Below are 57,671 nucleotides of genomic sequence, written 5' to 3' on the forward strand. Positions count from 1 at the left end.
ACTGCTCTGCGTCGCCGCACCCAGGCCGCCATCGTAGCTGGCCGCGAACGTGACCGGCACATCCGTGCCAAGGTCGAATGCCAGGCTGCCGCTGTCAGCGCCCAGGGTCGCATCCGCCGTTGTCGCCGTGCCGTCCTGGGCGGTTGGCTCAGAAGGCTCGGGCTCCGGCTCCGGCTCTGGCTCTGGCTCTGGCTCCGGCTCTGGCTCCGGCTCTGGCTCTGGCTCCGGCTCCGGCTCCGGCTCTGGCTCCGGCTCTGGCTCCGGCTCTGGCTCCGGCTCCGGCTCTGGCTCCGGCTCCGGCTCCGGCTCCGGCTCTGGCTCTGGCTCTGGCTCTGGCTCTGGCTCTGGCTCTGGCTCTGGCTCTGGCTCTGGCTCTGGCTCTGGCTCAGGCTCTGGCTCTGGCTCTGGCTCAGGCTCGGGCTCAGGCTGCGGCTCAGGTTCGGGTTCGGGCTGCGGTTCGGGCTGCGGTTCGGGCTGCGGTTCGGGCTGCGGTTCGGGCTGCGGTTCGGGCTGCGGTTCGGGCTGCGGTTCGGGTTCCGGCTCGGGTTCGGGCTGCGGTTCGGGCTGCGGCTCCGGTTCCGGCTGTGGTTCCGGCTGTGGTTCGGGCTGTGGCTCACCTGGACCGGTTACGACAACCGTGACAGTGGCGGTATCCTGATTGGTGCCGTCAGGTGTCGTCGCGGTATAGGTAAATGTCGTTTCCCCGACAAAACCTTCATCGGGAACAAAGGTAACCGTACCGTCGGGGTTGATGACCGCACTGCCATTTTCCGGCTGGGTCACTGCCGTGATAATGGCGCCCTCGGTAAATATGTCGTTGTCCTGAATACTGATCTGCACCGGCGTGTTCTGTTCCGTTGTCTCCTGGTCATCGATCGCGTCGACGGGCAGAATCTGCTCGGACTCCTCTACCTGCAGCATCGTCGCCGGATCAGTGAGCGCGGCCATGCCGGAAAATTCAGGGGTTTCCTCGACGATGCGCCCGAGACGGACAAAGCTGTGGCCGCTATTGTCCCCGCCTTCACCGCCAGCACCTGCCGCGGGAGCCTCCAGTTGCTCCAGAATGTCACCGTCGCCCTCAAGGGCGGCCAGGACTGCAGCAACCGTCTCGTCCTCCACCGCACTCTCGTCGGCAGCTGCCGCGCGCTCCGCGACAATATCCCGAGTCAGGGCCAGCTCCGGCACTTCGCTGACCACCAGCGGCGCGCCATCCACGAGTGCCAGCTCTACTACTCCACCATCGGGCGTTACCACGGTCTCGCCTTCAAGAAGCACATCGCCCGGTTTCAGTTCACGCAATTCGCCATCGGCTGAACGGGCAAAGGCCGTGCCGGTAATTGCCGTAACTGTTGCTATCGCTGTATCCGCCATCTCGGTCATTCCTGTATCGAATCCGCGGCAACGTCTGCCGCCTCACTGGGTATTGGAATTTTGATAGTAAACGACCGATAACTCGAGCACATTGTACTCAGGTACAGGATGAAGGCATGGTTCTGTGAGTCAGTTCACAGGGTGGGGCGATAGTATGCCTGCAGGCAGCAGGACCTGCACGGTGTCAAAGCCCGGTGGCGACGATGGGGAGAGGCAAGCGAGGGGCAGGCATTCCAGCTAGCGCAGCTCCTCGGTGTACGCCTTTTGTGCCTGGCCGCTCTTGAAGGTTTCTGCACGGGGATCTATGCACTCGATCAATACCCGGCCTGCCGGCACCGGCCACTTCGACTTTCCCTGTGCAATATCCTGCGCAGCTTCAAGGGTCGCTGCCTGAATGCCAATAAACCGGGTTACCGCGTCTGCGTCCTCGACCTGACAGACAAATTCACCCTGAGGCATCTTCGCCTGGGCAAAGACCCCGCCAGTGTATGAGATCAGCGCACATAGCGCCGCCGCCAAACCCTTTCGAGCAAACTTTGTCATGACTCTTCTCCCTGGTGAAATTCTGTCACCAACACTCCGTCGCTGTTGTTCCTGTTGCGGTTCGCGTACCGAACGAATCAAGCGTGAAGCTGGTACAGCGTGCATCATTTGCCTGCGGCGATCCTGCGCGCGGCGTTGCAGTCAGCTCAAAACAATTGCCGATTACCCCACCGCTACACGCCGCTGCGCCGATACTGTAGTGGCCTTCCTCTGTTATCCACGGATTGGCAGCATACCCAAGCTCTCTCATGTCGGTGGTATAGCGCCCCTGGTCCAGCATGAACTGCTGCTGCCTGTTCGAAGCATCCAGCAGTGAGGACATGGCATCACTGCGGCGCCCCTTCTGCAGGCTGCCCTGATAGGCGGGCAGCGCGACTGCCACCAGGATACTCACGATGACCACGACGATCATCACCTCGATCAGGGTGAAACCTGCATTGCGTCTGCCGGTCAAGAAACGCGCTGGCTGTCGAGGCGGATGGCGTGTGGCACCCATCAATACTCCTCCTGGAACCAGTGGTCACCGTAGGGGGCGCGGAGCGGTGTGCCAATGTCACATACCCCACCCTCGCAGTTATCCTCGCCATCGCCATCGGTATCACCCTTGGGTGTGCCCGGCGGTAACAGCAGGCGGATCTGGCCATCCTCGCCGAAATGCACCGACGGTGTATCGGGAATGATCGGGCCGAGAGGAATGACATTGCGATCCCCGGAAAAGAGATCCACCACATACAACCTGCCGGTGCCGGAAACCGGCTCGCAGACATTGATGTCGTCGAGGACATTGCTCGGCGTAAATGTTGTCAAGAACACCTTGCCGTTCAGTGTCAGTGACTTTGACAGGGACTTCTCACCCTCGTTGGACAGGTTCAGACGCCAGCCATTGGCCGACTTGAGCGACTCCAGGGCAGTCAGCCGCTCCTCCTCCGTGCCCGTCACCAGCCTGTTGTTGGTAATGTTGAACAGGCTGTTGTTGGTCAGCGGCAAACCGCACCTGAAATCCGATACGTCAGCATCGGCACAATCCGCCGAGCTGGGTCTCGTTGTATCGTAGATCCCCACGGCGAGATCGCGAATCATGTAGAAACGATTATTTACATCAATGGCGTTGGGATTGGTGCGGTCACCGGATCCGATGAGGACCGCATCAACAGGGCTGCCATTGAAGCGGATCCGCACGACATCGGGGGCGTTGAAGAAGCGCCGGTCTCCGGCCACACCTCCGCCGCCCAGCCGGGCCAGCTGGTTGATCTGCCACGTTGTCTGGCTGGACGTGGGCAGCGCGTCCCCGGGCAGATCAACACGCCAGATATTGCCTCCGGTATCCGCGAAATAAATACGGTCCGTCAGCTCGTCACCGTTGCTGTCCAGCACCGTGACCGGCGCTGCCACCGAGTGCCGCAGGCCGGATTCCGACAGGTTCTTCACGCTATTGGAAGCGGGAGTCACACTCCAGACCAGGGCACCCGTTTCCGCATCCACGATGAAGATACCGCGGCCACTGTCATCCGGGCTCGCTGGTCCCGAGGCATCCTTGTCAGTGTCATACCCGGCACCAAACACCAGCACGGGCTTTGGCACACCATCGTTGTCCTTGTAGCCGGGAATACGGGTGGCCACGGGCTCGGACCAGGTCTGGCCCAGTTCCGAGAACCCCGTGGTCGATGAACTGATCGACCACATGAAGGAGGGGCTCTCCGGATTCGATACGTCCAGCGCGTAGTAAGCCTGCCCGCCGCGGCGCATGCCGAAGTAGCCCCACACCTTGTCACCTGCTCCGGAGTCCAGCGTGCCGTCGCCATTCACATCGCGAGTGTAGGCCACGGGCGTCAGGTCCATGCCATAGATGTTTTGCGAGGATCGTGCGCTCTGGCTTCTGTCACGCAGGATCGGCGCCAGTTCTCTGGGGAAGAAAGCCCAGTCTTCCTGGCCATTGTCGTTGCCAAACATGTGGACAAAGCCGGCATTGGTGCCCACGAGCAAGCGGATATCAGGCTCTGCACTGGTAAATCCACCGCGTGCGCCGTAGTTCAGGACCAGCGGCTGGCTGTGCAAGATGTCGCCCATGACCCAGCTTCGCGTATCGCTGTTGTCACCGTCGCCATCGTTGTCATAGGCATCGAACCCACGCGCCCAATTGATCAGGCGCGTCAGGCCCACCGCTGACGGCACGCCAAACAGCGCGTGCAACTCCGTGTCGTTGGCCACACCCATGGCCGCTGCCGTGATGTTGTTGGGCAGGAACGGCTGCAGTGCGCCCCCGGTGCCGATATTGGTATAAATCGACCGCGATGCCGCATCGCGCGCAGCCAACAGGGCGCCGACACCACCCTTCTGGACATCACCGCCATCCTGGCTGGAGCCCCAGAATGTCACGGCGGTGTCCCTGATGAAGCCGGTGGTGGCATCAATGGCGGGGGAGCCATTGGCGTCAACAAGTACCGCTTCGCCATCATCAACCTGCAACTTCAACTTCTTGATATTGCCAGGCCAGTCGACACTTTCACCGGGCTTGAACATGGCGTAGAAGATTTCGTCACGGCTCTGGGTCCGGGTAAAGGTATCCACCGCAACCGCAGGAGACGTAAACGTCGTGTCTGTTGACAGAATACTGACAATCGCGCCCTGGAACGCCTCGGTCAGCTCCTTGGCATCATTTGCAGTGTAGTACTGCCCCTTGCCTTTTTCTGCCGCGTCGCGCAGCAGGTCCTGGTCCGTGGTAAACCCGATGGTGTAGGTAATGCCAAACTGGTTGCCATTGGTGGTGTCGTTGTCCAGATCGGTATTGGCCATGTACTCCGCCAGTTCCGGCAGACAATTCTTGGTGTTGTTGCCGTCGGCATCCTCATAGCGGTTGCAGGTCTTCCCGGTCAGGGTCTCGATACGCGAGGTGGCGTCGGTGTCCCGCTGCGGGAAACCATCCGTTACCAGAATCACATAGGTATAGGCGCAATCGGTCGCCGGCGAAATGTAGCTGCCATTGGACTCCGCCAGCGTATCCCGTTGATGCACATCGTAGACACCACGACTGTCGCTGCCAGTCCGGCGATTGTAGCCATAGAGCACGTCACCACCGGAAATGTACCGGTACGCCTCATACATCGACTCGCACAACGGCGTGCTGCCCGCGTGATCGATCTCGTTTACCAGGTCAACCAGGCTACTGCGCTGGGCCTCGGTCATGTTCTCGACAATGCGGCGAATGACGCGACCACCCTGATCGAAGTTGAACTCCATCAGTCCAAAATCAATGCCGGGATTGGTGTTGATGATGGTGGAGACAACCTCCTGGGCAATATCCAGCCGACTGCGCGGTTCCTCCAGGGTGTCATCGTAGTACCAGTCCAGGTAGTGTGCCGTGTAGAAGGTATAGGCTCCGTTGCCCCAGTTCATGGACGGATCGGGATTGGGGCCATACTCGCTGCCGGTCTGAACACCATCCTGGGGGTAGCCCGCACCAATGCCCGGACCGTTGTCGGCAATGCCATTCGCGACATCATTCAGGCACTCGACATGGGGAGGGTTGTTGACGTTGCCGCTCAGCGGCTGCCAATTCTCGGTGCTCAGGGACGTTGTCGGGGGAACCCATTCGGCATCGCCCACCCGGGTCCACTCCTGCCGAATAACGGTTTCAGTCGTGCAGTCGCCGGGGCGGACGATAAAGTACTCGTAATCGACCCAGCCAATGGCGCAGAAAAACCTAAAGCTTGGGCATGAGCGGAACTTTTCACCTGCCCAGTCATTATACTCGGCTTGAGATACTTGCTCCGTACCGGGATCCGTGCAGACTTCGATCTCCTCCTCCACGTCGACGAATTGGAAGCAGCCGCTCCCTTGCACCGTTTCACCATCGCCGCAGCGATAGAATCCCGCTGTCTCGACCAGCGTGGAATCGACCCAGCGCCTTGCCCGATCAGTTGTGAAGCGCCCGTCGAGTGCCAGGCTGTCATAGGAGGACGCACAGCGATTCTTGTCGGCCAAGAACCAGTTGGGATTGTTTTGTCCGCCGATACGCTTCGGTGGTACGTTGCCATCAGTGGACCAGTAGATCCGCTGCGACCAGTTGCCCGGACGTCCGCTTGAGACGAAGGAATGCTGGTAGTTCGTCGCCTCGGGGTCATAGGTCGGGCGCTGCTGGTCGACCATGAACGACATACTGCCCGAATCATCGAAAACCACCAGCACCTTGGGCCGTGAACCCGTATTGGCGCTGAATTCAGCCTTGTAGATTTCGGTGTCATCAGCTGCCGCAGGCAACGATCCGCCCGCCAGCAGCGTGATCGCCAGCGCAGCCTTCCATCCCAAGTTCCACACGCCCATTGCCGCTTTCATATATCCACCCCCTGTTCGCACAGGCTCAATCGATGCCTAACCGGCTTCACCAACCACTGTCTTGACCACACCCAACTCAATTCGAGAACGCGCCTTGCCCGCAACGTCGTGCTCTGACCTTACCCGATAGAAATCACAGTCAAAAATCCCGATACTGCTACCACCCTCTTCACCCGGCGGCCGCGGGCAGTCCCGCGAAAGGGCCACCACGGTGACGCGCACATCCACCGCACCAACACCATCGCGCAAGCTGCGCAGAGGATGCGTGGTGGTGGCGTTAAGACCGGCAAACGGGGTTGCATCGTCGACGCGCAAAAAAGGATCCTCTGCTGTACCGGCCAGCGCCAAAGCACCGTAAATACCCGCCTCAGCTGCCTGGAAGGACTCATAGTTGTCCTGCAGGTTCCCCGCCATTCGCAAACCAAGAGAACTGTTGGTGGCTGCCGTGATACTGACAATGGTCACCACCAGCAGGAACAGGAGGGAGACCACGAGCGCAACGCCACGCTGAAAACCGTGCCGGACCATCACAATCCTCCGCGAATCATCAGCTTGGGGTTACGCAGGGACACATTGGTTTGTACCAACTGTCGCCGCCAATTGCCGCCGGGCGCTACCGTGACTCCACCGACGTTGTAAGTCTTCTGATCTTGATAAGAAGGGTCCTCCGCGGGGGCACGGAGCAGCATCGAAACCTCGACTGCCTCTACGCTATCCCACATGGCAGGCGCCGAAGTCATTTGGGCGACATTCATGAAACGATCCACTTCCCCGTTGTTATTTGCATCCACACCAAAACGGAACCTGAGCGATTCAACGCCCGGCACCAGATCTTCAGTCGTCATGGCCATCGCCCCTGCCGTTGTATCCCAGGACAATACCCGCCGGCTCAGCGTCGGCGTGGCCAGATTGCGAATATAGTAAACCTGCAAGCGATAGGGCCAGGCGGCGGCGAGCGCAAACGTGTTGCCTGGCCTTACGTCAGGTGCTGTATCTGCCCCATCAAGCAGGAGCCCCCGCTCGCTGTTGGCAATAATGTAAGTCTCCTGCGCATCCAGCGCAGCCGGGAAGCTGATGACACCATCGACCGCGGCACTGGCATTGTCCGGATCGCGATCATAGAGCGGTCGAGGCAATACCTGTTTCACGACCAGCACCTCCCGCGGCATGCCACCGGCAGCCGGCAGTGCATCGGTGACACAGCCAAACGCCACCGCAGTAGTCGGCGCAACAGCGCGCAGGTAGCTGTCTACATTCAAGAAGGATGCGTCACCCGTGCAGTCACCCGTGACGGCACCGAGTGAGGCATCGGGCTCGATGTCCCGGGGATGGGCCCCACCAAAAAAACCCGCATGCCGCAGTGAATCACTCAGCACCTGCAACCCGAAACGGCTGTTCTCCGCCAGACTGGCTACCTGCTCCACCTCCGTGTAGGAGCGCTTGGTCGCCAGGTAGACCGTTACCGCCCCGGCAATCAGAATCAGCCCCAGGGTCATGGCGACCATGAACTCGATCAGCGAGAATCCGCGCTGGCGGCCGCCTTGTGTCGACCGCACGCTCACAGTTCTGCCTCGTCGATCACAAACGTACTCACTATCAGTTGCCGCCGAAATTCATCGTCACCCCCATCGGTGCCACCGCCGCAGATATCAACGTCCGCGGTCACCGCATCGTCGATTTCCCCGAGGCCGCGCCACTGGATGATCACGTCGACCACGCCCGTGCGGGTCATGCCAGTGTCCGCTGCAAACCGTACACAGGCGCGCGGCGCTATCAGGCCCGCGGTATTGCGCACGGTGGAGTCGGCATCAGTGACGGTGACCGTCGCCCCATCCAGGCTTTGTTCCCACAGCCAGAGGTCGTAGGCGGCGAGCTGCGCTGCCGTGCAGGATACCGCCGCGCAATCGGTCGCGGGAGCGCTCAGGGTTGCCCCGCCCAGAGAGGTGTCCATGCCACCGGCGCTGTAGGTCAGCACGCCACCCGGGTTGATCCGGATGCGCTCCACCAGATCGTTGGCCAGAATCACCGCCTTGGTGCGCTGGATACCCTGATGCTGGGCACTCTTGGCTATTCCCTGCAGGCTGACAATGCCGAGCAAGCCCACAGAGAGGATCACAAAGGTTACCAGCGCCTCGATCAGGGTGACCCCGGCCTCTCCGCGCCCGGAAAATCTAGCAAGAGACGTCATTGCCTGCCCCATCTTCCACTATGCCGTTGTCGTCCGAGTCCACGCTGGCGGACAACGAGCCCGCATTGCTGAGGATGAGCCCGCGCGCCTCGCTGGCACCGCGGTCATCGCAAAAAACGAAGGTGCCGGCGCTACCCAGCGCAGAACCCATGCTGTCATAGGCGACGAAGTTCCGGCTGAAGGTTACGGTGACCGAAGGATTGTTCTGCTGCTCCCAGTGCAGGCGACTTTGTCCGGGATTGCCTGCATCCACTGTTGCATCCTCGTCAACGCCGATCAGCGCCAGATAGCCGCTACTCCAATCAGTGCTCTTGCTGCACGCCGTACCATTGGCCGTGCCACACACCACCACCGCGGCGCGGCGCGCCAACGCTTCCGAGCGCGCCAGGTTCAGCGTGGCACGCACCCCGTAGGTGCTGGATACCAGGCGATTGTCGCGGATCAGGTCAGTAAACGCGGGGGCCGCGACCAGCAGAGATATGGCAAGCACCGCCAGCACCACCATCATCTCGATGAGGCTGAAACCCGCCGACTGGTCGAGAACCCGGGGCAAACCTGCGGACATCTCGCCAACGTTGCTACTTGTTCCCTCTACCCACACCCTCTGGCCCCTATCCGCACTTTTCACAGCATGTAGTATCGCCAGCAGCCTCAGCAATACCAGCCTGCAGCGACAAGCGGCACGAATCCGCGACCAATGGTTCAGGAAGTGGCGTTCGGGTCTGCGGCCCCGCGCATCGCCAGCGCCAACTGCACCCGGTCGCGCACCCCGAGCTTGGCAAAGATTGCCGTCAGGTGCGCCTTGACCGTGCGTCCGGTAATCCCCAGGGTATCGGCAATCTCGCTATTGCTGGCACCCAGGGCAACCTGCGCCGCCACTTCGCGCTCGCGCGCGGTCAGTTCCTCCAGCGCCGCTGCCGGCTGGATGGAGGGTGCAGGTGCCGTGCGCAGGGACAGGGCGAGCAGCCGCTGCAGCAGCCCCGGGGGCATCCACAGCCCGCCGTGGCCGACCACCAGCGCGATCTCGCGCAATTGCTCCGGTACCGCCTCGAGGTGGCAATAGCCGGCGGCACCGGCGTTCAGGGCCTCGAATGCCTGCGTCTCCGAGGGTGTCGCGGACATCACGACCACCCGGCTCCCGGCTGCCAGTGCCCTTGCCAGCGTATCTCGCACAGTATCGAGATTACCCGGGCAGGCCAGCCAAAGCAGGGTGTCCGCTGTGATCCGGGGCGCGAACTGCTCGCTCCAGGGCAGCGCCAGCGCCACTGCCTCGGGAAACGCCGCTTGCCAGCGCTGCCTCAGCATACCTTCCGGGTTTGCAAACACCTGTTTCATCAGCGCTCCGTCAGCGCGTACTGCTTGGCCCGCAGAACGGGCTTCATCAGGTACGCAAGAATCGTCTTTTTGCCGGTGAGAATGTCCACCTGCACCGTCATCCCGGGCATGATTGGCATGTCCTCGCCAAACCCGGCCTGTCTGGTGCGCACATGCACCTCATAGAACGGGTTGCCTTCATCATCCATGATGGTGTCTGCACCGATGTGCTCCACCACGCCCTCCAGGCCGCCGTAGACCACGAAGTCGTAGGCGGTGAGCTTGACCAGGGCTTCCTGGCCGGGGATCAGGAAGGCGATGTCCTTGGGCCGGATACGCACTTCCACCAGCAGGCTGTCGTCCAGGGGCACCACCTCGACAACCTCCTCGCCCGGAGTCACCACCCCGCCGATGGTATTGTGGTGGAGACGGTTGACGGTGCCCCTGACCGGGGACCTGACCTCAGTCTGCCGCACCCGGTCGCTGAGACCGAGACCGGCCTGCCGCAGACCGTTCATGCGGGCAATCGTGTCGGTCAGCTCTTCACGCACCTTGTTCTCGTACTCGACTTCCACCTCGCTAAGCCGGCGCTGGGCCTCCTGGATGGCAGAGGCGATACGCTTGATCTGGGCCTGGGACTGCTCGAATTCGCCGCTGAGCTGGTTGACCTCGCGTTCCAGGCGCAGGATCTCCACCTGGGATACCGCCCCGGAGGCCACCATCGGCCGGGTCACGCTCAGCTCCTGCCGGCTCAGGGCCAGGGAGCGGGACAGCTGACGGGAGCGAGCGTTCACTTCCGCCAGTTCCTGCTGCCGCTGCTCCAGCTGTTCCGCGGCGATCTGTCGCTGCAGGTCAAGCTGGGCCCGGCTGGATTCGTACAGGGCCCGCTCCTGTTCCACAATTTCGGGAACCTGCTGCAACCACTCGGGCACCACCACGAATTCGGTGCGCGCCAGGTTGGCACTGAGCCGCGCCGTGCGCACCGACAGGGCCTGGAACTCGGCCTGGTTCTCGCGCAGGTTGGACTCGGAGCGGGTCTGATCCAGCCGCACCAGCAGCTGCCCGGCCTCGACGATATCACCGGCGCGGACATGGATCTCGGTCACCACGCCGCCATCCTGGGACTGCATCACCTGGATCTGGCGCGAGGGAATAACCTTGCCTTCGCCACGGGTCACCTCGTCAATCTCGGCGAAGGCGGCCCACGCCACCAAGGCAACCACGATCAGGGCGACGATATAAAGCAGGGCCCGTGCGCGCAGGGGCTGCTGTTCGACGTAGGCGCGGTGGGCGTCCTGCTCCCAGTTGCGGGGGGCGTCGGCGGCATCCCTGAGCCAGGGAGCGAAAATGAAATCCGCCAGGTAGCGCTTCCGGGCCGCTTCCGGCAGCGGCTCGCCCGGCTGCAACGGCTGCTGTTCCCGGCTCATTTGGCAGCCCCTATCTTGCCCTGCTGCAGGGCCTGGATCACGCTGTCGCGGGGCCCGTCTGCGACCAGCCTGCCGTTGTCGATAACAATGATCCGGTCCACCATCTCCAGCAGCGAGTTGCGGTGGGTCACCACCACCCAGGTGCGGCCCTGAATGTACTCCATGAGCTGCTGCTTGACCGCGACTTCCGTGGAGTGGTCCATGGAGCCGGTGGGTTCATCCATCAACAGGATCGGCGGATCGTGGACCACGGCCCGGGCCAGGGCCACGCACTTGCGCTGGCCACCGGACAGGGAATCACCGCGCTCGCTGACCTGCATGTCGAAGCCCTTGGGATGGCGGTTGATGTAGTCTGACAGGTTGGCAATTGCCGCCGCCCGCACCAGCGCCGTGTCACTGACATTGGCGTGCGACAGGGTGATGTTGTCGCGCAGGCTGCCATAGAACAGGGTGACATCCTGGGGCACATAGCCTACCCGGGAGCGGAACTCGCCCGGATCCAGCTGGCGCAGATCAATGCCGTCAATCATGATGGACCCGGCGGTAGGCTGATAGAGCCCCATGGCCAGTTTCTGCAGGGTCGACTTGCCCGAGCCAACCCGTCCCAGGATGGCCACCCTCTCCCCGGGCTTGATCCGGAATGACACGTTGCTCAGGGACTCCATCTCCGCCCCGGGGTAGGCAAAGGACACCTGGCGGAACTCGATGTCGCCCTTGAACATCTCCCGGGACAGGAACTGGGCACCCTCAGCCCGCTCCATGGGCTTGGCCATGACTTCGTCCAGGGACTTGAGGGAAATCCGCGCATTGTGCCAGGAGGTGATCAACCCGGCCACCTGGCCAAAGGGCGCCATGGCCCGGCCACTGAGCATGCTGCAGGCAATCAGGCCGCCCATGCTGAGCTCGCCGGCAGTAATCAGGTAGACCCCGGTAATGATGACAAACATGATGACCATCTGGTTGGCCCACTGGGTCACATTGATGGTGGAATTGGAGACCAGCCGCAGCTGCACGCCGACATGGGCGAGGAAGGCCGTGGCTTCCTCCCACTTGCGCTGCATGCGGGACTCCGCGCCCATGGCCTTGATGGTATCCATACCGACCAGGCTCTCGATCAGGGTGGCGTTGCGCAGGGCACTGGCGCGGTAGGTAGTTTCGGAGAGCTCCCGCAACTTGCCCTGGGTCGCCAGGGCATAGCCCAGCACGATCAGCAGGCCGATGCCCAGTGGAATCAACATCGGCCAGGCAATCCAGGCGATTACCGCGAGAAAAATAAAGGCGAACGGCACGTCAATCAGAGTGGTAATGGAGGCCGAGGTAATGAAATCGCGCACGGTCTCGAAGGATCGCAGGTTGGCCGCGTAGGAGCCCACCGAGAGTGCGCGGTGCTCCAGCCGTGTACCCAGCACCCGCTCCATGATCTGCCCCGACAGGCGCATGTCGACCCGGCGACTGGCCAGATCCAGGAAATAACCGCGCATGCTGCGCAGGACGATATCCGCCAGGAGAATGATGATCACCCCCGCCGCCAACATCCACAGGGTTTCGACCGCGTAATTGGGCACCACCCGGTCGTACACATTCATGGTGAACAGGGGCAGCGCCAGGGCGAAGACATTGATAAAAAACGCCGCCAACAGCACATCCCGGTAGACCGGCATGTTGGCGCGGATCGCGTCCCAGAACCAGTGGCCGCGGCCCGAAGTACCGGTGCGGGGCGTGCGCTGGTCGAAACGGAACCGCGGACGACAGACGATGACCGAGCCGCTCTCCTGAGCGAGCAATTCCTCCGCGGGCACTTCCACCGCAGACTCGTTGAGGGACGGAAAGATGACCGTCGCCACGGCGCCATCATCGCTCCAGCCCATGAGCAGGCAGGCGCGGTCATTGTCGAGCAGGACCACTGCCGGCAGCAGCGCGGGCTCGACATCGCGGGCGCCGCGCGGCAGGACACGACTGACCAGGCCCACCCGGCTGGCGGCGCGTTCAAACAGGGCCGGAGTCAGGCGACCGTCTTCCAGCGGCAAGCCGCCAACCAGGGCTTCACCGGTGGAGGCATTGCCGTGGTAGCGGCACAGAGCCAGCAGGCTCTGCAGTAGCGTGTCGTCCGTACTGGCGGTCATGTCTGGCAGTTACCCCTGCTTGCCCGATCCTGGGCGAGTTGTCGAGAAACCTGGCTAAGATGCTGAAAATCGTGGAATTTCAGTACCAGCGGAGGATAAGCCCGAGAGCGGGTAATTGCCTAGTGACCCACTTCACAAAGCGGAAAAAATGTCGCCCCACCCGCATCTCGAGCTACGCAAAAAACCGGAAATGAGCCACACTCCAGTGGAGTGGCCCCATCAGCAGAGGAGGTACCCTCATGTCTGACAAAACAGCCCGATTTGAAGCCCGGGATCTGTCACCGCCTGTGAGCAAGGACCGCAAGGGCGAAAAGCACTATACCGGGCCGGAGCGGCGCCGGGGCAACCGCCGGGACGGCGAAGACCGCCGCGGGACTGTGCGCTTCGACATCAGTCAACCGGAGCGCCGCCAACAGGCCGGGCGCCGCGAGGGCGACAGGGCCCCGAAGTTCTGGTGAGACCAGGGGGCCGTCGGGCTCAGGACTGTTCTGCCGCGGCACGAGCGCGACCGAAGGCTTCCAGCGCGAAATCGACATCCGCGTCGCTCAGGGCCGCGGACATCTGGGTGCGGATACGCGCCTTGCCTTTGGGCACCACCGGGAAAGAGAAGGCCACCACGTAGACACCCTGCGCCAGCATCGCCTCCGCGAACCGCGCCGCCAGGGCCGCGTCGTGCAGCATTACCGGGACGATGGGGTGTTCGCCGGGCAGCAGCTCGAAACCCTGCGCTTCCAGCCCGGCCCGGAAACGCGCCGTGTTGTGCGTCAATCGTTGCCGCAGCCCCGGTTCGGCGCCGACCAGCTCCACCGCCTTGATTGCACCCGCCACCACCGGCGGCGCCACGGTGTTGGAGAACAGGTAGGGCCGTGAGCGCTGCCGCAACAGGTCCACAATCTCCTGCCGCGCCGCGGTGTAGCCGCCGCTGGCGCCGCCGAGCGCCTTGCCCAGGGTGCCGGTGATGATGTCAATCCGGTCCATGCAGCCCCGCAGTTCATGGGTGCCGCGGCCGCCAGCGCCAACGAAACCGGTCGCGTGGCAGTCATCGAAGTGGACCAGGGCATCGTAGCGCTGGGCCAGGTCGCAGATCTCGTCCAGGCGGGCGATGTAGCCATCCATGGAGAACACGCCATCGGTGGTGATCAGCTTGAAGCGGGCCCCGGCAGTATCGGCTGCCTGCAGCTGTGCTTCGAGATCGGCCATGTCGCTGTTGCGATAGCGGAAACGCTTCGCCTTGCTCAGGCGGATACCGTCGATGATGCTGGCATGGTTGAGTTCATCGGAAATGACCGCGTCCTCCTCCCCCAGCAGGGTTTCGAACAGACCGCCATTGGCGTCGAAGCAGGAGGGATAGAGAATCGTGTCCTCGGTACCGAGAAACGCCGACAGGCTTGATTCCAGCTCCTTGTGCAGGGTCTGGGTGCCGCAGATAAAGCGCACCGAGGCCATGCCGTAGCCCCAGTCGTGCAGGCCCGCCGCGGCGGCGGCGTTGACCTCCGGGTGCTGGGCCAGACCGAGGTAGTTGTTGGCACAGAGGTTCAGCACCTCCCGCTCCCGCACGCCGACATGGGCACCCTGGGGCGTGGTGATCAGACGCTCGTGCTTGTACAGCCCGGCGGCTTCAATCTCCGCCAGCTGGCCCGCCAGATGCTCCTGGAACCGTTCATACATGCGCTTTCCCCCGCTGCAGGACATGTGCTGCATAGAGCATGGCAGACAACAGCAATACCGCGCCACCCTGGTGCGCCGCCGCCAGGCCCACCGGCACATGCTGCAGCAGAGTGCTGATGCCGAGAATGACCTGGAGCCACAGTGCCAGCAGCAACAGCACGGTCGCCACCCGGGCGCGCTGTGCCAGGCCCGAGCCCCAGAGTTTCCAGGCGAAGACATGCACCAGGCCGAACAGGACGTAGGCGAAGATGCGATGATTGAACTGGATCGCGGTGATGTCCTCGAAGGCATCCAGCCACGCCGGGTCACCCGAGTATAGCCCGGGCGGAATGAAACTGGTCCCCATCAGCGGCCAGGTACTGTAGGCAAAGCCCGCCTTGGTACCGGCGACCAGGCCGCCGGAGAGAATCATCAGGAACACCAGCCCGACCAGTACCAGGCCCCAGGGCGCCAGCGGGTGTGGGGTGCGGCCCCACGGATGCCGACCTGTGAACAGGTCGAAAATCAGCCACAACATCCAGGCATAGATAATCACCGCCAGCCCGAGGTGTGCGGTCAGGCGATACTGACTGACGTGCGGCACGTCGACCAGCCCGCTTTTCACCATGTACCAGCCGAGCAGGCCCTGGCAGCCACCGAGGATGAACAGGCCCCAGAGCTTGGGCATCATCCCCGCCCGCACCCGCCCGCGCAGCGCGAAATAGACCATGGGGACAAAGAACAGCACCCCGATCAGGCGCCCCAGCACCCGGTGCAGGTACTCGTACATGAAGATCACCTTGAAGGCGTCCATGGACATGCCGCGATTGATCTGCAGGTACTCGGGGGACTGACGATACTTGTCCAGCGCTTCTTGCCAGGCGGCGTCGGACAGGGGCGGAATCACCCCCATGATGGGCTTCCATTCAGTGATGGAGAGCCCGGAATTGGTCAGGCGGGTGACGCCGCCCAGCAGGATCATGCCAAAGATCACCACCGCGCAGAGAATCAGCCAGGTGGCTATCTGGCGGTCATAATCGGTTTGTCGGGAAAATACCATCGCGTCGCCTCGGTCCTCAGTATCCGGAGGGCGGCAATGATAACCGAAATGGCGGCTAGAACGTCATTTCCGGCACCGTCTCGGGCACCACGAGTTCGCCCGCGGTCAGGCGCACGATGTCGTCCACGCTCACGCCCGGTGCACGTTCCCGCAACCAGAACTTGCCGTCGGCAATCTCCAGGTAAGCGAGGTCGGTCACCACCCGCTTGATACAACCCGCGCCGGTCAGCGGCAGAGTGCACTGCGGCAGCAGCTTGGACTCGCCGTCCTTGGACGCGTGGGTCATGAGGACGATGATATTGTCGGCGCCAGCCACCAGGTCCATGGCGCCACCCATGCCCTTGATCAGCTTGCCGGGAATCATGTAAGAGGCGATATTGCCCGCGACGTCCACCTCGAAGGCACCCAGCACCGTGAGATCCACGTGCCCGCCGCGGATCATCGCAAAAGACTCCGCGGAAGAGAAAATGGAGGCGCCCGTGGCTGCGGTGACCGTCTGCTTGCCGGCGTTGATCATGTCCGGGTCCAGCTGCGCTTCGGTGGGGAACGGCCCCATGCCCAGCAGCCCGTTCTCGGACTGCAGCATCACCTCGATGCCCTCGGGAGCGTAATTGGCCACCAGGGTGGGGATGCCGATGCCCAGGTTGACATAGAAGCCGTCTTGCAGCTCCTGGGCGACGCGCTGTGCCATTTGTTCGCGGGATAATGCCATAGCTGTGTGCTCCCTCAGCCTGCGCGCACGGTGCGCTGCTCAATGCGTTTCTCGAAAGTGCCCTGGATCAGGCGGTCGACGTAGATACCGGGGGTATGAATCTGACTCGGCTCCAGTTCGCCAGGCTCCACCAGTTCCTCTACTTCAGCGACGGTGATGCGGCCGGCCGTGGCAGCTTCCGGGTTGAAATTCATTGCGGTATGACGGTAGACAAGGTTGCCATAGCGGTCGCCCTTCCAGGCCTTGACGATGGCGAAGTCACCGACGATGGCTTCCTCCAGAATGTAGTGGCGGCCATTGAACTCCCGCACCTCCTTGCCCTCGCCCACCGGGGTGCCGTAGCCGGTGGCGGTGTAGAAGGCCGGAATGCCGGCACCGCCCGCGCGCATTTTTTCCGCCAGGGTACCCTGGGGCGTCAGCTCCACCTCCAGCTCGCCCGCCAGCAGCTGCTCCATGAACAGCTTGTTCTCGCCTACATAGGACGACACCATCTTGCGAATCTGCCGGTCTTCCAGCAGGATTCCCAGGCCAAAGCCGTCGACACCACAGTTGTTGGAGTAGAAGGTCAGGTCGCGGGTGCCCTTGCGCTTGATCTCGGCGATGAGGTTCTCGGGAATACCGCAGAGCCCGAATCCACCCGCTATCACCGTCATCCCGTCTTCCAGGCCCGCCATCGCCTCGGCATAGCTGCCCACCACCTTGTCGAATCCGGCCATCGTGATTGCTCTCCTGTTGACTGCCAGCGCCCCGCAGCCACTGCGGTCGGCGACACAGTTGACAGCTTCCTACAGGCGCTTATATTTATCAAATATAATTAATTTACGAATTGTTCCATTTATTTAATTAATAGCTTTCGAGAAATGGCATGGACATCACCATCAAGCAGCTTCGGGCCTTTGTCGCCGTCGCCCGCAGTCGCAGCTTCGCCGAGGCCTGCGGCCTGTTGAACCTGTCCCAGCCCGCACTGAGCGTCACTATCCGCAACCTGGAACAGGCAGTGGGCGGCCGCCTGCTGGCCCGCACCACCCGCACCCTGGCACTGACCCCCGAGGGCAGCCAGTTCCTGCCCGTGGCCCAGCGCCTGCTGGCGGACTGGAGTGCTGCTGTCGACGACCTGCACGACACCTTCGCCCTGAGACGCGGCAGGCTCGCGGTTGCCGCCATGCCCTCCTTCGCCAGCACCGAACTGCCGGCGCTGCTGCAACAGTTTCGGCAACTGCACCCGGAGATCAACATAACGGTGCACGACGTCATCGCCGAGGATGTCATTGCCATGGTCCGCAGCGGCCGGGTGGAAACCGGCATCGCCTTCGACCCCGGCGCCGCCGAGGATCTCCAGTTCAGCCCGCTGTTCAGCGATCGCTTCGTGGCGGCACTGCCCACGGGGCATCCGTTGCTGGCACAGCGGCAATTGCACTGGAGCGCTCTCGGCGAGGAACCCTTTATCGCGCTGCAGCACCCCTCCAGCATCCGCTCACTGCTGGAGCAATCACTGGCGGCCAGCGGCGTGACCCTGCGGATAGAGGTGGAGACCAACCACCTGGTCACCATCGGCCGCATGGTGGCGGCCGGCCTTGGTGTCAGCGCGGTACCCACGCTGTGCAGGCAACAGCTGCGTGAACTGGGTGTGCGCTCCCGCCCCCTGCTGGCACCGGTCATCGAACGCCGGGTGGGGATCGTGACCCGCCGCCGCTATCCATTGTCAGGGCCCGCCGAAGCCCTGGTCGACATTCTCCGCGCGCACTACCAGGATGCGAGGCCCGAGGTGACGTAGGGTAGACAGAGACCGTCTCCCGGACCGCGAAGTTTGCTACAATGCGCGCCCTTGGCTACCACCACCCCACTACTGAAGTCATACCATGCCCCTGCTCCGCCTCGAATCCCTGCAACTGCACTACGGCACCCAGGTGCTGCTCGACCATGTAGACCTGACCATCCGTCGCGGCGAGCGCTGGGGCCTGCTGGGCCGCAACGGTACCGGCAAGACCACTCTGCTGCGCATCCTCGCCGGGGAACAGCAACCAGACGCGGGCGAGCGCTGGCTGCGGCCCGGTGTGCGCATCGCGCGCCTGCTGCAGACCCTGCCCGACGCCGATGACAGCAGCGTTTACGACGTGGTCGCCGAGGGGCTGGCGGAGGCCGGCAAGCTGCTGGCGGAATACCATCACCTGCTGCAGGATGCCGACATCGACTTCGACCGCCTGGCGCGGGTGCAGCAGCAACTGGAGGCCGCCGATGGCTGGGCCCTGCAGCAGCGGGTTGAAACCACGATCACCCAGCTGCAGTTGCCCCAGGACGCGAAAATGGGCGAGCTTTCCGGCGGCTGGCGCCGGCGCGTGGCCCTGGCCCAGGCCCTGGTCGCGGACCCGGATATCCTGCTGCTGGACGAGCCCACCAACCACCTGGACATTCCCGCGATCCAGTGGCTGGAAACCCAGCTGCAGCAGTTCCGCGGTGCGATCGTGCTGATCACCCACGACCGCCGCTTCCTGCAGAACGTCGCCACCAGTATCGCCGAGCTGGACCGGGGCCATCTCACCACCTGGCATGGCAGCTATCAGGGCTTCCTCAATCACCGCGAGCAGGAGCTGGAGGCCGAGGAACGCGCCAACGCCCTGTTCGACAAGAAGCTGGCCCAGGAAGAAGTGTGGATACGCCAGGGTATCAAGGCCCGCCGTACCCGCAACGAGGGTCGCGTGCGGGACCTGGAGGCCATGCGCCGGGAGCGCCAGCAGCGGCGGGAAAAGGTCGGCAGCGCCAACTTCAATATCGAGGAAGCCAGCCGCTCGGGCAAGATCGTCGCGGAGCTGGAACATGTGAGCAAGGCCTTTGAGGGCCGGGATGTGATTCGCGATTTCTCGACCATCATTCAGCGCGGCGACCGGGTGGGTATTGTCGGCGCCAACGGGGCCGGCAAATCCACCCTGGTGAAGTTGATCCTGGGCCAGCTGGCCCCGGACAGCGGTACGATAAAACTCGGCACCAAGCTGGAGATCGCCTACTCGGACCAGCTGCGCGGCAAGCTGGAGCCGGAGCAGAACCTGATCGACAACATCTGTGGCGGCCAGGATTTCATCGAAATCAACGGCAAGCGCCGTCACGCCATCTCCTATCTGGGTGACTTCCTGTTCAGTCCGGAGCGGGTGCGCACACCGGTCAAGGCGCTGTCCGGCGGCGAACAGAACCGCGCCATTCTCGCGCGCCTGTTCAGCAAGCCCGCCAACCTGCTGGTGCTGGACGAGCCCACCAACGACCTGGACGTGGAGACCCTGGAACTGCTGGAAGACATCCTGCTGTCCTTTGACGGCACGGTGATCCTGGTCAGCCACGATCGCGACTTCATGGACCACGTAGTGACCCAGTTGCTGATCCTGCGCGGCGACGGCACGGTAGAAGAACAGGCCGGCGGCTACAGCGACTGGGAAGCCCGCGGCGGCCGGCTCACCGACCCCGCCGGTCGCGGCCAGCAGATGCCCGCCAGCAAGCCCGAACCGGCACCCACGGCGGTCTCACCGACAACCCCGGCCGCACCCGCCCGGCGCAAGCTGTCCTACAAGGAGCAGCGCGAACTGGAGGCCCTGCCGGGCAAGATCGAGGAGCTGGAACAGCAGCAGGCCGCGTACCAGGCGCAAGCCGCCGACCCGGCCTTCTACCAGCAGGGCCGGGATACCATGGACAAGGTGCTGGCGGAGCTGGCCGCCGTGGAGGAAGCCCTGGAAGCCGCCATTGAGCGCTGGACCGAGCTGGAGGGCTGACCTGGGCAGCTTGACCACTGCTGCAGGAATCGGGGGCAGCTACACCAGGGCGCATTCGACCGCATGCCGACCCGAAGGACCTGACCCTGGATTACTGCCTTCCCGATCAATGGCTCAGCAGCACCTTGCCCACAGCCTCGGCGAGATAGTCGATATTGGCGCCGTTGACCCCCGCCACATTGATACGGGATGACTCCAGCATGTAGACGCTGTGTTCCTCGCGCAGGGCGACGGCCTGCTCCCGACTCAGGCCGAGGAAGGAGAACATGCCCTTCTCCCGTTCGATAAAGCCGAAATCCCGGTCCGTGCACTGCTCCAACTTGCTCATCAGGCTGGTGCGCAGGCCGTTGATGCGCCGGCACATGGCCTGCAACTCGTCCTGCCAGTTGGCGTTGAGCTCATCGTCAGCAAGCACACGCCCCGCCAGCAGGGCGCCGTGGGCCGGGGGCATGGAGTAGATGCGCCGCGCCGCCACCTGGGCCTGGCTGCGCAGGGCCAGGGAACTGGCGGGGTTGGCCGAGGCAAAAATGGTGGCCCCGGTGCGCTCCCGGTACAGGCCCATGTTCTTGGAGCAGGAGGCAGCGATAATGACCTCCGGCAAACGCTGTACCAGCAGCCGCAGACCGGCGGCATCTTCCTCCAGACCATCACCCAGCCCCTGGTAGGCGATATCGACGAAGGGCAGGAAGCCCTGCCGCGAGGCCATGTCCGCGATCACGCCCCACTGCTCCAGCGACAGGTCCGCACCGCAGGGATTGTGGCAGCAGCCGTGCAGCAGCACCACGTCACCCTGCTGCGCCTGCCCGAGATCATCCACCATGGCCGTAAAATTGACGCTGTGGCTGGCGGGCTCGTAGTAGCGGTAGGTTGCAAACTCGAGGCCGACGCTACCCAGCAGCGGTATGTGCACCGGCCAGGTCGGGTCCGAGACCCACACCCGCGCTCCCGGCACCGCAAGGTTGATGACTTCCGCACCGATGCGCAGGGCGCCGCAGCCGCCCGGCGTCTGGATGCTGCTGACCCGGCCATCCACGAGGGCGGGGCTATCCTCGCCCAGCACCAGGCGCTGGATCCCCTGGTTGAACAGCGGATCGCCGGCGGGGTGCATGTAGGCCTTGGTGGTTTCCTCCTCGACCAGGGCCTGCTGGGCCAGGCTCACGGCATCGAACACCGGGCACACGCCCTCTTCATTCATGTAGATCCCGACTGTGAGGTCCACCTTCTGCGGGTTCGGATCCGCACGGCAGGCGGCGGCGAGGCCGAGGATGGAGTCTTCAGGAACCTGGGGCAGCGTTTCCAACATGAGGGTAATCCTTGTGGGTATCAGAGTTCCGCCAGCAGGGCGGTCAGGAAGTGCCAGAAGGGCGGCACGGTATCGATGCGCAGGCGCTCGGTCGGCGAGTGGGCACCGCGGATGGTGGGACCGAAGGAGAGAATATCCGTATCCGGTTTCTTGCTCTTGAGGATCCCGCATTCGAGGCCGGCGTGAATGGCCTTGACCGCCGGCTCGCTGTCGAACAGACGCTGATGCAGGGCCTTGGCCCGGGCCAGCATGGGGCTGGCAAAATCCGGCTGCCAGCCGGGATAGCCGTCAATACGCCGGATCTCCAGACCCGCCAGCCGGGCCAGCGCCTCCACCCCGGTGCGCAGCGGCAGCGCCTGTTCGGCGTTGAAGAAGCGGTAGCTCGCCTCCAGCTCCAGGGCACCGTCCCGCAGTTGCAGTCGCGCCAGGTTGACACTGAGATCCACCAGGTCCGCGGGCTGGGCCAGGCTGTAGGCCTGGGCGCCGTGGGGGAATGCGGCCAGCACCGCCAGCAGACGCTGGCTGTCCGCCGCGCTCAGCAGCGGCTGCGGCTCGACCGGCGTCAGCCCGAGAGAGACGGCATGATCCGCCGCCGGCAGGTAACTGCGCCAGCGCGCCAACAGGGAATCCAGGCGCTCTGCCAGGGCCCGGGCCTGCCCGGGTGCACAGGCAAAGGTCACAGTGCCCTCCCGCGGGATGACGTTGTGGGCAACGCCGGCACTGGCGGCAATCAGCTGCACCGCGTCCACATCCGCAAGGCTCTCCGCCAGCAGTTTCAGCGCATTGCCGAGCTGGTGATGGATCTCGACGCCGGAGTGACCGCCGGCGAGACCCTTCACTTCCAGGCTCCAGTACGACAGGTCGTCGGCGGCTGCCGCCAGCGGGTAGCGCCCGGTGAAGACCCAGCCGCCGCCCCCGGCGCAGCCAATGTACAGTTCGTGCCAGTCCTCGGTGTCCAGGTTCAGCATCACCTCGCCGCTGAGCAGGCTGGCATCCAGCCCCAGGGCGCCGCCGAGGCCGGTTTCCTCGTCCACGGTAAACAGCAGCTCCAGCGGCGGGTGCTGGACATCGGTATCGGTCATCACCGCCAGCGCCGCCGCACAGCCGATGCCGTTGTCCGCACCGAGCGTGGTCTGGTCCGCCAGCAACCAGCCGTCCTCGACCTTCAGGCTCAGGGGGTCGGCAAGGAAATCGTGGACCTTGTCGCCGGTCTTCACCGTCACCATGTCCAGGTGGTTCTGGATGATTACCGTGCCGTGGTGCTCGCGCCCGGGTGACGCCGGCACGTAGACCACCAGGTTGCCGATGGCATCCAGCTGCCACCCGTAGTCGTGGGCCTCGGCCTGCCCGATCACGTAGTCGCGCACCGCGTCCTCGGCTTTCGAGGGCCGCGGAATCTGCGAAATGCGGTAAAAGTGTTCCCAGAGGTGCTCGGGATCGTTGGGATAGGCGGCTGGTTTCATGATCGGGATTATACCGGGGGAGGCGGGGGCTTACATCAATGCAAACTTGGCGATGAAAATCAGCGCCAGGAACCAGGCTCCGGGCGAGATATCCCGGTATCTGCCAACGCACAGCTTGATCGCCACGTAGCTGATGAAGCCGACCGCGATACCGTTGGCGATGGAAAACGTCAGCGGGATCATCACCACGGTAAGCAGCGCCGGCACCACCTCGGTCATGTCCTCCCAGAGCAGGCTCTGCAGGCTGGTCAGCATCAGCATGGCCACGTAGATCAGTGCGCCCGCAGTAGCGAAGGCCGGCACCATGGCGGCCAGCGGCGCGAAGAAAATGGCCACCAGAAACAGGGTACCCACGGTGACTGCGGTCAGGCCCGTGCGACCACCGGCGGCGACACCGGCGGCGCTCTCGACATAGCTGGTCACCGGGGCACAGCCGAGGAAAGCGCCAACTACACTGGAGGTGCTGTCCGCCTTCAGCGCCCGGTCCAGGTTGCGGATGCTGCCGTCCGGCTGCACCAGGCCGGCGCGGGTGGCCACGCCCAGCAGGGTGCCGGCGGTGTCAAACAGGTTCACGAACAGGAAGGCGATGATGACACTGGTCATGGCCACATCCAGGGCCCCGGGGATATCCAGCTGCAGGAAGATCGGCGCCATGCTCGGCGGTGCCGCCACCAGCCCCTGGAACTGCACCAGACCCGAGCCCAGGGCGATGGCGGTAATGGCGAGGATGCCAATAATGATCGCGCCGTGCACCTGGCGGATGGACAGGATGGCGATGACCAGGAAGCCCAGCGCCGCCAGGAAGGGCTCTGGCGCCGCCAGGTCGCCCAGGGTGATAAAGGTGGCGTCACTGGCGATGATAATGCCGCCGCTCTTGAGGCCGATGAAGCCCACGAACAGGCCCACGCCCGCGCCCATGGCCACCCGCAGGTCAATGGGTATGCTGTCCAGCATCCAGCGCCGCAGGCGGGTGACGCTCATGATCACAAACAGCACGCCGGCCAAAAAGACGGCCCCCAGGGCCACCTGCCAGCTGTAGCCCAGGTCGGCGACTACGGTGTAGGTGAAAAAAGCGTTCAGGCCCATGCCCGGCGCCAGCCCCACGGGCCAGTTGGCGTACAGGCCCATCAGCCAGCAGGCCAGGGCCGACGCCAGGCAGGTGGCGACGAAAGCGGCTTGCGGGTCCATGCCCGCGGCGGCCATCAGCTGCGGGTTGACGAAGATGATGTAGGCCATGGTGACGAAGGTGGTGGCGCCGGCAATCAGCTCGGTGCGGACGGTGGTGCCGTGCTCGGACAAGCGAAAAAATCGCTCCAGCGGGCCTGCAGCAGACGGGTGACCGTGTTCCATGGTGCTGCTCGCTCCCTCTGGCAGACATATTCCGAAAGGCCGCAGTTTACGCAATGACCTGCGGAGGCACCATAGCGAACAAGCTGTGCTAATCTCTGCGCCTTCACAGCTCGCCCACGGCGTGAGGAAGGCAGCACCATGCACAAGCACTACATCAGCGCCCAGCAGTTGCTGGAAGATTCCTTCAGGCTGGCCTGGCAGGTGTATACCAGCGGCTATCGACCCAACTACATCGTCGGCGTCTGGCGCGGCGGGGCGCCGGTAGGGATCGCGGTGCAGGAACTACTGGATGTGCTGGGCCTGGAAGCGGACCACATCGCCATCCGCACCTCTTCCTACACCGGCATCGGCGAACGCAGCCGCCACGTCAAGGTGCACGGCCTGACCTACCTCATAAAGCAACTGGAATCCGAGGATTCACTGCTGATCGTCGACGATGTGCACGACTCGGGCCTGTCCATTGAACAGGTGATCCACGACCTGCACCAGGCCTGCAAGAAGAACACGCCGGACATCCGCATCGCCACCCCCTACTACAAGCCCGGCAACAACCAGACCGAGCGGGTGCCGGATTACTACATCCACGAGACCAACGACTGGCTGGTATTTCCGCACGAACTGCACGGCCTGACCGCAGCAGAGATCCGCGCCAACAAGCCGGAGCTCGCCAGCATCATGCCGGAACTGGAGCAGCTGCTGGCGGCAAAAGGTCAGTAGCTGCCCTACTGCTTTTCACGCAGGGCCTTGCGGATGCGGGCGCTGGCCCGGGTCACCTCTGCACGCAGCGCCGACTCATCAATGGACAGCACCTGCCGATCCCGCATCAGCACCTGGCCGGCGACAATGGTCGTCTGCACGTCCTGGCTGTCGAGCACGTACACCAGGTGGGATTGCACGTCGTACAGGGGCATGTGCCGGGTCTGGCCGACATCGAGCTGGATCATGTCTGCCTGCATTCCCGTCTTCAGCTGGCCGATGGTCGCGCCCATGTGAATGGCCGCCGCGCCCAGTCGCGTTGCCATGGCCAGGGCCTGGCCGGCAGGCATCGCGGTGGGATCGCCACTGGCGACCTTGTGCAGCAGGGCCGCCATGCGCACCTCCTCCCACAGGTCCAGGTCATTGTTGGAAGCTGCGCCATCCGTGCCCAGGCCGACATTTACCCCCGCCGCCAGCATCGCCGGCACCGGAGAAATACCCGCACCCAGCTTCATGTTGGAGGTGGGATTGTGAATCGCACCCACCCCGGCCTCGGCGGTCAGGGCAATGTCCGCGGTGTCCAGCTGCACCATATGCGCCGCAATCAGCGGCAGCTGGTACAGACCCAGCGCCGCCACGTGGTGCACCGGACTGGTGCCGTACTGCGCGGCGACAAACTCGGTCTCCGCCGGCGCTTCCGCCAGGTGCATGGTCACCAGGGCGTTGAGCTGGGTGGCTTTTTCCACCGTGGCCTGCAGGTGCTCGGCCGAGACCGTGTAGGGCGCATGCGGCGCGAAGGCGGGCGTGATGCGGGGATGCCGGCCCTGCCAGCGAGCGACAAAATCCGCGGCAGCGGCGAAGGAATCATCCCAGCCGTTAAAGCCGGGGCTGGGATAATCAATGTGCGGAGAACCGATCACGGCCCGCAGGCCACAGCGCTCGACTACAGCGGCGATTTCGTCCGGATAGAAATACATGTCGACGAAGGTGGTGGTGCCGCCGCGGATCATCTCCCAGCACGCCAGTTCGGTGCCGGTGCGCACAAACCCGGGGGTAACAAAGCGACCCTCCATGGGAAACACGTAGTGGTTCAGCCAGGTCATCAGGTCGAGATCGTCGACCATGCCCCGGAACAGGGTCATGGCGGTGTGGGTGTGGCCATTGACCAGGCCGGGCATCAGCACCCGGCCCACTCCCGGAATGCTGGCCTCTGCCACCCAGGCCCGGTCGATTCGCTCCCGCGGCCCCACGTCCACAATCACACTGTCGCGCACCACCACTGCAGCATCCTTGAGCTCCGGCTGTGCCGGATCCATGGTCAGCAGGTAGTCGCCATAGACAATCAGGTCGGCGCCGCTGGCCGGGCCTGCGACCGCCAGCGGCGGGCACAGCACACCCAGCAGCAGCCAGGGCGCGAACAACTTCAACACAGGCATTCTCCCGTCCCCCGTTCGCAGGGACCCAGCGCAATCGAGCGCCCATAAACATGGGCAAATTCCGGTATTTTTGCCGCGGGGGGCTGCGTCCGCCGCTGCAGGGGAGTAACTTTGCACAAATGCGCCGACAAGGCCAGCAGTGGGCACCAGAACCCGCCAGCTATCCGCAAGAAATCACCGACTGCATCCCACCAGTTTACTCAGGAGACTCATCCATGAAGCGGATTACCGTACCCCGGCTGACCCTTGCCACTGCCTTGGTGGCGGCCACCACAGCGACGGCCCCGGCCCTGGCGCAGCTGGAAGAGATCATCGTCACCGCGCAAAAGCGCGAGCAGAGCCTGCTGGATGTCCCGCTGTCAGTCGCCACCCTGAGTGGTGAGCGCTTTTCTGCCCTGTTCGAGGGTGGCGCGGACATACGCGGCCTTTCCGCCCGGGTACCCGGTCTGTATGTCGAGTCCTCCAACGGTCGCGTCGCACCGCGGTTCTACATTCGCGGCCTCGGCAACATCGACTTCGACCTCGCCGCCTCCCAGCCCGTATCCATCATCATGGACGAGGTCGTGAAGGAAAATGTGGTGCTGAAAAGCTTTCCGCTGTTTGACGTCGAGCAGGTGGAAGTCCTGCGCGGGCCCCAGGGCTCCCTGTTCGGTCGCAACACCACCGCCGGCATCGTCAAGTTCGACTCCCGCAAGCCGACCCGGGAACTGGAAGGCCGCGCCAAGGTGGACATCGGCGAACTCGATACCCTGAACTTCGAAGGTGCGGTCGGCGGTGGCCTCACCGACACTGTCGCCGGACGTATCGCAGTGCTGTACCAGAGCCGTGGCGACTGGATCGATAACGCTTTCAGCGGCGAAAACAATGCCCTGGGTGGATTTACCGAAAAGGCGGTGAAGGGTTTCCTGCTGTTCGAGCCCAATGATCGCATGAGCGCACTGCTGGGCGCCCACCACCGCGACCTCGACGGCACCGCCGCCGTATTCCGCGCCAATATCTTCAACACCGGCAGCAACAAGCTCAATGACAACTACATTCGCGACACCGTGTTCTTCGACGAGGGCGACAACAACCCGCAGAAATACCGCAACACCGGCGTCAACCTGAAGGTGGAATACGACGTCGACAGCGTCACCCTGACCTCCATCACCGCCGGTGAGGACGCCAGGGGCCGCAGCCTCGGCGATATCGACGGCGGCTTCGGCGCCGCATTCCTGCCGTTCATGGGTCCGGGCTTCATCCCCTTCCCCTCCCAGACCCAGGACTCGGCCGATGTCCAGCAGTTTACCCAGGAGTTCCGGCTCTCCAGCAATAGCGGCGCGCGCCTCAACTGGCAGGCAGGCCTGTTCTACTTCGATTCCGACCTGGATGTCGAAACCAGCCCCTTCTTTGTGCCGCCAACCACAGTCACCCATGAAAATACCTCGGTGGCCGTGTTCGGCCAGGCTGACTATGCTCTCACCGAGGCCTGGACCCTGACCGCCGGCCTGCGCTGGACCGATGACGAGAAAGACTTCTTCGCACCCGGTTTCCAGGAGAGCGTGTCCGACGACCAGGTCAGCGGCGATCTCGCCCTGTCCTTCGCCGCCAGCGATACCTCCCTGTACTGGGCCAGGGTCGGCACCGGCTTCCGCGCGCCCACCATCCAGGGCCGCGATGTCGCCTTTGGCGCTGCGCCCTCGATTGCCGATTCCGAGACCATTACCTCCTTCGAGCTTGGCTACAAGGCCGAATTCCTGGAGGGGCGCATGCGCCTCAACGCCGCCCTGTTCTACTACGAAGTCGATGACATCCAGTTCACCGCCGTGGGCGGTGTGGACAACTCGATCCAGCTGGTGAACGCCGAACAGGGCAACGGCCAGGGCGGCGAACTCGACATCGAGTGGGCCATTACCGACAACTTCGCGGTCACGGTCGGCGCCGGCTATGCCGATACTGAAATCGAGGACCGCAGTCTGCGGGTCGGTCCCTGCGGCAGTGGCGCCTGTACCATCCGCAATCCGGTTGACGGCGATGGCCTGGTATTCGTGGATGGCAATCCCTTCCCCCAGGCGCCGGAGACCACCTTCAACTTCACCGCCTCCTGGACCGTCCCGGTGGGCCGCGAATCTGAACTGTTTGCCTTCACCGACTGGTCCTACCAGGGTGACACCCAGCTGCTCCTCTATGATGCCGCCGAGTTTGTCACTGACGGCCAGTTCGAGGGCGGTTTGCGACTGGGCTGGCGCCTGCGTGACGGCAGCCATGAAGTGGCCCTGTTCGGCCGCAACATTACCGACGAGGAAAACGTGCAGGGCGCGATCGACTTCAATAACCTGACCGGCTTCACCAATGAACCACGGGTCTGGGGCCTGTCGCTGTCCAGCACCTTTTAACAGCGGAGACGAGTCCACCATGCTGAAACCTGTATTGCTTTCCCTGCTCTGCGCCCTGCTGGCACTCCCCGCGCAGGCAGAAACTGCTGCCCCGGGTCCAATCCCGGTCAAGGTCGTGGTTGTCACCATGTTCGAGACCGGTGCCGACACGGGCGATGACGCCGGTGAATTCCAGCGCTGGTACGAACGTGTGCCGCTGGATACCCGCTTCCCGACACCGCACATGCACCACGACATCCACATGAACCTGGAATCCGGCATCCTCGGCATCGTCACCGGCATGGGCACGGCCAACGCCGCTGCCAGCGTCATGGCCCTGGGCCTGGACCCGCGCTTCGACCTGAGCAAGGCCTACTGGCTGGTAGCGGGCATTTCCGGCTTCGACCCGGCGGACGCCTCGCTGGGTTCGGTGGCCTGGGCCGAGTGGCTGGTCGATGGCGACCTCGCTCACGAGATCGACGCCCGGGAAATCCCGGCGGACTGGAAACACGGCTACTTCCCCCTGTTCAGCCAGGGGCCGGGCGACCCGCAGCGCAAGCGCTACAACCTGGGCGAAGTGTTCCGGCTCAACACCGGCCTGGTGAACTGGGCCTATGAACTTACCGCAGGCATGGAACTGCCCGACCACGAAACCCTGGCCGCGGCCCGCAAGCCCTATGTGGACTACCCGGTGGGACAACAGCCGCCGAAAGTGATCAAGGGTGACCAGCTGGCCGCAATGACCTTCTGGCATGGCACCCTGCTCAACGACTGGGCCAACGAGTGGGTAAGATACTGGACCAACGGCGAGGGCGAGTTCGTCAGTTCAGCGATGGAAGACACCGGCACTTACCAGTCACTCAGTTACCTGCACGAAGCCGGCAAGGTCGACAAGCACCGCGTCATGGTGTTGCGCACCGCCTCCAACTTCACCCTGCCGCCCCCAGGCAAGACCGCCGCGGAATACCTGCGCGAGGAACAGCACGACAGCTATGCGGGACTGGATGCCGCGCTGGAGAATGCCTACCTGGTGGGCATGAAAGTGATCGAGACTCTACTTGCAAATTGGGATAAACACGAGGTAACGCCGCCCGGGTAACCCTGTGCAGAAACTGAACCCGGCACGCGCCTGGCTGAGCCGACTGGCCATGTATTACAGCGCATGGTCCAGCAGGCGGTCATAGATCGCCTCCGCCTCCTCACACATCCCCTCGCAGCCCGGCGGCACCGGCAGTGCCTCCAGAGGCACTTCATTGACCGGCTCGAAACCGGTGGAGCGCTCCACCGCGGCGTACCAGTGCGGCGCCCAGACCCCGTCGCTGGCGCGCCGTCCCGCCGGCCAGTGCAGCATGCGCGCACTGAAGGCAATGCCAACGCGGATGCACAGGGCGCGCAGCACGCCCTCCGGATCGCCCAGGGTCCGGGCGGAGTCAATCACCGGCGGCGCCTCGCCGAGCCGGTCCGCCACCCGCTGGAACAGTGCCCACTGCTGCGGGAAGCCCAGCTCCTCGATGGCGAATTGTGGCCGGACCTTGGCGTAGGAAGCGATAATCCGCCGCGGCTCGCGGATCAGGAAACAGTTCTGCAGGCGGTCGGTCCAGCCCATGTCCATGGCCGGCAGGATGTGCTGGGTCATGTGCTTCTGGTAGAACACCAAATAGGTCGCGGCGTCCGCCGTGGCGGGCAACTCCTCGCAGAGCTGCCGCGCCACTTCGCGCCAGTCGCAGCTCATGCTGGCCATGACCGCGGCGCCGTCCGGGTGCTCAAGCCCGGTGCTCTTCAGGTAGTAACCATAGAACGGTTCATCGACGACCGCGCAGTCCTCCCGGTTCTCGAAGGCCCGCATCAGGGCAGTGCTGATATTGCGCGGACCCGACCACATGGCAATACGCTGTACGCTCATGGTTCAACCCCGCGGATGCTGCTTGCCGGGACCATCGATATAACGCGCCACCGTGGTCCGGTACTGGGCCTGCAAACGCCGCACCATGTCCCGCCCGGCACCAGGCTCGCCGATGACCCGGCCATCGACCTCGGTCACCGGCACCAGGCCGGCGAAGGTGCCGGTCACGAAGGCCTCCTCGGCGTTGTAGACATCGGTGAGGGTAAAGTTCTTCTCGCACACCGCGATGCCCAGTTCCCGGCCCATCTCCAGCACCTTGCCGCGGGTGATGCCGTCGAGGCAGTAATCGCCGGTGGAGGTCCAGATTTCGCCGCGGCGGACAATAAAGAAATGGGTGGAGTTGCAGGTGGCGACAAAGCCGTGCGGGTCCAGCATCAGTGCCTCGTCGGCACCGGCCTTGGTGGCCTGGATACAGGCAGTGATGCAGTTCAGCTTGGAATGGGTGTTCAGGGTCGGGTCCTGCACATCGGAGTAGCCGCGGCGCACATACACCGTATACAGGCGCACGCCCTTGTCCACCACTTCCGGCAGAGCCTGTTTGTATTCGGGAATGATCACCACCGTTGGCGGGGTGATGGTCATGCGCGGGTCCTGGTAGGGGGTGGCCTTGACGCCGCGGGACACCATCAGGCGGATGTGGACACCATCGCGCATGTCGTTGGCCGCCAGCATGGCATACAGGCGCGCTGCGAGTTCCTCGCGGCTGAAATCCGGCTGGAAATCCAGCGTTTTCATGCCTTCGAAGAGGCGCTCAAGGTGGCGCTCAAGGAACAGCACGGTGTTGCTCTCCACCCGCAGCCCTTCCCAGACACCGTCGCCGAGGATAAATCCCGAGTCAAATACCGAGATGCGCGCCTCGGCGCGGGGAAACAGTTCGCCGTTGATGTCGATCAGTATGTCTTCGTTGCGCGGGTCACCCGCGTACTCGTGAGTGCCTTTCATCTGCCTGCTCCGGGGAATTTCGCGGGCCGTATTGTGCGCTATTCGGGCCGCGAGTACATCCATGATAGACTTCCGCGCCAGCCCCGAAACCCGCGAAACCGCCGCCGTGACCGACAACCGCGATACGCTCTATACCCAGACCGTCACCGAACCCGCAGCGTTCCAGTTTGACGACCGCGTGGCGCAGGTCTTCCCCGACATGATCAAGCGCTCGGTACCGGGCTACACCACCATCGTCGCCATGACCGGCCTGCTGGCGGGCCGCTTCGCCACGCCGGGCAGCCGACTCTACGACCTCGGCTGCTCCCTCGGCGCCTCGACCCTGGCCATGCGCCAGCAGGTGCAGCACCGGGACTGCCTGATCATCGGTGTCGACAACTCCGCCGCCATGCTGGAGCGCTGCCAGACCGTCATCGCCACCGACAGCCACGACATTCCGGTACAACTGGTCTGTGCCGACGTGCAGGACGTCACCATCGAGGATGCCTCGGTGGTAGTGCTCAACTTCACCTTGCAGTTCATTGCCCGCGAGCAGCGCACTGCCATAATCCAGCGCATCTACGATGGCCTGCGCCCCGGCGGCATCATGGTGCTGTCGGAGAAGGTGACTTTCGAGGACCCGCATCTGGACGCCCTGAATATCGACCTGCATCACCAATTCAAGCGCGCCAACGGCTACAGCGACCTGGAGATCGCCGGCAAGCGCAATGCCATCGAGAACGTACTGCTGCGCGAAACCCTCAGCGAACACAAACAGCGCATTCGCGGCGCCGGTTTCGGCAGCTGCGACGTCTGGTTCCAGTGCTTCAACTTCGCCTCTCTCATCGCCCTGAAATGATCGACTACCAACCCCTGATTCAACGCTGGCAGAAAACAGAGCTGGCACCCTGGGCAGAGCTGTTGCCGGCCCAGCTCGCCCGCGGCCTCGCGGTGGAACGCTACGGCGACCTGCCGCGCTGGCTGGCCGCCCTGGAGGCGTTGCCCGACATTGCAACCGACAGAATCCACCTAGACCGCGGCCGGGTCGGCGCCGACTGCAGCCCGCCTCTGGACCCCGATGCCCGCGCCACGCTGCGCAAAGCCCTGCAATTGCTGCACCCCTGGCGCAAGGGCCCCTTCGAGCTGTTCGGCGTGCATATCGACACCGAGTGGCGTTCGGACTGGAAGTGGGACCGCCTGCAGCCGCATATCGACCCGCTGGCGGGCCGACGGGTACTCGACGTCGGCTGCGGCAGCGGCTATCACTGCTGGCGCATGGCCGGGGCTGGCGCCACGGAAGTGATCGGCATCGACCCCACACCGCTGTTCGTGCTCCAGTACTGGGCCCTGCAAAAGTACCTGCGGCAGCCCGGCGTCTGGGTACTGCCGCTTGGCATCCAGCATGTGCCACCGAAACTCGCCGCCTTCGACAGCGTATTTTCCATGGGCATTCTCTACCACCGCCGCTCGCCCCTGGACCACCTGCAGGAGCTGAAGGCCTGCCTGCGCCCCGGCGGCCAGCTGGTACTGGAAACCCTGGTCATCGAGGGACCCGCCGGCGCCACCCTGGTGCCAGAAGGGCGTTACGCGCGCATGGGCAATGTCTGGTTCCTGCCCAGCTGCGACACGCTGTTGGGGTGGCTGCGCAAACTGGGGTTCGTGGACGAGGCGCTGGTGGATGTATCGGTCACCACTGTCGAGGAGCAGCGGGCTACGGAGTGGATGCGGTTCCAATCACTCGCCGACTTCCTTGACCCGAAGGATTCGAGTCGCACGATCGAGGGCTACCCCGCGCCGCGGCGGGCGGTGGTAAAGGCGCGAGTACCGGGGTAACTCCCTGTGCTGCTGTGCCCTCTACACTGATGGTTGTATTCAGCGACGTACAGCCACGTGCTGGCCCTGGACTCAGCGAGCAGTCGACCCTGAGCAGGCCGTTGGCATGCCCTATGCTCCGGGAGCCCCTCACTCGGAGGCCGCGACGGCCCTCAGTGCCTCGCGGTCGATCAGGCGCTGTGCCAGCTCGCGCAGGTTCGCGCAGAATACCTGTGCGAAGTGCGCGAAGTACCGAGGGTTTGCTGTCATGATTTCTTCGAAGGCCGACTGAGAGAGCCTCAACACACAGGCGCCGCCGCTAGCAATGGCGCTCATGGGTAGCGTCAGGGTTCGGACGCCCGGAGCAACTGCCTGCAATGGATAGTCATCGCGGGAACGCCATGCTAGCATCACCGCTATTTTATTTGCTCAAGGGCGATCATGAAGCCGGTACAACCGCGATTGAAACAAATGAGCGCTGGGCGTTCGATATCGGCTCGCGTGGCCGCCCTCATGCTGCTTTCCTCTGCGTCCATGCTCGCGCAGGCCCAGCAAAACCTCAATTTTGCCGTCACGGTGAACCCGGGTGCCACACCGCCCAATGCCACGACAGTGTTCCCGGGTGAGATCACCAGCGTTAGGGTCTCGCTCCAGAACAATGGTAACACTGCGATCACCAACGCAAGTTACAACACGACCGACAGCACAGTCCTGCCGGATAGCGGCAGTGCTTCCCTGGTCGTCGCCGGACCGGGCTCGACGACCTGCGGCGGCGGCACGGTTACGGCGGTGCAGGGCTCTGGCTCAATCGCATTTTCCGGCCTGTCGATACCCGCCAACGATGAGTGCTACGTGGACGTGCCGCTGCTTGCCCGCTCTACAAACGGCAGCGGCACCTCACTGAGCTATGCTATCCCTGCAGGGGAAGTGGCCGCCGATGGCGGCGCGAACGGCTCGGGTGGCAACCAGGCCTATACGGTGCGGGCGGTCAGCCGCCCGACGGTCAGCAAGACATTCGTGGGAGGCAGCACGCTTGTTCTCGGCAGCAGCGCGCGCACCCTGCGTGTAACGATCACGAATAGCGACCCGAATATCGACCTCAGCGGCATCGCCTTTACCGACACCTTCCCAACCGCCGGGGGCAGCGCCATCATCGAACCCACCGGCACCGCGGCATCGGGCAGCTGCCTTGTCGGCGCTGCTGTCGCCGCGCTGACCACCGGTGCCGCCGCTGGCGTCGATATCAGCGGGGTCGCCGTGCCGGCGGGCAGCAGCTGCACGATCGATATTCCCATACGCGGGCGCCAGACCGATGGCAGCTACCAGGTCAGTGCCACCAACCGCATCCAGGCGAGCAGCTTCAGCTCGGACCAGGGCCTGACCCCGGCCGGCGATGCCACCGCGAATGTTCGCGTGCGCTCGCCGTTGGCTGTGCAGAAAGCTTTCACGCCGACAATCCTGGCCAGTGGCGAGCAGGGGCAGTTCACCATAACGCTGAGCAATGCGGCGAACACGCCGCTGACCGTCGTCAGCTTCACGGATGACCCGATCGGTGCCCCGACGGGTGGCCTGAGTATCGCCAGCCCTGCCGATATCAGCAACAGCTGTGGCGGCAGCGAAGCGCTCGCGGGGGGCGGATCGGGCTTCACGGTATCGGGATTCGACATCCCGGCCGAGAGCAGCTGTACCATCACGGTGGCTTTCACCGGTGTCGTCGGCTCCGCTGAGACGCCGGTCAGCTACACCAACAGCATCCCCGAGGGGGCGGTTCAAGTCACCAGCCCCACGGGGATCGTGAGTCAGGCTGAGTCGGCCACGGTGATTGTCGCCGACCGCCTGCGCGTGCTCAAGAGCCGGAGCCCGTCGAACGCCGCTCCCGGCGATGCGGTGAACTACTCGGTCACCATCCAGAACTTCTCGAATGGTGAGCTCGCGGCAGTGACGCTGCAGGATACACTGCAGAACGACTCGACCCTGCTCATGGGTGGTATCTACGAGCCCAGCGTCACGCCCGTCGGGACGTGTGGGCCGCTGGCGACCAATGGCGCCGCCACGGGTGACGCCAGCATCAACTTCACCATCGGCACGGTTCCGGCGCGGAGCGCACCGGACAGCGCGGGTGAGTGCACGGTCAGCTTCTGGGCTATGATCGCCCCTGACGCGACCAGCAGTACCAGCAACCAGATCGAGGCTGGCAGGGTCTGCTTCACGGAGGGTGGCGGCCAAGTCTGCAACGGCGGCGCTTCCAACACTGTATCGATCAGCTTTCGCTCACCGGTGTCCTTCATCAAGACCATCGATGGCGCGAGTGCCACCAGCAAGCTTGAGGGGGTGCCCGCCCGGCTGCGCCTTGAGCTGCGAAACTTCGCCGCCGAACCCCTGAATTCCGTCGTCTTCAGCGACACGCTTCCCGACGACGGGCCTTTTCAGCAGCTGCAAGTGGCGGCACCCGCGAATGTAAGCAACAGCTGCGGCGGCACCGTCACCGCGGTGTCGGGGACGTCCTCCGTGAGCTTGAATAGCGGCACCGTGCCTGCCGTCACCGGCGGTGGCAGCCCGGGTGTATGCGCCGTCGAAATCGATGTCGTCGGCCCGGCAGGTGCCTACGCGAATACAGCGGAGGCATCGGGCGTGCGTCCGAATGCGGATGGCAGCAGCACGAATATCGGCACGCTGCAGGATTCCGCCACCATCAGCTACACCCCTGCGCTCGACAGCAGCAAGCTGTTCACGCCCGCGAGCACCAGTAGTGGCGGGCTCAGCACCCTGGAACTGCGCTTCCGCAACATCGACCCTTCACAGCCCATCACCGGCATCGAAGCCACCGACAACCTGCCCGCGGGCATGACCGTGGCGAGTCCTGCGAACGCCTACAGCACCTGTGCCGGTGCGCCGCTTATCAGCGCGGCCCCCGGTGCCTCCACGGTCTCGATCAGCGGCGCCACGCTGGCGCCCAGCAGCACCTGTGCCCTGTTGATCGACGTGGTCGCATCGGGCACCAGCGACTGGGTCAACGAGATACCGCCCGGCGGCATCACCGCAGACAATGGCATCGTCAACAGCACCACCGTAACCGCGACACTGCGCTATGAGCCCGCAGGCGAGCCCCTGATCTCGAAGTCCATCACCCCGGGCACCATCGCCCCGGGACAGACCGCCACGCTGACTGTGCTGATCACCAATGACTCCGCACAGGACCTCACCAACCTGGGCCTGGTCGACTGGTTCACCGTGGATGGCACGGAAGGCGCCGCGCCCAACGGCATGTATCTCGCGCCGGCGCCAGAGGCCACCACGACCTGTGTCGGTGGTATCGTGACCGGCGCGGGCGGCGCCACCAGCCTGCGCCTCTCCGGGGCGAGCCTCCCTGCCGGCGAGGATTGCAGCTTCTCGGCGCAGGTGTCGTCAAAAATCGTCGACACCATCGTCAACCGGATTCCCCGTGACGCGATCTCGACGGACCAGGCTGCGACCAACAGCACGACCTTCGCGGAAAGCAGCCTGAGCACGACCAGTGACTTCGGTATCAGCAAACAGTTCACGCCGAGGGTGGTTGGTGCGGATGAACGTTCGCGGCTGCGCATCGAGTTCCTCAATGGCGCGGATACGGCGATCACCAGCTTTTCACTGACTGACACCTATCCCGCCGGCCTCGTCAATGCACCGACACCCAACCCGATCACCAGCTGTGGGGCGGCCACAGTTACTCTGCCAGGCAGCGACAGCATTGCGATCGCGGGGGGCTCCCTGGGCGCTGCGGTAGGCGGCACTGCCACAAGCTGCTTCCTCGAAGTCGATGTAGTGGCGGCGACAGAGGGTACCTATACCAACACGATTCCGGCGAACTCGGCTATCGTCAACGGCGACCCGGTAGCACACCCGCCGGCAACCGGGGAACTGCAGGTGCGTCAGCGCATCATCGTCAACAAGGCCTTCAGCGGGCTCACCCTTGATGTCGGCAACCCCAATGGCTTTTCGACTGGCGTGGCCTCACGGCTCCCTGGCGCGGTCGCGCCGCTCACCATCCGCCTGCAGAACCCGAACACGATCGCACTTACGGAAGTGACGTTCACGGATACGCTGCCGGATGACCTGGTGCTCGCAGTGCCGCCCAACCTGTCAACGGACTGCACAGACGGCGTAGTGAGCGGAAACGCCAACGGCCGGGACATTACCCTGGCGAGCGCCAGCCTCGCGCAGGCGGACAGTCCCGGCGACAGCTGTACCGTAACGGTCGATGTCTACTCGAACCTGGCGGGTACGTATACCAACGAGATTCCCGAAGGCGATGTCACAAGCTTCGAAGGCATCGACAATGCACCCGGCACGCAGGCGCAGATCGTGGTCAGCGAGCCGCCCGTGGTGCGCAAGGAATTTCTGCCACCGGTGACCGCCCCCGGCGTCTCCGCGACCCTGCGTATCATCCTCGAGAATGACAATGACACCCCGGCGACCCTGCAGGCCGACCTGGTCGACACGCTCCCCTCGACCCCCGGGGCGATGCAGCTAACCGACCCCCTGGTGCTGTCACTCGATCCCGACTGCCCGGCGCTAAGCGTGTCGGCCGCAGCCAATGCCAGCTCGGTGGCAATCGATTCGGGCTCCGTTCTCCCGCCAGGTGGCTGCACCATCACGGTCGACGTCACCGCGCCCGAGCCCGGGGACTACCTGAACGTCATACCGGTGGGGGCACTGCAAACATCTCTCGGCCCCAACGACCGGCGTGCCGAGGCAACCTTGCAGGCAAGTACCCTCGGCTACATCGCGGGCAAGGTATTCCTCGATAACCAGACGATTCCGGACGGTTCCTTCATCCCCGGGGATTCCAGCCCGCTCCCGGGCGTCGCCCTCGAGTTGCGGGACGGCGTTGACTGCGCGGGGCCGCTGCGCGCCACGACGGTGACAGATACCTCTGGCAACTACCTGTTCTCGGGGCTGAACGCCGGCAGCTACTCCGTCTGCCAGCCCGCCCAACCCCCGGAGACACTGAACAGCGTCACCACCCAAGGATCTATCGTACCTTACGCGGGGAGCACCGGGTCGCCGGGCGTGGCGGGCAACCCGTCTGCCACGAGCAGCCAGATCACCGGCATTACGCTCGGTGACAACGGCAATGCCGGTGAAGTCAGCGGCTCACCCGACAACAACTTCTCCGAGATCCTGCCGGCCAGCGTGGCGGGCAACGTCTTCTTCGACGCCAACAACGACGGTATCTTCGATGCGAGCGAACCGGGCATCGGCGGCGTCACCATCGAACTGACGGGCCCCGTCAGCCTGACCACGGTCACGGCCGCCAACGGCTCCTGGCGCTTCAGCGGCCTGCCTCCGGGAAACCATACTGTGAGGGAGCAACAGCCGGGTGGCTGGGTCGACGGGCTGGACCAGCTCGGTACAGTGGCCGGCTCGCCAGTCGGTGACGACTCGCTGTCCGATGTGTTCTCCGTGATCTCGCTGGGCCCCGGCAGTGCGGGAGTAAATTACAACTTCGGCGAGATCGCACCGGAGGCACTGCAAATCACGGCCAACGCCATATGCATTAATGATATCCCCTATGTCGACTACGGCCTCGCCGGTTTCAGCGGTTCCTCGGCACCTGCGGTGACGATCCGCTGGATCACGCCCGGCGGGCGCGTGGCGGAGGAGCGCAACGGGCAACCCGGCACCGGCCTCGTCCTGTGGCCGGGTGCCTCCGTGGATGCCGGCGGTAATGGTACCGGCTGGCCAGGCTGGGCGTTCGTGGACGGCGCCTGGGTGCAGATCCCCGACGACCGGCGCCCCGAGCTGACCTTCGAGGTCGAGTTCAACCCGGCGGGCAGCGTCACCGTCACCTATCCGCCGGCCACGCCGGCCTGTGCCGCGCAGCCGGAGGGAACGTTCCGCCAGGAGGACATCCCGGCCGTGCCGTTCTGGTGGCTCCTGCTCGCCGCCCTGGGTCTTGTCACCCTGGGCATGTCCCGCCTGGCCGCACCCCGCCAGGCATAATATCGGCCTGGTGGCAGGCAACAGGTGCCGGGCGTAGTTCCCAGGGCAGGAACGGCTCCGGCCGGGACGAGCGGCACCGATCAGAGGTTCACAGCGTGGACAGGCACGCTCAGTGCAGCGCCTTCTCCCGCCGGTGTTCGTGGAACACGAACTCGAATACCTCCCTGTAGGTGCGCGCAAAATGCACCTGCAGCCCCTCGCGCAGATAATCCGGCAGCTCCTCGAAGTCGCGGCGGTTGGCGGCAGGCAGGATCAGCTCGGGGATCTTGATGCGCCGGGCCGCGATCACTTTTTCACGGATGCCGCCGACCGGCAGGACCTGACCGGTGAGGGTGAGTTCGCCGGTCATGGCCAGGGGACGCTTGATACGCTCCTTGCGCGCCAGAGAGATCAGGGCAGTGGCCATGGTGATGCCGGCGCTGGGGCCATCCTTGGGCGTGGCGCCCTCGGGGACGTGCAGGTGTACCAGACTGGTGTCGAAGAAATCGAGGTCGCAGCCGTAATCCCTGAGGTGGGCGACAACGTAGCTGTAGGCAATGTCCGCCGACTCCTTCATGGTGTCACCGAGGCGGCCAGTAAGCTTGAAGCCGCGATTCAGCGTATGTACCTGGGAGGACTCGATGGCCAGGGTGGCGCCGCCCATGGCGGTCCACGCGAGACCAGTGGCGACGCCGGGGCCGCGCAGCAGTTTTTCCGCCTGAAACACGGGCTGGCCGAGCAGGCTCTCGATATCCTTCTTGCCCACGCGGATGCGCTCCTCGCGACCCTCGACCAGGTCCACTATGGACTTGCGGATTATGCGGGCCAGCTGTTTCTCGAGGTTCCTGACCCCGGCTTCACGGCAGTAGCTCTCGATCACGAATTTCAGGGCGGCGTCGTTGATCTTCAACTGCTCGTCCTGCAGGCCGTGGCGCTCCAGCAGCCGCGGCCAGAGGTGGTTCCTGGCAATGGCGAGTTTTTCCTCGGCGATATAGCCCGCCAGGCGCAGAGATTCCATCCGGTCCAGGAGCGGGCCGGGAATGGTATCGAGCTGGTTGGCAGTACAGATGAACAGTACTTTGGAGAGATCAACCCGCAGGTCCAGGTAGTGATCGAGGAATTCGCTGTTCTGCTCCGGGTCCAGCACCTCGAGCAGGGCCGACGCCGGGTCGCCCTGGAAGGAGGCACCGATCTTGTCGATCTCATCCAGCATGATCACGGGGTTGGACACCTTGACCTCTTTCAGGGCCTGCACGAACTTGCCGGGCATGGCCCCGATATAGGTGCGGCGGTGGCCCTTGATCTCGGCTTCGTCACGCATGCCGCCGAGGCTGAAGCGGTAGAATTCGCGTCCCAGGGCCTCCGCAACCGAGCGGCCGATGCTGGTCTTGCCGACACCGGGCGGCCCCACCAGCAACAGGATGGAGCCGGCGATCTCGCCCTTGAAGGCGCCCACCGCGAGGAACTCGAGGATCCGCTGCTTGACGTCCTCAAGGCCGTCGTGATGCGCGTTCAGGACCTTGCGCGCATGCTTCAGTTCCAGCTTGTCCGCAGAGGTCACGCCCCAGGGCACCTGGGTGGCCCAGTCCAGATAGTTGCGGGTAACACCGTATTCGGGCGATCCGGTTTCCAGCACAGACAGTTTCTGCAGTTCGTCATCGATACGCTTTTGCACCGCTTCCGACGGCTGCAGCGCAGCCATCCTCTCCTCGAACAGCTCAATATCCGTGCTGCGGTCGTCCTTGGAGATACCCAGTTCCTTCTGGATCACCTTCAGCTGCTCCCGCAGGAAGAACTGGCGCTGCTGCTCGGAGACTTTCTCGTTCACCTGGCTGCTGATCTGGCCCTGCAGCTCCGCGACTTCCCGTTCCCGACGCAGCAGCACCAGCACTTTCTCCATCCGCGCCAGCAGCGGCAGGGTATCGAGAATTTCCTGCAGCTGGTCACCCTTGGCGGTGGTCAGGGCGGCAGAGAAGTCCGCCAGCAGGCTGGGCTGGTTGGGATTGAAGTTGGCCAGGTACTGCTTCAGCTCCTCGCTGTACAGCGGGTTCAGGGGCAGCAGCTCCTTGATCTCCTTGATCAGAGCCATGCCGTAGGCCTTGATCTCGTCGCTGTCACTGTCGCCCTGACTGCGGGGATACTCGACCTGTACCCGGTAGGGGGCGGTATCCGTCAGCCAGCGCACAATGCGGAAACGCTTGACGCCCTGAGCCAGGAAATGGCCGGGGGTATCGACGCCCGGGGGCCGGTGCAGGCGCACCACGCAGCCGATGTCGGGAAACTGGCGTCGGTCGATATTGTCCGCCGTGTGTTGATCGACATAGCTGAGGCCCAGCAGGCCATGACCCTCGGCCGCAACCGCCTCCAGGGTGGAAGCCCACTCATTGGGATTGATCGCCACCGGCTGCACCTGGCCGGGAAAAAACGGGCGGTGGGGTATGGGAATCAGGTACAGGGTATCTGGCAGGACGTCGTTGGCAATCGCGGGCGAGTGCCGGGACCCCGCCCGGTTGCCGGTGGTGTTGTCCTGGGACTGCTGGCCGTCACTCATGCATGGCTACCTGTTCTGGTTTGATTCCGGGTCCAGCAGATATGGGCCCGGGTCGCGGAATTTCAAGCAAGCGGCGCAGCGGGTATACTTGCCGCATTCTTCGGGGTGCCCGGCGAGGGGCGCGCCTCGCCGGGCGCCCCATCACGACCCATACAGGAGCTCAATGTGCATATTGAACAGGCAGCCGAGGCCGAGCTGCGTGAACAGCTGGCCAACTTGCACGACCACTACGACCAGCTGGCGGCCAGGGGCCTGAGCCTGGACCTGACCCGGGGCAAGCCAGGTGCGGCGCAGTTGGCCCTGTCCGATGCCCTGGACGGCATCCTCGACGGCAACTACCGCGCCGACGACGGCACTGACGCGCGCAACTATGGCGGCCTGGATGGACTGCCCGAGGCCAGGGCTCTGTTCGGCGCCGTTCTCGGCACCGTGCCGGAGGAAACCCTGGTCGGCGGCAGCAGCAGCCTGACCCTGATGTACCAGGTGCTGGAATTCGCCCTGCGCGAGGGCCTGCGCGGCGCGGAGTCGGCCTGGTCCAATGCCGACCAGGTGAAGTTCCTGTGCCCGGTGCCGGGTTATGACCGCCACTTTTCCATCTGCGAGTACCTGGGGATCGAGATGGTACCGGTGCGCCTGCTGGAGACCGGCCCCGACATGGACGAGGTGGAAAGCCTGGTCGCCGCGGACCCCGATATCAAGGGTATCTGGTGCGTGCCGCGCTTCTCCAATCCCACCGGCTGCGTCTACAGCAGCAACACGGTGGAGCGGATGGCGCGGCTGCCCAAGCTTGCCTCGGGCCAGTTCATCGTCATGTGGGACAACGCCTACGCGGTGCACAAGCTGTACGAGGATGCGGCGCCGCTGGCCAGTATCAGCGACCATGCGCGCCAGTTCGAGACCATGGACGGCATCTTCCAGTTCGGCTCCACCTCCAAGGTCACCTTCGCCGGCGCCGGGGTTGCCTTCGTCGGCAGCAGCGAGCGCAACCTGTCCACCTTCAAGGCTCATCTGGCATTCCAGACCATCGGCCCGGACAAGGTCAACCAGCTGCGTCATGTGCGCTTTCTGCGCGACAGCGACACCCTCGCCGCGCACATGGAGCAGCACGCAGCGCTACTGCGCCCGCGCTTTGAAGCGGTACTGGACACGCTGGAGCAGGAGCTGGGTGGAACCGGCATGGGCACCTGGACCCGCCCTCGGGGCGGCTATTTCATCAGCTTCGACACCTTGCCGGGGCTGGCCTCGGAGATTGTCGAACTGGCCGCCAGGGTGGGGGTCAAGCTGACCCCGGCGGGCGCGACCTTCCCCTATGGACGGGACCCGGAAGACCGCAATATCCGCCTGTCGCCCAGTTTCCCGGCGCTGGAGGATGTGCAGACCTGTGCTGAAGTTTTCACTCTCTGCGTCAAGATTGCCTCGATCAAACACAAGCTAGGCGGAAGCGTGTAGGAACACAGCCCTTGTGGGAGCGCACTCTGTGCGCGATCGCCCGCGGACAAGGTGAATGGCCGCGCAGCGGCCAGAGAGGGTGGCCTGGGCCACGAGGTGAATGGCCGCGCAGTGGCCAGAGAGGGTGGCCTGGGCCAGCGGGCTCCTACAGGTGGGCGCGGGGTCAGTCGTCGTGGCTGGGCTGGGGCTGCATCCCCGACAGGGGGAAGTTGGCCACGTTGCTGCGTGTGCCGGGGGCGGCATCCGAGATCTTGCCGGTGCCTTCCTTGTCCACCTCATCGATGCGGATAATGGCCTGCAGCGGGATATAGCTGCGCTTGACGCCGTTGAACTCAAGCTTCAGTTTTTCTTCGCTGGGGTCCACCAGAATCTGCGAGCGCTCGCCGAAAATGAATTCCTCGATCTCGATAAAACCCCACATGTCACTCTGATAGATCTGGCGCGCGAACACTTCGAACACCTGGTTGGCGTTGTGGAAAATCACCTTGTAGACGGGTTGGCTGGCCATGAAGTCCTCGTGGGCCGCTCCGGCTGGCGGCCCCGCTGGAAGTGCGCCGGATTTGAGGGGCGCCAATGGTATCACTCTGGGGCCAGAATTCCAGTACTTGCGCGCCCTGCTGCTAGGTTTCATGCTGCCAAGTCTGTATAATCCACGCCCCTTTTCCACAACACGGCAAACAAGGTGCCCGCGGGCACCAACGAGGCGCAGTGAGCAAGAAGCTTTACATCAAGACCCATGGCTGCCAGATGAACGAGTACGACTCCGCGCGCATCCGCGATCTGCTCGGCGAAAGCCATGGCCTCACCCCCACAGAGAATCCGGAAGAGGCCGATGTACTGCTGCTAAACACCTGTTCCATAAGGGAAAAAGCCCAGGAGAAGGTCTTTCACCAGCTCGGCCGCTGGAAGCACCTGAAGCAGAAGAACCCCAATCTGGTGATCGGCGTGGGCGGCTGCGTGGCCAGCCAGGAAGGGGCGGAGATCGGTGCGCGCGCGCCCTATGTGGACCTGGTGTTCGGGCCCCAGACTCTGCACCGGCTGCCGGAGATGATGGACCAGCGCGCGGCTCGCACAGGCCCCGGCGGCACCCTGATCGTGGATATCAGTTTCCCGGAAATCGAGAAATTCGACCGCCTGCCGGAGCCCAAGGTCGACGGCCCCACCGCCTTTGTGTCCATCATGGAGGGCTGCAGCAAGTACTGTACGTTCTGCGTGGTGCCCTACACCCGAGGCGAGGAGGTCTCGAGGCCGGTGGACGACGTGATCGCGGAAATCGCCCACCTGGCGGCCGGCGATGTGCGTGAGGTCAACCTGCTGGGCCAGAACGTCAACGCCTACCGCGGCGAGAACCATCAGGGTGAAATCGTGGATTTCGCTGAACTGCTGCACCTGGTCGCCCGCATACCGGGCATCGATCGCATCCGCTACACCACCTCGCATCCGGTGGAATTCAGCGATGCCCTGATCGACGCCTACGCCGAGATCCCGCAGCTGGTCGATCACCTGCACCTGCCGGTACAGAGCGGTTCCGACCGCATCCTGATGGCGATGAAGCGCGGCCATACGGCGCTGGAGTACAAGTCGAAGATCCGCCGCCTGCGCAGGATCCGCCCGGATATCAGCCTGTCCTCGGATTTCATCATCGGCTTCCCCGGCGAAACCGAGGCGGATTTTGCCGCCACCATGAAGCTGATCGAGGACATCGGTTTCGACACTTCCTTCAGTTTCATCTACAGCGCCCGGCCCGGCACCCCCGCCGCCGAGCTGCCAGACACCACCGCTGAAGAGACCAAGAAGCAGCGCCTACAGATCCTGCAGAGCCGCATCCTGCAGCAGGCCCAGGCTATCAGCCGGCGCATGGTGGGGACGGTGCAGACGGTGCTGGTGACCGGCGTCTCGAAAAAAGATCCGGGACAGCTGCAGGGCCGTACCGAGAACAACCGGGTGGTGAACTTCAGCTGCGACGACCACGGCCTGATCGGCGATTTCGTCGCTCTGGAGATCCTCGACGCGCTGCCCAACTCCCTGCGCGGCCAACTCGCCGCGGAGCCACTGCAGCGCGCGGTTGACTAGCCCGCCAAGCGGTATATCCTTTTAACCTCAATCATTGCGGCCAAAGAGCGAATTGAACAGCGAATCCCCGACCTCCGAGTCGACACAAGCAAGCATCACCCTGGAACCGAATGACGCGCGCCATCTGGCCCTGCTCTGCGGGCAATTTGACGGTCACCTGCGCCAGATCGAGGGTCGCCTGGGCATCAGCATCGTCGCCCGCGGCAACCAGTTCCTGATCTCCGGCCCCGCCGCCAGCGTCACGGCCGGCAGCCAGCTCCTGAGCCATCTGTACGCAGAGGTCTGCCAGGGGGTCGGCCTGAGCCCGGAATCCCTGCATCTGCAGTTGCAGCAGTCCGGCATGGAGAGCCTGGCGGCAGCGTCCGCCGGCGGCCAGGTCGAGGCCATTCAGGTCATTCGTACCAAGCGCGCCTCGGTCAAGCCCCGCGGCAAGAACCAGCAGGGCTATGTGCGCACCATCAAGCAGTGCGACATCAATTTCGGCATCGGCCCGGCGGGCACCGGCAAGACCTTCCTCGCCGTGGCCTGCGCCGTTGAAGCCCTGCTGGAGGAGCGCGTGCGCCGTATCCTGCTGGTGCGACCCGCGGTCGAGGCCGGTGAAAAGCTGGGGTTCCTGCCCGGCGACCTGAGCCAGAAAATCGACCCCTACCTGCGGCCCCTCTACGATGCCCTGTATGAAATGCTGGGCTTCGACACCGTGAACAAGTTCATCGAGCGCAATATTATCGAGATCGCGCCGCTGGCCTTCATGCGTGGACGCACCCTGAACAACTCTTTCATCATCCTCGACGAAGCCCAGAACACTACCCGCGAGCAGATGAAGATGTTCCTGACCCGCATCGGTTTTGGCTCCACCGCCGTCATCACCGGTGATGCCACCCAGATCGACTTGCCCCGGGGCATCCCGTCCGGCCTCACCCATGCCAGCAATATCCTCGCCGATGTCGAGGGTATTGGCTTCACCTGGTTCGGCAACAAGGATGTCGTGCGCCATCCGATGGTGCAGCGTATCGTCGAGGCCTATGACGCCCACGAGGAAAAGACGACCCCGCTCGACAAGAGCAAGCCATGAGCGTCCACGTCGACATCCAGTCCGCCTGCAGCGAACCCGTGCCAGAGGAAGACGACTTACGGCGCTGGATCTGCACCACCCTCGACCATCTTGCGCCAGAAAAGGACGCCGAAGTCTGCCTGCGCCTGGTGGGCGAGGCCGAGATGAGTGCGCTCAACCGCGATTACCGCGGCAAGACCGGCCCCACCAATGTGCTTTCCTTTCCCGCCGGACTGCCCCCGGAACTGGAGTTGCCGCTGCTCGGTGATATTGTCATCTGCACCCCGGTCGTCGCTCGCGAAGCCGCGGAGCAGGGCAAGGCGCCCGCCGCCCACTGGGCGCACATGGCGGTCCACGGCAGCCTGCACCTGCTGGGGCATGATCATGTCGAGGAAGCAGACGCTGTCGCCATGGAAGCCCTCGAGACCACCATCCTGGCGCAGCTGGGATTCCCCTGCCCCTACCCTGACCACGCCCACGAGGAGCCCGTCACCCCATGAGCGAAGACCGATTTGGCAACGAGCCGGGAGACCGCTCCTGGCTCGAGAAAATCGCCTTGCTGTTCTCTTCCGAACCCCACAACCGCAAGGATCTCGAGGGAGTGCTGGCGATAGCGGCGGAGAACGAGGTCATCGACCAGGATGCCCGCAGCATCATGGAAGGGGCCATGAAGGTCAGCGACATGCAGGCCCGGGATATCATGATCCCCCGGGCGCAGATGGTGGTCATCAAGGCGGAATCCACTCTCGAGGAGATCCTGCCGCAGATCATCCGCTCGGCCCACTCGCGCTACCCGGTGGTGGGCGAAAGCCCGGACGATATCCAGGGCATCCTGCTGGCCAAGGACCTGCTGCCGGAGCTGCTCAACAAGGATCACAGTGAATTCCGCATGCAGTCCCTGCTGCGGCCGACGGTGGTGGTGCCCGAGAGCAAGCGCCTGAACGTGCTGCTGCGAGAGTTCCGCGAGAACCGCAACCACATGGCCATCGTCATCGACGAGTACGGCGGGGTGGCGGGCCTGGTGACGATCGAGGACGTGCTGGAGGAGATCGTCGGCGACATCGAGGACGAAACCGATGTCGACGAGGACAACTTCATTCGCAAGATCAGCGACGACGACTTCTTCATCAAGGCGCTGACCCCCATCGAGGACTTCAACGACTACTTCCGCACCGACTTCAGTGACGAGGAATTCGACACCATCGGCGGCCTGGTAATCCAGGCTTTCGGCCACATGCCCGCCCGCAATGAAGTCACCCAGATCGAAAACTTCGAGTTCAAGGTCATCAACGCCGACCAGCGCAAGATCCACAGCCTGCGCATGCGGCCGCTGGAAGCCTGAGCCATGGCCCACACCGGCCTGCGCCCACTCTGGGTGCTGCTGCTGACACCGCTCGCAGGTGTACTGGTCACCCTGTCGCTGGCCCCGTTCGGACTCTGGCCCGCGGGCATCGCCAGCTGCGCACTCTACTGCTACCTGCTCAGCACCTGCGCGCCCCGCCAGGCCCTGTGGCGAGGCTGGCTGTTCGGTCTCGGCCTGTTCGGCAGCGGCGTCTCCTGGGTTTACGTCAGCATACACGTCTACGGCTACGCCAGCGTGCCGCTGGCGGCCTTCCTGACCACCCTGTTCTGCGCCGGCCTGGCACTGCTCCACAGCCTGTTTGCCTGGACCTACGTACGCCACGTGCGGCCCCTGCCCGGGGGCATGTTGTTGGGCTTTGCCGCGCTGTGGGTGCTGTTTGAATGGCTGCGCAGCTGGCTGCTGACCGGCTTTCCCTGGCTCTACCTGGGCTACGCCCACATCGACTCCTGGCTGGCCGGCTGGGCTCCGATTGTCGGGGTCTACGGACTGTCATTCATCTGCGCCGTCAGCGGCGCCTGCCTGTTCCTGGCCTGGCGCAATCCGCGTCCGGTCGCGCTGCTGACCTACGCCAGCCTGCTCGCCGGCCTCTGGGGTGGCGCTGGCCTGTTGAAGACCGTGGAGTGGGTGGCGCCGGCGGCCGAGCAACCCCTCAGCGTCGCCCTGTACCAGCCCAACATTCCCCAGCAACTCAAGTGGCGACGGGAGCAGTACCCGGAGATCCTGCGCCAGTTCGACCGGGCCCTGCCAGAGCAACACGGGCACGATATCGTGCTGTGGCCGGAATCGGCCCTGCCCCGCTTCTATCAGCAGGCGCGCGATTATCTGGATCCGGTGGCACAACAGCTGCAGCGGAACGACGCCACGCTGATCACCGGTATCCCCTGGCGCGATGCCGGCAGCGAGGACTACTACAACAGCATTGTCGCCCTCGGCGCCGGCGAAGGTCTGTATCACAAGCAGCGCCTGGTACCGTTTGGCGAGTACGTACCGCTCGAGTCCCGGCTGCGGGGCCTGATCGCCTTCTTCGACCTGCCCATGTCCAGCTTCAGCGCCGGGCCGCCAGGCCAGGACCTGCTGGAGGCGAATGGCTACCGGATCGCCCCGTTCATCTGCTATGAAGTGGTCTACCCGGACCTCGTCGCTCGCAGTGCACGCACTGCGGATCTGCTGGTCACGATCAGCAACGACAGCTGGTTCGGCGCCTCCATCGGCCCCCTGCAGCACCTGCAAATGGCCCAGATGCGGGCGCTCGAAAACGGCCGCTACCTGCTGCGGGGCACCAACAACGGTATCTCCGCCATCATCGATCACCGCGGGCAGATCCTCGCACAGGCGCCCCAGTTCGAGGAGGCGGTGCTCACCGGTGAGGCCCAGGTAATGCTGGGCCGCACTCCCGCTGCCAGCTTCGGCACCCGCCCTGTCATCAGCGCCTGCGCCCTGCTGCTGCTTCTGCTGCTGGTGATTTTTCATACCTTCTGGCGAGGTGGAGAAGCAGCGACCACCACAGAGTGAACGATCGGCCGCAGGCTGCCACTCTGCGACACCTGACCCCCCACCTGATTGCTGGTAGAATCTCCCGTTCTTTTTTGCTACCCCACTGAACGAGATTCCGCAGCCGATGGACCAGCACTACCAGCCCCAGATCCTTGAGCAGGCCGCCCAGGCCCACTGGCAGACGAACAACAGCTTCTCCGTCGAGAAAGATACCAGCCGGGAGAAGTTCTACTGCCTGGCCATGTTCCCCTACCCCAGCGGCAAGCTGCACATGGGGCATGTGCGCAACTACACCATCACCGACGTAATCTCGCGCTACCAGCGCATGCTGGGCAAGAACGTGCTGCATCCCATGGGCTGGGATGCCTTCGGCCTGCCGGCGGAAAATGCCGCGGTGCAGAACCGCAGCGCGCCCGCCAAGTGGACCTACCAGAATATCGACTACATGAAGGGCCAGCTGCAGAGCCTGGGCTTCGGCTTCGACTGGTCCCGGGAGCTGGCCACCTGCCAGCCCTCCTACTACCGCTGGGAGCAGTGGTTCTTCACCCGCCTGTACGAGAAGGGGCTGGTGTACAAGAAAATGGCCACGGTGAACTGGGACCCGGTGGACCAGACCGTGCTGGCCAACGAGCAGGTGATCGACGGCCGCGGCTGGCGCTCCGGTGCGCTGGTGGAGCGGCGGGAGATTCCGCAGTGGTTCATCCGCATCACCGCCTACGCCGAGGAGCTGCTGGCGGACCTGGACCAGCTGCCGCACTGGCCGGAGCAGGTGCGCACCATGCAGCGCAACTGGATCGGCAAGAGCCGAGGCGTGGACCTGCGCTTTGAGCTGGCGACGCCGGTTGCGGGCATCGACCACCTCGAGGTCTACACCACCCGCCCCGACACCCTCATGGGCGTGACCTACATGTGCCTCGCGGCAGAGCACCCGATCACCCGGGCGCTGGCAGTGGACAACCCCGAGTTGCAGGCTTTCATTGAAGCCTGCAAGACCCAGTCCTCCGCGGAAGCGGACATGGCCACGATGGAAAAGAAAGGCATTGATACCGGGCTCAAGGCCCTGAATCCGCTGACCGGCGAGGAAGTGCCGGTCTGGATCGCCAACTATGTGCTGATGGAATACGGCTCCGGCGCGATCATGGCAGTGCCCGCCCACGACCAGCGTGACTGGGAGTTTGCCCGCAAGTACGGATTGACCATCAGGCAGGTAATCGCTCCCGCTGACGACAGCGCTGCGGACCTGGAACAGGGTGCGGTCACGGCAAAAGGCACCCTGGTCAATTCCGGCGAATTCGACGGCATGGACTCAGATGCCGCCTTCAGCGCCATCGCCGCGAGGTTGCAGGCGGACGGCCGCGGCCAGCTCACCACCAACTACCGGCTGCGGGACTGGGGGGTATCGCGGCAACGCTACTGGGGCGCGCCCATCCCCATGTTCAACCTCGCCGACGGCGGCGAGATCCCGGTGCCTGCACACAGACTGCCGGTCCTGCTGCCGGAGGACGTACAGATGGACGGCGTGATCTCGCCGCTCAAGGCCGACCCGGAATGGCGCAAGGACGAGTTGGACGGGCAGCCGGTGGAACGGGAAACCGACACCTTCGACACCTTCATGGAGTCCAGCTGGTACTACGCCCGCTATACCTGCCCGGACTTTGACGGAGGCATGCTGGACTCGGAGCGCGCCAACTACTGGCTGCCGGTGGACCAGTACGTGGGCGGCATCGAGCACGCCATTCTGCACCTGCTGTACGCCCGCTTCTTCCACAAACTGATGCGCGATGAGGGCCTGGTAAACAGCGACGAGCCCTTCGAGCGCCTGCTCTGCCAGGGCATGGTGCTGGCAGAGTCCTTCTACAGGGAAGGCCCTGGCGGCGGCAAGATCTGGGTGGCTCCCACCGAGGTCGACGTCGAGCGCGACGAGCGCGGCCGGGTGCTGCGCGCGGTGGCACGCAGCAGCGGCGAGGAAGTCATCGCCGGCGGCGTCACCAAGATGTCGAAGTCAAAGAACAACGGCATCGACCCGCACGCGGCGGTAGAGGCCTACGGCGCCGACACCGTGCGCCTGTTCACCATGTTCGCGGCGCCGCCCGAGCAGACCCTGGAGTGGCACGATGCCGGGGTGGAGGGCGCCAGTCGTTTCCTGCGCAAACTCTGGAAGGCAGTGCACAGCCATCTGCAGGCCGGTGACGCGTCTGCAATGGACCCGGCCAGCCTCGACGACGCCCAGCGCCAACTGCGACGCAAGACCCACGAGACCATCGCCAAGGTCAGCGATGACTACGGCCGCCGCCAGACCTTCAACACGGCGATCGCCGCCATCATGGAACTCTGCAACGATATCGTGCGCCTGGACCAGGACGCTGCCCAGGGGCGCGCCGTGGTGCGCGAGGCGCTGCGGGCCGTGGTCCTGATGCTGAGCCCCATCGTGCCGCACATCTGCCATCACCTGTGGCCATTGCTGGGGGGCGAGGGCGAGCTGCTGGATACTCCCTGGCCAGCCGTCGACGAAAGCGCGCTGGTTCGCGACAGTATCGACATGGCGGTGCAGGTCAACGGCAAGGTCCGGGCCCAGATCGCGGTGGCGGCAGATGCCGACCGGGCAGCCATCGAGGCCGCAGCCATGGGCCAGGACAACGTGCAGCGCTTCCTCGCCGACGTCACCGTGCGCAAGGTCATTGTAGTGCCCGGGAAACTGGTTAACATAGTGGCCAACTGATGCCCGGGAGACGCCCCATGTCGCGCACCCTCACTACCCTGCTGCTGGCACTGGCGCTACCCGTGCTGCTGGGCGCCTGCGGCTTCCAGCTCCGCGGCGCTGCCAGCTCTACCGGACTACCGGAGGACTGGCGGCAACTCTACCTGGCAACCGCGAATCCCAACAGCGAGTTCAGCCGCGACCTGCAGGCCCGGTTCTCTGCCAATGGCATTGAGTGGGTCGAGCGCAGCGAGGCCGCCTACATTCTCGAGCTGGGCCCGGAACGCTTCCGTCAGCGCAATCTGTCCCTCAACAGCGAAGCGCGGGCAGCCGAATTCGAGCTCACCATGCAGGCCAGCTTTGCGGTACGGGCCCCGGACGGCAGCCTGGCCATGGAGCCTGCCAATGCCGTCATCGTCAAACAGATGGAAAACGACCCCCGCAACGTGGTGGGCAAGGCGGAGGAAATCCGCATCCTGCAGCGGGAAATGCGCGCTGAGCTGTCGCAGCAGATCCTGCGCCGGATCGGTTTCCACGCCGCCGCCCGGTAATGCAACTCAAGCCCGAGCAGCTGCGCCAGCATCTGCAACAACAGTGCCTCCCGGTCTATCTTGTCAGCGGCGACGAGCCGCTGCTGGTGCAGGAGTGTGCGGACCTGATCCGCGGCGCCGCCCGCACGGCGGGCTGCAGCGATCGCGAGATCGTCGATACCACTGCCCGCGATTTTGACTGGCAGACCCTGCTGCACAGCGCCGCAGAGATGTCCCTGTTTGGCGACCGCAAGCTGATTGAGCTGCGCCTGCCCGATGGCAAGCCCGGCGCCGACGGCAGCAAGGCCCTGTGTGAGTATATCGACCGTGCCAACGGGGATGACATCCTGCTGGTGGTGAGCGGCAAGATCGACAAGCAATCCCAGAGCAGCAAGTGGTTCAAGACCCTGGACAAGGCGGGAGCAACTCTCCAGGTCTGGCCCATCGGTGCCCGGGACATGCCCCGCTGGCTGCGCCAGCGTCTGCAGGGCGCCGGGCTCGACATCGATGCAGATGCCCTCGAGCTGCTGTCCGAACGCCTGGAGGGCAACCTGTATGCGGCGGTGCAGGAAGTGGAAAAACTGAAGCTGCTGGCCAGCAACGGGCGAGTCACCATCGCTACCGTCACCGCCGCCGTGCTCGACAACGCCCGTTACAACCTGTTTGCCATGGTGGATACAGCGCTCAATGGCGATGCCACTGCCGCGCTGCGCATGGTTCACGGCCTGCGCGGTGAAGGCAACGACCTGGTGCCGCTGCTGTGGGCCGTGGCGCGCGAGGTACGCAGTCTCTACGCCATGCAACTCGATTGCGAAGCGGGCCAGAATATGAGCCGGGTACTGAACAGTCATCGCGTCTGGCAAAGCCGCTCGGCCGCGGTGCAGGCCTGCCTGCAACGCCATGACAGCAGCTCCCTGGGATCGCTGCTGCAACAGGCGCTGACAGTCGACGGCAGCCTCAAGGGCTTTGCCGATGGCGACCCCTGGGACCAGCTCGACCGGCTGCTGCTGGAACTGGCGCAATGAGGGCGAGGTAGCAGCGTGGGCCAGTTGCCATCAACCACCAGGGATGGTGCCGCTGGCACGGGACGCATGGATTCATTCCAGTCACTGGTACTGGACATCGCCATGACGTTCATCAACCTGCCCCTGGACCGGATTGACGCAGCTGTCCACGCCGCTCTCGGCCAGATGGCGACCTTCTTCCAGGCCGACCGGGCCTATGTCTTCGATTATGACTTTACAGCGGGGACCGGCACCAATACCCATGAATGGTGTGCCGCGGGTATTGCGCCCCAGATCGACAGTCTGCAGGGCCTGCCGCTGGCGACGATGCCGGATTGGGTCGAGGTCCATCGCCGTGGGGAGTGCCTGGTTGTCGCCGACGTCGGCAGCCTGGCAGCGGGGCCACTCAAGCGTTTACTGGCAGCGCAGAACATTCAAAGCTTGCTGACGGCGCCCATCCTCTGTGATGGCGAAGTAACCGGCTTTGTCGGTTTTGACGCAGTGCGGGAATGTCGCGACTACGGCGAAGACGAGCGCTATCTGTTGAGCCTGTTTGCGAACCTGCTGGCCAATGTCGTTCAGCGCGAGCGCTCCGCCGACATCCTGCAACAGAAAACCGCGGCACTTACGCTGGCCAACGAACGCTTCCAGAGCATTCTTGACGGCACCCATGCCGCCGTCTATGTCGCCGACATGGACAGCCATGAGGTCCTGTTCCTCAACAGTCACGCCAGGGACCTCGTGGGCGATGTGGTTGGCCAGGTCTGCTGGCAGACCATGCAGACGGGACAGGCGGGGCCCTGTGCGTTCTGCAGCAGCGCGCGCCTGCTGGATGCCGACGGCAACCCCGGTCCCCCGGTGTCCTGGGAGCACTTCAATCCGGCACTGCAGCGCTGGTTCCAGCTGCACGACCGCGCCATTCCCTGGGATGACGGCCGCATCGTACGCATGGAAATCGCCTTCGATATCAGCGAACAGAAAGCTGCCGAAGCAGCCCTGCGGGAAAGCGAACAACGCTACCGCCGACTGTTCGACCAATCCCGCGATGCTTTAATGGTCGTAACCCCGCCCGACTGGGCTTTCGTTGCCTGCAACAGCGCGGCGCTGGATCTGTTTGGCGTTGCCGACGAAGCGGCCTTCACCCGGCTGACGCTGGTGGATCTGTCACCTCCGCTGCAGCCCGATGGCAGCCCCTCTAACGAATGGGCACTGGCGCACCTGGCCTCCGCAATGGCAGCAGGCTCCGCCCTGTTCGAGTGGCAGCATCAGCGCCTGGATGGCCAGCAACTCAGCTGCAGCGTGCTTCTCAACCGTACCGAATGGTTCGGCCAGGCGGCGATCCAGGGTACAGTCAGGGATATCTCTGCGCAGAAGCAGGTGGAGACCGCGTTGCGCGAACAGTCCGACGCGCTGCACCGGACCAACGCCAGGCTCAAGCGCATTGCCCACTTTGACACGGTCACCGACCTGCCCAACCGGAATCTGCTCGCCGACCGTCTGCAACAGGCAATGGCGCAGGCGCATCGGCACAACACCTGCATCGCCATCGCCTACCTCGACCTGGATGGCTTCAAGGACATCAATGACCGCTACGGCCATGATGTCGGCGACAGGATGCTGCGGGCACTGGCTCAACACATGAATGGGGCGCTTCGGGCCGGGGACACCCTGGCCCGCCTCGGGGGCGACGAATTTGTCGTCGTACTGGTGGACCAGGATACCAACCCGCAGTCATGCGAACCGGTCATCGCGCGATTGCTGGAGGCTTCTGCAGAGACGGTTACCATCGACGGGCACGCCCTGCAGGTGTCAGCGAGCATCGGAGTCACCTTTTATCCCCAGCATGAAGAGATCGACGCCGACCAGTTGTTGCGCCAGGCTGACCAGGCCATGTACCTGTCCAAGGTCGAGGGCAAGAATCGTTTTCACGTTTTCGATACGGCCTTTCACCGCGCCCGGGAAGGTCACAACCGGCAACTTGAGGAGATCCGCCAGGCGCTGTCAAAAAGCGAGTTTGTGCTCTTCTATCAGCCCAAGGTCAACATGCGAACAGGGCAGGTCGTGGGGGCCGAGGCGCTGGTTCGCTGGCAGCATCCGCGGCAGGGACTGCTGCTTCCCGATGCCTTCCTGCCATTCATTGAGAACCACGCACTTTCGCTCGCGCTGGGCCGGTGGGTGATCGACGCTGCCCTGACCCAGATCGCTGCGTGGTGCCGGTCCGGCCTGACTCTTCCTGTCAGCGTCAATGTATCCGCCTCCCAGCTACAGCAGGACAGCTTTGTCCAGGATCTCCAGGCCCGGCTGCGGAAGCAACCGGAGGTAGCGCCCGAGCTGCTGGAGCTGGAGATTACCGAAACCCGCGCGCTTGACGATATTGAGCATGCCTCGTCGGTGATGGCAGCCTGTGACGCGATGGGGGTGAAATTCGCCCTGGATGATTTCGGCACCGGTTATTCGTCGATGATGTATCTGAAGCGACTGCCGGCCCGGACCCTGAAAATCGACCGCAGTTTCGTCCACGACATGCTGGTGGATGAGGATGACATGGCAATTCTCCGGGGGATACTCGGCCTGGCCTCCGCGTTCCGGCGGGAAGTGCTGGCGGAGGGGGTGGAAACCGAGGCCCATGGCCTGAAATTGCTGGAACTTGGCTGTGAGCTGGCCCAGGGGTTCGGCATCGCCAGGCCGATGCCCGCGACCGGCATAGCCGAGTGGCTCGCCGCTTGGCGTCCACCGGCGAGTTGGCTGCGCAGCCAGGACACGTGAACGTGTGAGGAACCAAACCACTGCGGAGGTGCCCATCGTGGCAGCACGAGCGACAAGAACGGTTACGGCATTGTTTGCGGCCATCCTGCTGGCAGGCTGCGGCGGCGGCAGCGGGGGCGGCGACCCGGTGCTGCAACCCGACGCACCGTCCACGCCGGTCACGCCAGTACCCGAACCCGAACCCGAACCCGAGCCCGAGCCCGAGCCCGAGCCGGGTCCGGAGCCGGAGCCGACACCGGACCCGGCAGACGCCGCCGGGCGCACCCTGTTTGAAAGTGGCCAGGTGCGCCCCATCGCCCTGTCAGCTGATGGCAACCGCTTGTTTGTGGTCAATACCCCGGCTCACCGGCTGGAACTGTTCGACATCGCCGATGGGCAATTGTCGCCTGCGGGCAGTGTGCCGGTGGGCCTGGAACCGGTGGCAGTCGCGGCTGCCAGCGCCAATGAGATCTGGGTGGTAAATCATCTGTCGGACAGCATCAGTATTGTCCGCCTGGATGGTGCCGCGCCCCGCGTGGTCCGCACCCTGCTGGTCGGAGACGAGCCCCGGGACATTGTCTTTGCCGGCCCCGGCAATCGGCGCGCGTTTATCACCGCTGCCTACCGCGGCCAGAACCACCCCGGATTCAGCGCCGCCGATCTCAAGACCCCGGGCCTGGGCCGGGCGGATGTCTGGATATTCGATGCCGACGCCCCCGGCGCCGGCCCCGGGGGCGAGCCCCTGGCGATCATCAACCTGTTTGCCGACAGTGCCCGCGGCCTCGCCCGCAGCGCCGACGGCAGTCGGGTATACGCGGCGGCTTTCCTCTCCGGCAACCAGACCACGACCCTGCTCAACGAAGCGGAAGTCGCCGACGCCAAGCCGGGACCCGTGCAGAACCACGAGGGCGTTCGGCAACCTGATACAGGCCTGATTGTAGGCTTCGACGGCGAGCGCTGGGTCGACGAATCCGGCCGCGACTGGTCGCACAAGGTGCGCTTCAACCTGCCGGATCTGGACCTCTTTACCCTGGATGCCATG

The 57,671-nt window shown here is 64.1% G+C and carries 44 protein-coding genes (1 of these 44 running past the window's edge); 20 read left to right on the forward strand and 24 right to left on the reverse strand.

Annotated elements, in window-relative coordinates; all coding sequences use genetic code 11:
* The 11 genes from RLO07_RS05985 to RLO07_RS06035 form a co-directional block, all read right to left on the reverse strand.
* The coding region (locus RLO07_RS05985; RefSeq protein ID WP_462291223.1) for a retention module-containing protein at window positions 1-1,371 on the reverse strand (1,371 nt) is incomplete at its 3' end.
* Between the two features lie 237 nt (window positions 1,372-1,608).
* Entirely contained in the window at window positions 1,609-1,914 is a 306-nt protein-coding gene (locus tag RLO07_RS05990; protein WP_462291224.1) for a hypothetical protein, read from the reverse strand.
* Window positions 1,915-1,939: 25 nt separating this feature from the next.
* Entirely contained in the window at window positions 1,940-2,410 is a 471-nt protein-coding gene (locus tag RLO07_RS05995; RefSeq protein WP_462291225.1) for a type IV pilin protein, read from the reverse strand.
* Window positions 2,410-6,246, reverse strand: coding sequence for a pilus assembly protein (locus RLO07_RS06000; protein ID WP_462291226.1), 3,837 nt, complete (start codon window positions 6,244-6,246; stop codon window positions 2,410-2,412). Before RLO07_RS06000 ends, RLO07_RS05995 begins: the two co-directional genes overlap by 1 nt.
* Before the next feature lie 36 nt (window positions 6,247-6,282).
* Window positions 6,283-6,774, reverse strand: a complete 492-nt coding sequence (locus tag RLO07_RS06005; protein WP_462291227.1) for a PilX N-terminal domain-containing pilus assembly protein — start codon at window positions 6,772-6,774, stop codon at window positions 6,283-6,285.
* Window positions 6,774-7,802, reverse strand: a complete 1,029-nt coding sequence (locus RLO07_RS06010) for a PilW family protein (RefSeq protein WP_462291228.1) — start codon at window positions 7,800-7,802, stop codon at window positions 6,774-6,776. Before RLO07_RS06010 ends, RLO07_RS06005 begins: the two co-directional genes overlap by 1 nt.
* A gap of 2 nt (window positions 7,803-7,804) precedes the next feature.
* The gene (gene pilV / locus RLO07_RS06015) at window positions 7,805-8,434 is read right to left on the reverse strand and encodes a type IV pilus modification protein PilV (protein WP_462291229.1); all 630 of its coding nucleotides are present in this window, start codon (window positions 8,432-8,434) and stop codon (window positions 7,805-7,807) included.
* Window positions 8,418-8,999: a GspH/FimT family pseudopilin gene (locus RLO07_RS06020; RefSeq protein ID WP_462291230.1), complete on the reverse strand. Its 582-nt coding sequence runs from the start codon at window positions 8,997-8,999 to the stop codon at window positions 8,418-8,420. Before RLO07_RS06020 ends, pilV begins: the two co-directional genes overlap by 17 nt.
* A 137-nt stretch (window positions 9,000-9,136) precedes the next feature.
* Window positions 9,137-9,769: a response regulator transcription factor gene (locus RLO07_RS06025; RefSeq protein ID WP_462291231.1), complete on the reverse strand. Its 633-nt coding sequence runs from the start codon at window positions 9,767-9,769 to the stop codon at window positions 9,137-9,139.
* Window positions 9,769-11,175 carry an HlyD family type I secretion periplasmic adaptor subunit gene (locus RLO07_RS06030; RefSeq protein WP_462291232.1) on the reverse strand — a complete coding sequence of 469 codons (1,407 nt, stop codon included), beginning with the start codon at window positions 11,173-11,175 and terminating at the stop codon, window positions 9,769-9,771. The genes RLO07_RS06025 and RLO07_RS06030 overlap by 1 nt, the downstream gene beginning before the upstream one ends.
* Window positions 11,172-13,298: a type I secretion system permease/ATPase gene (locus RLO07_RS06035; RefSeq protein WP_462291233.1), complete on the reverse strand. Its 2,127-nt coding sequence runs from the start codon at window positions 13,296-13,298 to the stop codon at window positions 11,172-11,174. Before RLO07_RS06035 ends, RLO07_RS06030 begins: the two co-directional genes overlap by 4 nt.
* A gap of 239 nt (window positions 13,299-13,537) precedes the next feature.
* Between RLO07_RS06035 and RLO07_RS06040 the strand changes: the two genes are divergently transcribed.
* Window positions 13,538-13,756: a hypothetical protein gene (locus RLO07_RS06040; protein ID WP_462291234.1), complete on the forward strand. Its 219-nt coding sequence runs from the start codon at window positions 13,538-13,540 to the stop codon at window positions 13,754-13,756.
* A gap of 19 nt (window positions 13,757-13,775) precedes the next feature.
* Here the strand turns inward: RLO07_RS06040 and RLO07_RS06045 are convergent, their stop codons facing one another.
* The 4 genes from RLO07_RS06045 to RLO07_RS06060 are packed head-to-tail and all read right to left on the reverse strand — an operon-like array spanning window position 13,776 to window position 17,433.
* The gene (locus tag RLO07_RS06045) at window positions 13,776-14,966 is read right to left on the reverse strand and encodes a glycine C-acetyltransferase (protein ID WP_462291235.1); all 1,191 of its coding nucleotides are present in this window, start codon (window positions 14,964-14,966) and stop codon (window positions 13,776-13,778) included.
* Window positions 14,959-16,005 (reverse strand): COX15/CtaA family protein, encoded by a 1,047-nt coding sequence (locus RLO07_RS06050; RefSeq protein WP_462291236.1) that lies wholly within the window; start codon window positions 16,003-16,005, stop codon window positions 14,959-14,961. The genes RLO07_RS06045 and RLO07_RS06050 overlap by 8 nt, the downstream gene beginning before the upstream one ends.
* 55 nt (window positions 16,006-16,060) lie before the next feature.
* On the reverse strand, window positions 16,061-16,717 hold the full coding sequence (locus tag RLO07_RS06055; protein ID WP_462291237.1) for a CoA transferase subunit B: 657 nt from the start codon (window positions 16,715-16,717) through the stop codon (window positions 16,061-16,063).
* A 14-nt stretch (window positions 16,718-16,731) separates the two neighbouring features.
* Window positions 16,732-17,433 carry a CoA transferase subunit A gene (locus RLO07_RS06060; RefSeq protein ID WP_462291238.1) on the reverse strand — a complete coding sequence of 234 codons (702 nt, stop codon included), beginning with the start codon at window positions 17,431-17,433 and terminating at the stop codon, window positions 16,732-16,734.
* Between the two features lie 149 nt (window positions 17,434-17,582).
* On the opposite strand from RLO07_RS06060, the gene RLO07_RS06065 reads away from it, so the two are divergent.
* Together RLO07_RS06065 and RLO07_RS06070 are read left to right on the forward strand one after the other, a co-directional pair.
* Window positions 17,583-18,491 (forward strand): LysR substrate-binding domain-containing protein, encoded by a 909-nt coding sequence (locus RLO07_RS06065; RefSeq protein ID WP_462291239.1) that lies wholly within the window; start codon window positions 17,583-17,585, stop codon window positions 18,489-18,491.
* Window positions 18,492-18,576: 85 nt separating this feature from the next.
* Entirely contained in the window at window positions 18,577-20,472 is a 1,896-nt protein-coding gene (locus tag RLO07_RS06070) for an ATP-binding cassette domain-containing protein (RefSeq protein ID WP_462291240.1), read from the forward strand.
* A gap of 106 nt (window positions 20,473-20,578) precedes the next feature.
* Here RLO07_RS06070 and RLO07_RS06075 read toward each other — a convergent pair whose 3' ends face one another.
* From RLO07_RS06075 to RLO07_RS06085, 3 genes are read right to left on the reverse strand one after another with little or no spacing between them, the layout of a single operon-like run.
* Window positions 20,579-21,775: an amino acid aminotransferase gene (locus RLO07_RS06075; RefSeq protein WP_462291241.1), complete on the reverse strand. Its 1,197-nt coding sequence runs from the start codon at window positions 21,773-21,775 to the stop codon at window positions 20,579-20,581.
* Window positions 21,776-21,795: 20 nt separating this feature from the next.
* Window positions 21,796-23,238, reverse strand: a complete 1,443-nt coding sequence (pepD, locus tag RLO07_RS06080; RefSeq protein WP_462291242.1) for a beta-Ala-His dipeptidase — start codon at window positions 23,236-23,238, stop codon at window positions 21,796-21,798.
* A 30-nt stretch (window positions 23,239-23,268) separates the two neighbouring features.
* Window positions 23,269-24,588: an NCS2 family permease gene (locus RLO07_RS06085; protein WP_462291243.1), complete on the reverse strand. Its 1,320-nt coding sequence runs from the start codon at window positions 24,586-24,588 to the stop codon at window positions 23,269-23,271.
* A gap of 138 nt (window positions 24,589-24,726) precedes the next feature.
* On the opposite strand from RLO07_RS06085, the gene RLO07_RS06090 reads away from it, so the two are divergent.
* Complete coding sequence (locus tag RLO07_RS06090; RefSeq protein WP_462291244.1) at window positions 24,727-25,305, forward strand: phosphoribosyltransferase; 579 nt, start codon at window positions 24,727-24,729, stop codon at window positions 25,303-25,305.
* A 5-nt stretch (window positions 25,306-25,310) separates the two neighbouring features.
* On the opposite strand, the gene RLO07_RS06095 is transcribed toward RLO07_RS06090, so the two are convergent.
* A complete protein-coding gene (locus RLO07_RS06095; RefSeq protein WP_462291245.1) occupies window positions 25,311-26,714 on the reverse strand; it encodes an amidohydrolase family protein in 1,404 nt (467 codons plus the stop codon).
* A 221-nt stretch (window positions 26,715-26,935) separates the two neighbouring features.
* On the opposite strand from RLO07_RS06095, the gene RLO07_RS06100 reads away from it, so the two are divergent.
* Complete coding sequence (locus RLO07_RS06100) at window positions 26,936-29,095, forward strand: TonB-dependent receptor (RefSeq protein ID WP_462291246.1); 2,160 nt, start codon at window positions 26,936-26,938, stop codon at window positions 29,093-29,095.
* Window positions 29,096-29,114: 19 nt separating this feature from the next.
* Window positions 29,115-30,173, forward strand: a complete 1,059-nt coding sequence (locus RLO07_RS06105) for a purine nucleoside permease (protein ID WP_462291247.1) — start codon at window positions 29,115-29,117, stop codon at window positions 30,171-30,173.
* Window positions 30,174-30,227: 54 nt separating this feature from the next.
* Here the strand turns inward: RLO07_RS06105 and RLO07_RS06110 are convergent, their stop codons facing one another.
* Window positions 30,228-30,977: a sulfotransferase-like domain-containing protein gene (locus tag RLO07_RS06110; protein WP_462291248.1), complete on the reverse strand. Its 750-nt coding sequence runs from the start codon at window positions 30,975-30,977 to the stop codon at window positions 30,228-30,230.
* A gap of 3 nt (window positions 30,978-30,980) precedes the next feature.
* Window positions 30,981-31,919 (reverse strand): aminotransferase class IV, encoded by a 939-nt coding sequence (locus RLO07_RS06115; protein WP_462291249.1) that lies wholly within the window; start codon window positions 31,917-31,919, stop codon window positions 30,981-30,983.
* A 61-nt stretch (window positions 31,920-31,980) separates the two neighbouring features.
* On the opposite strand from RLO07_RS06115, the gene cmoA reads away from it, so the two are divergent.
* Both cmoA and cmoB read left to right on the forward strand, forming a co-directional pair.
* A complete protein-coding gene (gene cmoA, locus RLO07_RS06120; RefSeq protein ID WP_462291250.1) occupies window positions 31,981-32,757 on the forward strand; it encodes a carboxy-S-adenosyl-L-methionine synthase CmoA in 777 nt (258 codons plus the stop codon).
* Window positions 32,754-33,731, forward strand: coding sequence for a tRNA 5-methoxyuridine(34)/uridine 5-oxyacetic acid(34) synthase CmoB (gene cmoB, locus RLO07_RS06125; protein ID WP_462291251.1), 978 nt, complete (start codon window positions 32,754-32,756; stop codon window positions 33,729-33,731). Before cmoA ends, cmoB begins: the two co-directional genes overlap by 4 nt.
* Before the next feature lie 129 nt (window positions 33,732-33,860).
* On the opposite strand, the gene RLO07_RS06130 is transcribed toward cmoB, so the two are convergent.
* The gene (locus RLO07_RS06130) at window positions 33,861-34,046 is read right to left on the reverse strand and encodes a hypothetical protein (RefSeq protein ID WP_462291252.1); all 186 of its coding nucleotides are present in this window, start codon (window positions 34,044-34,046) and stop codon (window positions 33,861-33,863) included.
* Between the two features lie 177 nt (window positions 34,047-34,223).
* Between RLO07_RS06130 and RLO07_RS06135 the strand changes: the two genes are divergently transcribed.
* Entirely contained in the window at window positions 34,224-39,692 is a 5,469-nt protein-coding gene (locus RLO07_RS06135) for a DUF7933 domain-containing protein (RefSeq protein WP_462291253.1), read from the forward strand.
* Between the two features lie 109 nt (window positions 39,693-39,801).
* On the opposite strand, the gene lon is transcribed toward RLO07_RS06135, so the two are convergent.
* Window positions 39,802-42,222 carry an endopeptidase La gene (gene lon, locus RLO07_RS06140; RefSeq protein WP_462291254.1) on the reverse strand — a complete coding sequence of 807 codons (2,421 nt, stop codon included), beginning with the start codon at window positions 42,220-42,222 and terminating at the stop codon, window positions 39,802-39,804.
* A gap of 165 nt (window positions 42,223-42,387) precedes the next feature.
* Here lon and RLO07_RS06145 point away from each other — a divergent pair, with 165 nt between their 5' ends.
* Window positions 42,388-43,671, forward strand: a complete 1,284-nt coding sequence (locus RLO07_RS06145; RefSeq protein WP_462291255.1) for an aminotransferase class I/II-fold pyridoxal phosphate-dependent enzyme — start codon at window positions 42,388-42,390, stop codon at window positions 43,669-43,671.
* Window positions 43,672-43,834: 163 nt separating this feature from the next.
* Here RLO07_RS06145 and RLO07_RS06150 read toward each other — a convergent pair whose 3' ends face one another.
* Window positions 43,835-44,179 (reverse strand): DUF1820 family protein, encoded by a 345-nt coding sequence (locus RLO07_RS06150; protein WP_462291256.1) that lies wholly within the window; start codon window positions 44,177-44,179, stop codon window positions 43,835-43,837.
* Window positions 44,180-44,379: 200 nt separating this feature from the next.
* On the opposite strand from RLO07_RS06150, the gene miaB reads away from it, so the two are divergent.
* The 10 genes from miaB to RLO07_RS06200 all read left to right on the forward strand — a co-directional run.
* Window positions 44,380-45,744 (forward strand): tRNA (N6-isopentenyl adenosine(37)-C2)-methylthiotransferase MiaB, encoded by a 1,365-nt coding sequence (gene miaB / locus RLO07_RS06155; RefSeq protein ID WP_462291257.1) that lies wholly within the window; start codon window positions 44,380-44,382, stop codon window positions 45,742-45,744.
* Window positions 45,745-45,796: 52 nt separating this feature from the next.
* Window positions 45,797-46,816: a PhoH family protein gene (locus RLO07_RS06160; RefSeq protein WP_462291258.1), complete on the forward strand. Its 1,020-nt coding sequence runs from the start codon at window positions 45,797-45,799 to the stop codon at window positions 46,814-46,816.
* Entirely contained in the window at window positions 46,813-47,295 is a 483-nt protein-coding gene (ybeY, locus tag RLO07_RS06165) for an rRNA maturation RNase YbeY (RefSeq protein WP_462291259.1), read from the forward strand. Before RLO07_RS06160 ends, ybeY begins: the two co-directional genes overlap by 4 nt.
* Complete coding sequence (locus RLO07_RS06170; protein WP_462291260.1) at window positions 47,292-48,137, forward strand: HlyC/CorC family transporter; 846 nt, start codon at window positions 47,292-47,294, stop codon at window positions 48,135-48,137. The genes ybeY and RLO07_RS06170 overlap by 4 nt, the downstream gene beginning before the upstream one ends.
* Window positions 48,138-48,140: 3 nt before the next feature.
* Window positions 48,141-49,670: an apolipoprotein N-acyltransferase gene (gene lnt / locus RLO07_RS06175; RefSeq protein ID WP_462291261.1), complete on the forward strand. Its 1,530-nt coding sequence runs from the start codon at window positions 48,141-48,143 to the stop codon at window positions 49,668-49,670.
* A gap of 106 nt (window positions 49,671-49,776) precedes the next feature.
* Window positions 49,777-52,371: a leucine--tRNA ligase gene (gene leuS, locus RLO07_RS06180; protein WP_462291262.1), complete on the forward strand. Its 2,595-nt coding sequence runs from the start codon at window positions 49,777-49,779 to the stop codon at window positions 52,369-52,371.
* A gap of 17 nt (window positions 52,372-52,388) precedes the next feature.
* Window positions 52,389-52,901 (forward strand): LPS-assembly lipoprotein LptE, encoded by a 513-nt coding sequence (locus RLO07_RS06185; RefSeq protein ID WP_462291263.1) that lies wholly within the window; start codon window positions 52,389-52,391, stop codon window positions 52,899-52,901.
* The gene (gene holA / locus RLO07_RS06190; protein ID WP_462291264.1) at window positions 52,901-53,905 is read left to right on the forward strand and encodes a DNA polymerase III subunit delta; all 1,005 of its coding nucleotides are present in this window, start codon (window positions 52,901-52,903) and stop codon (window positions 53,903-53,905) included. The genes RLO07_RS06185 and holA overlap by 1 nt, the downstream gene beginning before the upstream one ends.
* A 66-nt stretch (window positions 53,906-53,971) precedes the next feature.
* Window positions 53,972-56,650, forward strand: a complete 2,679-nt coding sequence (locus tag RLO07_RS06195; protein ID WP_462291265.1) for a sensor domain-containing phosphodiesterase — start codon at window positions 53,972-53,974, stop codon at window positions 56,648-56,650.
* A gap of 37 nt (window positions 56,651-56,687) precedes the next feature.
* Window positions 56,688-57,671, forward strand: the beginning of a protein-coding gene (locus RLO07_RS06200; RefSeq protein ID WP_462291266.1) for a hypothetical protein. It continues 1,788 nt past the right edge of the window; only the first 984 of its 2,772 coding nucleotides appear in the window; its start codon is at window positions 56,688-56,690; its stop codon lies beyond the right edge, outside the window.

The organism is Haliea sp. (assembly GCF_040221975.1).
GTDB lineage: Bacteria > Pseudomonadota > Gammaproteobacteria > Pseudomonadales > Halieaceae > Haliea.

Coding starts and splice junctions, on each gene's coding strand:
- RLO07_RS05990 (WP_462291224.1), bottom strand. CDS start 1,914: ATGACAAAGTTTGCTCGAAAGGGTTTGGCGGCGGCGCTATGTGCGCTG.
- RLO07_RS05995 (WP_462291225.1), bottom strand. CDS start 2,410: ATGGGTGCCACACGCCATCCGCCTCGACAGCCAGCGCGTTTCTTGACC.
- RLO07_RS06000 (WP_462291226.1), bottom strand. CDS start 6,246: ATGAAAGCGGCAATGGGCGTGTGGAACTTGGGATGGAAGGCTGCGCTG.
- RLO07_RS06005 (WP_462291227.1), bottom strand. CDS start 6,774: ATGGTCCGGCACGGTTTTCAGCGTGGCGTTGCGCTCGTGGTCTCCCTC.
- pilV (WP_462291229.1), bottom strand. CDS start 8,434: ATGACGTCTCTTGCTAGATTTTCCGGGCGCGGAGAGGCCGGGGTCACC.
- RLO07_RS06020 (WP_462291230.1), bottom strand. CDS start 8,999: ATGTCCGCAGGTTTGCCCCGGGTTCTCGACCAGTCGGCGGGTTTCAGC.
- RLO07_RS06025 (WP_462291231.1), bottom strand. CDS start 9,769: ATGAAACAGGTGTTTGCAAACCCGGAAGGTATGCTGAGGCAGCGCTGG.
- RLO07_RS06030 (WP_462291232.1), bottom strand. CDS start 11,175: ATGAGCCGGGAACAGCAGCCGTTGCAGCCGGGCGAGCCGCTGCCGGAA.
- RLO07_RS06035 (WP_462291233.1), bottom strand. CDS start 13,298: ATGACCGCCAGTACGGACGACACGCTACTGCAGAGCCTGCTGGCTCTG.
- RLO07_RS06040 (WP_462291234.1), top strand. CDS start 13,538: ATGTCTGACAAAACAGCCCGATTTGAAGCCCGGGATCTGTCACCGCCT.
- RLO07_RS06045 (WP_462291235.1), bottom strand. CDS start 14,966: ATGTATGAACGGTTCCAGGAGCATCTGGCGGGCCAGCTGGCGGAGATT.
- RLO07_RS06050 (WP_462291236.1), bottom strand. CDS start 16,005: ATGGTATTTTCCCGACAAACCGATTATGACCGCCAGATAGCCACCTGG.
- RLO07_RS06055 (WP_462291237.1), bottom strand. CDS start 16,717: ATGGCATTATCCCGCGAACAAATGGCACAGCGCGTCGCCCAGGAGCTG.
- RLO07_RS06060 (WP_462291238.1), bottom strand. CDS start 17,433: ATGGCCGGATTCGACAAGGTGGTGGGCAGCTATGCCGAGGCGATGGCG.
- RLO07_RS06065 (WP_462291239.1), top strand. CDS start 17,583: ATGGACATCACCATCAAGCAGCTTCGGGCCTTTGTCGCCGTCGCCCGC.
- RLO07_RS06070 (WP_462291240.1), top strand. CDS start 18,577: ATGCCCCTGCTCCGCCTCGAATCCCTGCAACTGCACTACGGCACCCAG.
- RLO07_RS06075 (WP_462291241.1), bottom strand. CDS start 21,775: ATGTTGGAAACGCTGCCCCAGGTTCCTGAAGACTCCATCCTCGGCCTC.
- pepD (WP_462291242.1), bottom strand. CDS start 23,238: ATGAAACCAGCCGCCTATCCCAACGATCCCGAGCACCTCTGGGAACAC.
- RLO07_RS06085 (WP_462291243.1), bottom strand. CDS start 24,588: ATGGAACACGGTCACCCGTCTGCTGCAGGCCCGCTGGAGCGATTTTTT.
- RLO07_RS06090 (WP_462291244.1), top strand. CDS start 24,727: ATGCACAAGCACTACATCAGCGCCCAGCAGTTGCTGGAAGATTCCTTC.
- RLO07_RS06100 (WP_462291246.1), top strand. CDS start 26,936: ATGAAGCGGATTACCGTACCCCGGCTGACCCTTGCCACTGCCTTGGTG.
- RLO07_RS06105 (WP_462291247.1), top strand. CDS start 29,115: ATGCTGAAACCTGTATTGCTTTCCCTGCTCTGCGCCCTGCTGGCACTC.
- RLO07_RS06110 (WP_462291248.1), bottom strand. CDS start 30,977: ATGAGCGTACAGCGTATTGCCATGTGGTCGGGTCCGCGCAATATCAGC.
- RLO07_RS06115 (WP_462291249.1), bottom strand. CDS start 31,919: ATGAAAGGCACTCACGAGTACGCGGGTGACCCGCGCAACGAAGACATA.
- cmoA (WP_462291250.1), top strand. CDS start 31,981: ATGATAGACTTCCGCGCCAGCCCCGAAACCCGCGAAACCGCCGCCGTG.
- cmoB (WP_462291251.1), top strand. CDS start 32,754: ATGATCGACTACCAACCCCTGATTCAACGCTGGCAGAAAACAGAGCTG.
- RLO07_RS06130 (WP_462291252.1), bottom strand. CDS start 34,046: ATGAGCGCCATTGCTAGCGGCGGCGCCTGTGTGTTGAGGCTCTCTCAG.
- RLO07_RS06135 (WP_462291253.1), top strand. CDS start 34,224: ATGCTGCTTTCCTCTGCGTCCATGCTCGCGCAGGCCCAGCAAAACCTC.
- lon (WP_462291254.1), bottom strand. CDS start 42,222: ATGAGTGACGGCCAGCAGTCCCAGGACAACACCACCGGCAACCGGGCG.
- RLO07_RS06150 (WP_462291256.1), bottom strand. CDS start 44,179: ATGGCCAGCCAACCCGTCTACAAGGTGATTTTCCACAACGCCAACCAG.
- ybeY (WP_462291259.1), top strand. CDS start 46,813: ATGAGCGTCCACGTCGACATCCAGTCCGCCTGCAGCGAACCCGTGCCA.
- RLO07_RS06170 (WP_462291260.1), top strand. CDS start 47,292: ATGAGCGAAGACCGATTTGGCAACGAGCCGGGAGACCGCTCCTGGCTC.
- lnt (WP_462291261.1), top strand. CDS start 48,141: ATGGCCCACACCGGCCTGCGCCCACTCTGGGTGCTGCTGCTGACACCG.
- leuS (WP_462291262.1), top strand. CDS start 49,777: ATGGACCAGCACTACCAGCCCCAGATCCTTGAGCAGGCCGCCCAGGCC.
- RLO07_RS06185 (WP_462291263.1), top strand. CDS start 52,389: ATGTCGCGCACCCTCACTACCCTGCTGCTGGCACTGGCGCTACCCGTG.
- holA (WP_462291264.1), top strand. CDS start 52,901: ATGCAACTCAAGCCCGAGCAGCTGCGCCAGCATCTGCAACAACAGTGC.
- RLO07_RS06195 (WP_462291265.1), top strand. CDS start 53,972: ATGGATTCATTCCAGTCACTGGTACTGGACATCGCCATGACGTTCATC.